Here is a 57,671-nt window from a genome sequence, read left to right on the forward strand (position 1 = left end):
AACCCCGGCAACACCGGGAACCACCGAGAACTCGATGATGCCGACCCCGCGTACTGCCCCGGGTATGGGGAGCCCACGGTGGAGCCATGCCCCGGTCCGGTCGAATCGGTCCGGGGCAGGTTGTTCCCAGAGAGGCAAGCGACCGCTTAGTATGCCCGGGAGCAGTGGTAATGCCGACAGTGTTGTGGAGGCCCCTCATGCAGGCATGGCGAGTGCACCGGAACGGCGAGCCGAACGAGGTGATGCGGCTCGAAGAGACGGACCGGCCCACGCCCGGCGACGGGCAGGTGCTCCTCAAGGTGCTCGCGGCGAACATCAACTTCCCCGACGCGCTGCTCTGCCGCGGCCAGTACCAGGTACGGCCGCCACTGCCGTTCACCCCGGGCGTGGAGATCTGCGGTATGACGCCGGACGGCCGCCGGGTGCTCGCCACCCCCACCCTGCCGAACGGCGGCTTCGCCGAGTACGTCGTCGCGGACGAGGCAGCGCTCCTGCCGGCCCCGGAGGCCCTGGGCGACGCCGAGGCGGCTGCCCTGCACATCGGCTATCAGACAGGCTGGTTCGGACTGCACCGCCGGGCGCACCTCCAGGCGGGCGAGACTCTTCTCGTGCACGCCGCGGCGGGCGGAGTCGGCAGTGCGGCCGTCCAGCTCGGCAAGGCCGCCGGGGCCAAGGTCATCGGTGTCGTCGGTGGCCCCGAGAAGGCCAAGACCGCCCATGAGCTCGGCTGCGACCTGGTCATCGACCGGCGCACCGAGGACATGGTCGCAGCGGTCAAGGAGTTCACCGGCGGACGCGGGGCCGATGTCGTCTACGACCCGGTCGGCGGCGACGCGTATGCCAAGTCCGTCAAGTGCGTCGCCTTCGAGGGCCGGGTGATCGTCGTCGGATTCGCGAGCGGCGGCATTCCCACCCCTGCGCTGGGCCACGCCCTCGTCAAGAACTACTCGATCGTCGGACTTCACTGGGGTCTGTACAACACGAAGGACCCGGCCGCGGTGCGCGCCTGCCACGAGGAGCTCACCGCGCTCGCTGCGCAGGGCGTCATCAAGCCCCTGATCAGCGAGCGTGTCGCACTTGACGGGGCGGCGGCCGCCGTTCAGCGTGTCGCCGACGGTACGAGCACCGGCCGGATCGTCGTCCTTCCGGGGGGTGCCCGATGACGGCCGTCGACGCGGCCGAACTCCGCCGCCTCACCCGCGAACTGCTCGCCGCCCACCCCCCGGCCACCACCGACCGGACCGACTTCCTGCAGGCCCGCTTCGACGCCGGACTCGCCTGGGTCCACTACCCGGCCGGGCTCGGTGGACTCGACGTACCGCGCTCGCTGCAGTCCGTCGTCGACGCCGAACTCGCTGCCGCGGGAGCCCCCGACAACGACCCGCGCCGCATCGGCATCGGCCTGGGCATGGCGGCCCCCACCATCCTGGGTTTCGGCACCGACGAGCAGAAGCAGCGTTTCCTGCGACCCCTGTGGGTCGGCGAGGAGGTGTGGTGCCAGCTCTTCAGTGAGCCGGGCGCCGGGTCCGACCTGGCGGCCCTCGGCACCCGCGCCGTCCGGGACGGCGAGGACTGGGTGGTCGACGGGCAGAAGGTCTGGACGTCCAGCGCCCATGTGGCCCGCTGGGGGATCCTCATCGCCCGCACCGACCCGCACCTGCCCAAGCACCGTGGCATCAGCTACTTCATCTGCGACATGACCGACCCGGGCGTCGAGGTGCGGCCGCTGCGTCAGATCACCGGCGAGGCCGAGTTCAACGAGGTCTTCCTCACCGGCGTACGCATCCCCGACAGCAGGCGGCTCGGACCGGTCGGCGACGGCTGGAAGGTCGCCCGGACCACCCTGATGAACGAGCGTGTCTCGATCGGTGGATCCCGCATCCCGCGCGAGGGCGGCATGATCGGCCCCGTCGCCAGGACCTGGCGCGAACATCCCGAACTGCGCACCCATGATCTCCACCAGCGCCTGCTCACCCTCTGGGTCGAGGCCGAGGTCGCCCGGCTCGCCGGTGAGCGGCTGCGTCAGCAACTCGTCGCCGGACAGCCGGGCCCCGAGGGCTCCGGCATGAAGCTCGCCTTTGCCCGTCTCAACCAGGAGATCAGCGGCCTGGAGGTCGAACTCCACGGCGAGGAGGGGCTGCTGTACGACGACTGGACCATGCGGCGCCCTGAGCTGGTCGACTTCACCGGACGCGGTGCGGGCTACCGCTATCTGCGGTCCAAGGGCAACTCGATCGAGGGCGGTACGAGCGAGGTACTGCTGAACATCGTCGCCGAACGCGTCCTCGGACTGCCCGCCGAGCCGCGCAACGACCATGACGTCGCCTGGAAGGACCTGTCCCGATGACAGCACAGACCGAAGAGACCCGGGCGCCTGATCTGCTGTACTCGGACGCCGAGGACGATCTGCGGGCCTCCGTACGGTCGTTGCTCGCCGACCGGGCCGACGCGCCGACGGTGATCGCCCGTATCGAGTCCGACACGCCGTACGACCCGCAGCTCTGGAAGGCCCTCGGCGCGGACATCGGCGCCGCGGGGCTGCTCGTGCCGGAGAAGCTCGGCGGTCAAGGTGCAAGCCATCGCGAGGCCGCGGTGGTCCTGGAGGAGCTGGGCCGCAGCGTCGCCCCCGCCCCCTATCTGACCAGCGCGGTCGTCGCCACCGAGACGCTCCTTGCACTGGGGGCGGAGGACGGACCGGTCGGCGAACTCCTCGGCGAGCTGGCAGCGGGCCGCAAGGTCGCGGTCGTCGCCGTGCCGTTCTCCGCAACGGCCGGGACCGTGACGGTGACCGGCACCCTGGACGGGACCGTCACCGCGGTCGCCGACGCGGCCGCCGCCGATCTGCTGCTCGTACCGACCGGCGACGGCCTGTACGCGGTCGAGACCGGTGTCACGGGCGTTGCCATCGAGCCGCTCGTCGCGCTCGATCTGACCCGCCCGCTCGCCACCGTCACCCTCACCGCAGCCACCGGCACCCGTCTCGCGGACGCGGAGGCCGCGCGCCCCGCCGTAAGCCGGGGGCTGCTCGCCGGGGCCGGACTGCTCGCCTCTGAGCAAGTCGGTCTCGCCGAATGGTGCCTGACCGAGACGGTCCGGTACACCCGCGAACGGCACCAGTTCAACCGGCCCGTCGGCTCGTTCCAGGCGCTCAAGCACCGGATGGCGCAGCTCTGGCTCCAGGTCGCCTCGGCCCGCGCCGCCGCGCGCAACGCGGCGGACGCCCTGGCGTCCGGCAGCCCCGACACGCCGCTCGCGGTGGCGGTGGCGCAGGCGTACTGCTCCGGGGTCGCGGTCCGTGCGGCGGAGGAGTGCATCCAGTTGCACGGAGGAATCGGCATGACGTGGGAGCACCCCGCGCATCTGTATCTGAAGCGGGCCAAGGCCGACTCGATCGCGTACGGCACGGCGGGGCGCCACCGCGAGGCCATCGCCGAGCTGATGGAGCTGCCCGCACCGTAGAGCAACTTCCTGGCGGGCAAAGGGACAAGGGGCGAGGCTGCCTGGCAGCCTCGCCCTACGTCGTTCCCGGCGGGCGATTACTGGTCGTCCCTTCCCGGTGGCAGCGCCGAGGCGCAGCTGAGCCTGTGGAGCTGCACCAGCGGCGGTGACCAGAACCGCGGGGGTGTCAATCGGTGCTGGACGAACCCGGCCCGGCCGGGGAACACCAGGCGACGGGTGGGCGACGCCCCGCTCAACTCTTGGCAGGTACCTGCCCGACAGAGGTGCCCAGGACCCATACTCGGTCGGGTCCGCCCGTCCGGTCCGCACCCTGATCCCGGGAGAACCCATGGCGTTCCCGACCCGCCGCCGCGTCGTCACCACCGCTCTTGCCACGGTCGCCGCAGGCGCCGTCATACCCCTCCAGTCGGCCGCGGCCGCGGAGCCCGCCGCAGTCGCCCGCCACCACCCCCGCCCCCTCCGGCGGGCCCACGCGCATAATGACTACCTGCATACGCGCCCCCTCCACGACGCGCTCTCCCACGGGTTCACCAGCGTCGAAGCCGACATCTTTCTCGTGGACGGGGAACTCCTCGTCGCTCATGAGGCCTCCGATCTCGACCCCGCCCGCACCCTCGCGTCGCTCTATCTCGACCCGCTGCTGGCCAGGGTCAGGGCCAACCACGGAGCCGTGTACCCCGGCCACCGCGACCCCGTACAGCTGCTCATCGACATCAAGACGGACGGCGCCGCCGCCTACCTCGAACTCGACCGGCAGCTCCAGCGCTACCGCGGGATGCTGACCTCGTACCACGACGGCCGGGTCCGCGCAGGCGCAGTCACCCCCGTCATATCGGGCGACCGGGCCGCCCGCGTTCCCATGGAGACACAGCGCACCCGCCTCGCTTTCTACGACGGCCGACTGGACGACATCGGCACTGCGGCAACCGCCTCGTTCATCCCGCTCATCAGCAGCAACTGGACCCAGAGCTTCAGCTGGCTGGGCACCGGTGCCTTTCCCGCCGCCGAACGGGACAGGCTCCGCGCCCTCGTCACCGCCGCCCATCGCGAGGGCCGGCGTGTGCGCTTCTGGGCCACGCCCGACGTGGCGGGCCCCGAGCGGGACGCCGTCTGGTCCGAATTGCTGGCCGCCGGGGTCGACCACCTCAACACGGACGACCTGGCGGGGCTGGAGCTCTTCCTCCGCGCGAAGGACGGGAGTGCCCGGGGCAGCGTCTGACGGGCCGTGCGGCCCGAGGTGGTGACAGCCAGTCAACACCCGGATGGCGGACATGCCAGTCCGCCGGATGGTCCCTCCGCTACGCCACACTGGCGGCCGAATGCCGCATTCCGGCGCGGCGTAGGAGGTTGGCCATGGCCATTTCGATCTCACTGGTGCTGCTTCTGCTGATGCTTGCGGTGCTCTTTCTCCGCAACGGCGGACTGAAAATCTCGCATGCGATCGTCTGCGCGATGCTTGGATTCTTCCTTGCGGGTACGAGCATGGGGCCGAGCATCCAGGAGGGACTGACAGCGACGGCGAATGTTGTCAGCGGTCTCCAGCCCTGACGCCCTCCCGCCTGCCTGTGGCACGTTCCGATTCCACCGGTGAGCACAGAGCGGGCCGGAGCACGTCGGCCCCAGGCCTGTACCGACAGGCTGGAGGTCATCCGTGAATCCCAGGCGCACGATCCGATCAACCGGGGCGACAGCCGCGGGGCGCGTAACGGTCTGAGGCGAAGGGGGACAGACGGCTCCCGGCGCCGTCCCCAGGACAGGGGCGCCGAGATCCTGTTCTGTCCACGGCCCGGAGACCGCCACCCGCCCACGCGGATCAGCCACCGACGAGCCGCGAACGGATCAGGAACCGCACCCCCTCCGGAGCCTCCAGCGAGAACCCGCTGCCCCGCCCCGCCACCACATCGACGATCAGCCGGGTGTGCGCCCAGACCTCGAACTGACTCTTCGACATCCAGAACGGAACACGTTCCGCGACTCCTTCGACGGCGAGCGAGGCCAGCAGCACATCGGAGTCTCCGGTACGGAATTCGCCGTCCTGGTAGCACATGGGCGCACTGCCGTCGCAGCAGCCGCCGGACTGGTGGAACATCAGTGGTCCATGGATCGCCCGCAGTTGCCGCACCAGATCGGCGGCTGCGGGCGTGAGCTCCACGAGAGGTGCATCCGAAGGGGTCACGTGTCGGCCTTTCGCTGTCCGGCGCCGGTGCGGTGAACTCAGCCAACTCCCAGGAACGTTGCGGCAAGGTTGCAGAGCATTCTTCTGACGGGGCCGCTGGGTCCAGTAGCGTGCGCATGACGATGTCTCAGGGGGAGACGGGGAGAGGGCGACGCGCATGGCGGTGGTCCAGGTGGGGGACGCGAGCAGGCCCGCCGTGGTGCGGATCCGCGACGCATCGGGTGCGGTGGTCGGGGCCGGATTCATGGTGGACAAGGACATCGTGTGCAGTTGTGCCCATGTCACTCGGCCACGGCCAGTGCGGATCACGTCGGGCACCGTCGAGAGGAGCACCGGGGGCATGAAGGAGTACCGCTCCTACTTGACCTACACGCCGGACGGAAAGCGCCTGGCCATCCTCGGGTCGGACCACAAGCTGCGGTTCTGGGACGCCGATCGCGGCACGCGGGTCGGGCGCGCGATAGCCCTGGGCAATGAATCGCTGCCCAGCACAGTCGGATTCGACCAGGGGCGTGCTGTGACCGAGGAGCAGGCAGGAGACGCACTCCGCTTCTGGGACCTGAAGGAGGGCGAGCTCGTGGCTGAACTCCACAGCACCCTGATGGGCAGGGGTGATGCCGTCATGTCGGACGGGCGCATCCCCGTAGCGGGAGAGGGTTGGTACCTGGCGCTTGACCTGCGGGGGAGCGAGATGGCCGAGCAGCTGTGCCGGGCGGTGGCCCGGGACTTCACCGAGGCCGAGAAGGAACTGCTGCCGCAGGGAGTCCCCGAAGAGGCGCCATGCTCCGAGGATTCCTGACCCGGCTCACCTGTCGCCGGAAACCGCTGACGTGGGTCTCGGAGGAGGCGCCACCGAGGCTTTCCGCACGACGAGCTCAAGGCGCTTTCGGCGGGGCGCGGTTGGTCGTACGCACCGGGGAGGCGCAGCCCTACGCGAACGTCCTGCTCCGCTGCGGAGACGCGTTCTGGCGTTCATACGATTGAGGCCCGGCACCGCGACTCGGTGCCGGACCTCACCCCCTGTCTTGGCGGTCCGGCAGCTCAGCGCGCCCGCGCCGCCTGCGCCGCCGACACCGAGGCCGTCAGCAGCTCCGCGTCGAAGAGCGAGGCGTCCGCGAGACGTGCAGCGCCCGCGTAGGCGTTGAGCATGACCTTGGCGCTCCGCAGCGCCGCGGGAGACCTGCGGACCAGCGGCTTGGTCCACCGCACGATGGTGCTGTCGAGGTCGTCCTCCGGGACGACCTTGTGGAGTATGGAGAGTTCCGCCGCTCGTACGGCATCGAAGTTGTCCGCCGTGAGGATCAGCTCGCGGACCTTCGCCGCCCCCGACTCGGCGAGCAGCCGGGGCAGGACCCCGCCCCAGGCCGGCGGAACGCCGAGGCCCAGCTCCGGCATGCGGAACCGGCAGGTGTCCGCCCCGACTCGCAGATCGCAGAAGATCGCGAGTCCCAGGCCTGCTCCGATCACCCCTCCGTGCAGCCGGGCGATGGTGACCGCATGAGTGGTGGCGAGTGCGTCGCACACCCGGCGCGCCTTGTTGCCCAGGGCGTGGAGGCCCGCACCGCCGGGGGCGGCGGCTAGCAGCTCGGCGAACTCGCTCCGCTCGCCGCCCAGGCAGAAGTTGTCCCCCGCGCCCGAGAGGGCCAGCACCCGGATTGTGGGGTCGTCGTCCAATGCGGCCAGAACGGTGAGGAGTTCGTCGAGGACCCGCCCGGACAGCGCGTTGCCCGTCTCAGGGGTGTTCAACTGAACCCGCAGGACCGGCCCTTCGGCCGTGACGCGGAGGGTCTTGAAGTCTTCTGGCATGCTCGTTCTCTTCCTTGTGCTCTGAATTCCGCGTGTGCTCGGGGCTGTGCCTCAGGCCTGGGCCACCGTCAGCTTCGCGAGACGCCGGAAGGCCACGCGTGGCGCCCAGACGGGAGAGCCACTGATGCGCAGGCCGGGCAGCCGCTCCAGCAGAGCGGTCAGCAGGGAGGTCGCCTCCAGGCGGGCCAGTGGCGCGCCGAGGCAGTAGTGGACGCCGCCGCCGAAGCTGAGGTGCGAGGCTCTGCGGTGGATATTGAACAGGGCGGGGTCGTCATACTTCGCCGGGTCGTGATGGGCGGCGCCGACCATGAGCTGCACCATCTCGTCCTTGTGGACGCGCACTCCGGCAAGCGTCGTGTCCTCGGGGGCGATACGGCTGATCATGTGGATCGGCGCGTCGTAGCGCAGGACTTCATCGATTGCGCTCGGTATGTGCTCGGGGTGCGCACGCAGCCACTCCAGCTGCTGGGGGTGCTCAAGGAGCAGCCACACCATGGTGGAGAGGACGTGCGAGGTCGTCTCCAGTCCGGCCAGGAGCACGAAGAGCGCGAGGGAGTAGACCGCCTCGTCCGCGACGGCCCGGTCGGCTTCGAGCCCGTCCCAGGTCCGCAGCCAGGCGGATACCGGGTCGTCCCCGGGGGCCCTGCGGCGCTCCTGGACCAGAGCCGTGAAGTACTCCCGGAGACCGTGGGTCGCCGCGTCGGACAGCGCGAGCTGACTCCGGGACGGGAAGAGTTCCTGGGTGAACACCTGATCGTGCGTGAGCGACCGGAGGAGCGGATAATCGACCGGTGATATGCGGAGCCATTCGCCGATCACGGTGACAGGCAATTCCTCGGTGACCAGTTCACAGAAATCGGCTTCACCATGGCGTAGTTCATCGGTGAGACGGTCGAGCAATCGCCCGGTAATGCGGTCGACGGATTCTCGCATGACTTCGATCGATTTTCGGTCGAACATATTGCCCATGGACCTCCGCATCTTGGTGTGATGCGGAGGATTGAGCATGGGGAGAGTGTCGGCCATTTGGCGTGAAGCGGGAGCGTCCCAGCGGTCGACATCCTCCTGCCGGGTCCGCCACTCGCTGCCGGGTACCTTCCAGGATCTGTCCCTGAGTACCTGGTCACAGAGGGTGTGGGAGTTCACCAGGTGCCCGCCCCAGGGGGCCGGTATGACATCGCCCATTGCCCTGAGTTCTTCATAGAAAGGCAATGGATTTTCCTGGCCGCCCGGCGTGCGAAGCCGCGAGAATAGTGAAGCAATGGAACGCCGGTCGACAGGCGGGGTAGCCAGAGAGAGCTCCACAGGGAATCCCTTTCAGAAGATCAAATTGGATTTACCAACCCTGCCTACCCATGCGATTGAACGTTCATGCGACGGTAAAGACGGGAGGGGGTGTTGTGGATGTCACACCTTCCACCAGGCCAGGAACCCGCTCCACCAGCTACCCTTCTGCGGCGCGTTTCCGCTGTCTCGGAATGGAGCATTTTCCTGGGTCCGGATCGCCGTGGCGGAGGGCGCGGCTCCGCGCCTTTCTCTGCGTTCCGGGGTAAATCGGGCGGGCAGCGACTTGAGGGCGCGATGGAACGGCCCGGGCCGCCAGGACAGCATGTCGGCAGGCACGGCCAAGTCGATGTCCGGAAGGCTGTTGAGCAGCTTCTCGATCGCCTGGACGGCGATCAGCAGGGCGGGATCCTTGGCCGGGCAGGCGTGCGGCCCCGCACCCCAGGCCAGGTGGGCCCGCTTGCTGAGCGTCTGCCGGCTCATGGACAGGGCGGGATCGGTGTTGGCCGCGGCAAAGCTGATCAGGACGGGATTACCGGCGGCGAGTTCCACCCCACCGAGGTCCACGTCGTGCACCGGGTAGTGCGCGGCGTAGTTGGCGATGGGCGGGCTGTTCCAGAGGACGTCGTTGATGGCGTCCTCGACCAGCAGACCGGCCGAGTGGTGACCGCCCGCGTACTTGTCGTCGGAGAGCAGCAGTCGCAGGGCATTCGCGATGATGTTCTGGGTCGGCTCCGTGCCCGCCCCGATCAGCATCACCAGCTGATGGATCATCTCCTCGTCCGTCAGCCCGGCCTCGTGCTGCATCAGCCAGGAGGTGACGTCCTCGCCCGGCTCGGCCCGCTTCAGCGTGACCAGTTCGAACAGGGATTCCGTGAGGATCTGGTTGGCCTGCTCCACGTCCACGCCGTCGAAGAGACAGGAGATACCGAAGACGAGGCGGTCGCCGATCTCCGCGGGGCAGCCGAACAGGTCGTTGAAGACGAGCAGGGGCAACAGTTGCGCGAAGTCGGTGATCAGATCGGCCCGGCCCCGGCCGTTGAACTGGGCGATGAGATAAGCGGCGACGCGGTCGACGTGCCGGGTCATCCGATGCGTGTCGACCCGGGCGAGCGAGTCCGTCACCGCCTGACGCAGCCTCATATGCTCCGCGCCGTCGGTGAACAGACAGTTGGGCCGGTACAGCATCATGGGAAGAACTGGGCTGTCCATGGGCACCAGGCCCTCGTTCACAGCACGCCAACGGCGCGAGTCCCGGGCGAAGACGTCGGGGTTCTGCAGCACATGGAGCGCCGCCGAGTAGTCGGTGACCAGCGACGCCTGCACGCCCGGGGACAGCTCGACGGGACCCGCCGGGCCGTACTCCCGAAGGTGCCCGTAGAAGGCATCCGGAGCAGCAGCGAATTCGGGCCCGTGCAGAGGGACACTCTTGCCGCCGTGATGGGCCGGGCAGCCCGGCGGCGGGGCCTGGGCCTCCGAATGGTTGTGCATGCCGAACTCCTAGGAAAGGCGCGACTGTAGGTAACGGACGAGAACGATGAGGGCATTCGCCGACGAGCGCTGGTCACGTGCATCGCAGGTGACGAGTGGCGTCTCGGGCAGGAGGTCGAGGGCCTCCCGTATTTCCGCATCCTCGTGGTTCTGGCTGTCGGTGAACCGATTGACGGCAATGGTGTACGGGATTCCGTACTGCTCGACAAGATCCATGATGGGAAATGATTCTTCGAGGCGTTCGGGATCGACGAGCACCAAGGCGCCGAGTGCGCCCCGGGACATGTCCTCCCACACCTGGACGAAACGTTGCTGTCCGGGTGTTCCGAAGAGATAGAGGACCAGGTTCTCGCTGAGCGTCAGCCGGCCGAAGTCCATGGCCACAGTGGTCGTGGATTTTCCCGGGGTGCCCTTGAGATCGTCGATCCCCTCTCCCGCCTGCGTCATGACCTCTTCGGTGCGCAGCGGGGGAATCTCGGACATGGTTCCGATGAACGTGGTCTTGCCCACGGCGAAATGACCGACGACGAGGATCTTCGCCGCAGTCTGCACTGAATCGCGCAGGTAGACGCCGTCATCCGAATCTTGCTTGAAGGCCATGCAGCACCTCCTCGAGTATGCGACGGTCGACAAGTTCCGCGCTGGGAACGGGTTTGCGCGTACAGAGATATCCGCTGTCGATGAGGTCGGACAGCAGTAGTCTGATGATTCCCACGGGAAGCTGGGTGTGCCCGGCGATCTCCGCGACTGAGAGATAGCCACCCGAGCACAGCTCGATCAGGCGGCGCTTCTCGGGGTCGAGCAGTTCGCTCCGGGGAGCTCCTTCGGCCACGGTGAGCAAGGTGATCAGTGACAGATCTTCCCCGCTCAGCAGGGTGCGGCCGTTGGTGATCACATACGGACGTACTAAGGGTGATGCTTCCGGTCCCAGCTCGGGGCCGTCCGGTGTCGTCATGCCTTGGTGTCAGCAATCTCGCGAGGGGGACTGGTCAGTGCCTTGCCGAGTTGACCGACGAGCTGCTGCATGCGGAACGTGATCTCAGCCATGTGGACCTCGGGGGAGGCCGACACGGCGAGGTAGGCCCCTTCGCCGGCCGAGATGAGAAAGACCCAGCCGTGCTCGAACTCGACGAGCGTCTGACGCCATGTCGGCCGGTCGCTCGGCGGCCTTCCGCAGAAATCGGCCACGGTACGGCTCAGGGACTGCATGCCGCTCATCGCCGCGGCGACGGTATCGGCATGGTCCTTCCCGACATCCTTCGAGCGGGCCATGAGCAGGCCGTCGGCGGAGACGAGAATGGCGTGCCGCGCCTCGGGCACCTCCAAGGCGCTGTCAAGCATCCATGACAGGTCGTAGTTCACTGAGCCTCATGCCCTTCGCTGCTGGCGCTGTTTGTGCGGCGTCCTGACTGTGTCCCCCGTTGAAATGCCCCCATGACTGAGGCGATCTGCTCGGTCGATCGTGCCGGGCTCTCCCCGCTGTCGGCCGTCGGCACGATGGAAATGGCGGCGCCTCGTCGGCGCCTCTTCGGCAGGCCTCCGAAGGTGGTCGAGGACTCTGTTGAATCCACTTCGGGCGGCATCGGGGAAGACTCGCCCACAGGGGGGTTCTCCTTCGCCTCGGGCTTGATGTCGGGCTCCGGCATGGACGTGAGGAGTTCATCGGGAAGGAGTACGACCGCCCGTACACCGCCGTACGGAGAAGCCGAATCCACGGAGACAGTGAATCCGTAGCGTGCCGCGAGCACGCCGATCACGGTGAATCCGAACTGAGGCGGGTTTCCGAGCCCTGAGACACCGGGGGAGCGCTCACTCGAAAGAAGCTTGGCGGCCCGGCTCTTCTCTTCCTCGTTCATGCCGACACCGGCGTCGTCGACAACGATGCAGACACCCTTGGGTACGGCCCGGATGTTGATCTCGATCGTGGTTTCCGGCGCAGAGTAGCTCGTGGCGTTGTCGAGCAGTTCGGCCAGGGTGAGCGCGACCGGTTCCACGGCCCGGCTGACGATGGCGAAATTGCTCTGGGTCCGGATCTCGACACGCGTGAAATGGCGGATACGGCCCTTCGCGCTGCGCACCACGTCGTAGAGGGATGCGGCCGCACGCTGCCGGCCGAGCCAGCCGTCGCAGAGCACGGCTATCGACTGGGCCCGCCGCGCGAACTGCGAATTCATGTGGTCGATGTCCAGGAGGTCCTGGAGAACCTGGAGCTCGCCGTACTTCTCCTGCAGCTTCGTGATCGCCAGTTGCTGCTCACTGGCGAGACCCTGCAGCGTGCGCATGGCGGACTTCAGAGCGGTCTTGGTGTCCTCCTCGGCCCGCTCCTTCGCTTCCTGTACGGATTCCGCATAATGCTCTTCGAGCGCAGAGTAGTGTTGGGTGAGTTCCAGCTTTTCCCTACGCAGAGTGGAATTCGTTCTTCTGCCACGAACGATGACGGTTGCGGCGACAGGAGTTCCAGCGATCAATGCCCACAGTGCTGGATCCTGGAAGTATTGAGTCATGAGGCTCTCTTTGGATGACTGGGCCGCCGGATGCAGAACTTCTGGAAGGCGCGTCGGCGTGTGCCCGTGACTTCGGTCCCACGGGAGCAGCCGCGCGTCCGCTGTTGCCCGGCCGCCTTGAAAGGCCCGGCTAATGGCATAACTCTCCCCAATGTGGCGGAAGTCTGGGCCGACGCTTCATTGAATGCGCGTCACAGCGGTATTGGTGCCGCCAGGCAAGCTTTGGCGATCCTAGCATCATCCGAAGGGATGATGATCAAGCAGTTTTGTGCCATTTTTTTCCATCTGACGGCAATTCAGTAAGGTGTCCCATATGGGGACTTGATCATCCTGACTGCCCGAGGAGGCGTGCCACGTGCCGCAGAGCCCGCCACCGGAGTCCTTCGCCGCCCCGGCGGTGCTGGCCGAGGAGCGCAGGCTCCGCAAAGATCTCGGATTCTGGGGCCTGACCGCGATCGGGTTCTCCAACATCCTCGGCTCCGGCTGGCTGTTCGCCGCCATGTACGCCGCCCAGACCGCGGGACCGGCCGCTCTGCTGTCCTGGATTGCGGCGGGTGCGCTGTGCGCCCTGCTGGCCCTGGTCATGGTGGAGCTCGGGGCGACCCGTCCGGAGGGCGGCGGCACCGTGCGCTGGCCTCTGTACGCGAGCGGGCGACTGGTCGGCACGGTGATCGGCTGGTCCGTGCTGCTCTCGGTCGGCGGTACCGCGGCGGAGATCAGTGCGATCATGCAGTACGCCGCGCACTACCTGCCGGGGCTCCACAGCGGCGGCAGACTGAGCGTCTTTGGCCTCGGCGTCGCGGTCGGGCTCAGCGTTCTGCTGACGGCGCTGAACTGGTTCGCCGTGCGGATGTTCGCGCGGCTGAACAACCTGGTGTCGCTGTTCAAAGTCGCGGTCCCCGTCGTCACGGTCATCGCGCTGTCCCTGTCGGGCACGCATTCCGGTCGCCTCACCGACCACGGCGGCTTCGCACCGTACGGCTACGCGGCATGCCTGACCGCTCTCGCCGGTGGTGGCATCGTCTACTCCGTCAACGGCTTCCAGGCCCCGCTCGACTTCTCGGGCGAGGCCCGCAATCCGCGCCGTAATGTGCCGGCTGCCGTGCTCACCGGGATCGGTCTCGCCGTGCTGGTCTACCTCGCGCTCCAACTCGCTTTCCTGTTCACGGTGCCCGAGTCCCTGCTGACCCACGGCTGGCAGGGCGTCAACTTCGAATCACCGTTCGGGCAGCTCGCCCTGGTGCTCAATCTGCACTGGCTGGCCACGCTGCTCTACGCCGACGCGGTGATCTCCCCGGGTGGTTCGGCCTATGTGGGGGTGGCGATCGACGCCCGGCATACGTATGCCCTGGCCAAGAACGGCATGCTGCCGCGCTTCTTCATGCGGATCGATGCCCGGTCCGGCATGGCGCACCGGGCGCTGGTCCTGAACCTCGCGGTCATCATCGTCTTCCTGCTGCCGTTCGGCGGCTGGCAGGACATCGTGAGCGTGATGGGGGACATGTATCTGCTCATCTACGCGGCCTCGGCGGTCGCCGTCGCGGTGTTCCGGGCACACGACCGGGAGCGGGGGGTGTCACGGTCGGAAGGCCAGGCGCCGGGGGTGCGCTGGATCGCACCGGTCAGTTTCATCGTGGCCAGCGAGTTCATCTTCTGGTCGGGCTGGCACGACCTGCGGCTCGCGTTGCCGCTCGTCCTGGTCGGTGTCCCGCTGTTCCTGGTGCAGCGGCGCGACACCGAGGGACCTCTGCCGCGTCATGAACTGCGGCAGGGCGCCTGGCTGGTCTGCTATCTGGCCGTGCTGACCGTGCTGTCCCGGCTCGGCACCTTCGGCGGTTCCGGGCGTCTGTCGGCGCCGTACGACTCCGTCACGGTGGGCGCCGTCGCGCTCATCGTGTTCGTATGGGCGGTGCGTTCGGGCGTCGACCATCTGCGGACCACTCCGACCGGTCCGACCGCGGCGCCGTCCGTCTGAGCGGATCACGATGCGCCGTACCCCCTCTGTGCCGGCCTGAAGCTCGACACCAGTGATCCTTGCCGGGCGTTGCCGTGGGATCCCGAAGGGCCGGCGGCAGAGATGCGGAAGGGGGAGAGCCCCGTACCTCGGCCCCTCGCCGCCGCGGTCCCGGGCCGGCAGGGCTCCCCGCCCCGGCAGCCGTGCTCCCGCGCCCCGTACCGTGGCGCTCACCTCGTCATCTCGCCTACAGGAGTACACATGAGCTTCGATGTCGACGCTGTCCGCGCCCAGTTCCCCGCCCTGAAGTCGGGTTCCGCCCGCTTCGACGCCCCCGGCGGCACCCAGACACCTCAACCGGTGATCGACGCCATCGCGGACGTACTGGCCAACCCGCTGGCGAACCGCGGCCTCACCACCGAGGGCGAGCGCAATGCGGAGGCTGTCGTGACCGGCGCCCGTCGCGCGCTGGCCGACCTGCTGGGCGCCGATCCGCGGGGCATCGTCTTCGGCCGCAGCTCCACCCAGCTCGCCTACGACCTGTCGCGCACCCTCGCCAAGAACTGGGGCTCCGGCGACGAGGTGGTCGTCAGCCGGCTCGACCACGACTCCAATATCCGCCCCTGGATCCAGGCGGCCGAGACTGCGGGCGCCTCCGTCCGCTGGGCAGACTTCGACCCGGCCACCGGTGAGTTGACGACCGACGACATCGCCCAGGTGCTCTCCGCGCGCACCCGCTTGGTCGCCGTCACCGCAGCGTCGAACCTGATCGGCACCCGCCCCGACATCCCGGCTGTCGCCGACCTCGTACACCGGGCCGGAGCACTGCTGCATGTGGACGCGGTGCACTATGCCTCGCACGCCGCTGTGGACCTGCCCGGCCTCGGCGCGGACTTCCTGGTCTGCTCGCCGTACAAATTCCTCGGCCCGCACCTCGGCGTGCTGGCAAGCCGCCCCGAGCTGCTGGAGACGCTGCGGCCGGACAAGCTCCTGCCCTCCACCGACGCGGTTCCCGAGCGCTTCGAACTGGGCACGCTGCCCTACGAGTTGCTCGCCGGTGCCCGCGCGGCGGTGGACTTCCTCGCCGGACTGGCCCCCGGCACCGACGGCACCCGCCGGGAGCGGCTGCTCGCCGCCTTCGAGGCGATCGAGAGCCACGAGGACGCCCTGCGGGCCCGTATCGAGCAAGGGCTGGCCGCCCTCGGCGGTGTCACCGTGCACTCCCGGGCCGCCCACCGCACGCCCACCCTGCTGCTCACCCTGGCGGACCGGAGCGCCACCGTCGCCTCGCGATATCTGGCGGAGCGAGGTGTCGACGCTCCGGCCGGCTCGTTCTACGCGCTGGAGGCATCCCGCAGGCTCGGACTGGGCGACGAGGGCGGACTGCGGATCGGTCTGGCCCCCTACAACAGCGCCGAGGACGTCGACCGTCTGCTGGACGCCCTGTCCGGCTTCCTGGGCACCTCGCCCGCCGTCGGCTGACGCGTGCGGCCCCCCCCCCCCCCGCAAGCTGCCCAGGCCCACGGCCATCCGCGACAAGCTGATGGTCAGGGTGCACGCCCTGGACGAAGGCGACCCCGACGCCGTGCGTGCGGCCATCACCGAGCGGCTGGAGTGGGCCAGGGCCAAGCTCGCCAGCTACGACCGGCTCCGGGACCGCCTGCTCGACGGGCGGACGGAGCAGGAGTACCTGGCTCACGCCGAGCGCATCGGCCCCTACCTCAGCCTCATGCGGGGCCGGGCCTTCGAGCAGGAGAACATCACATGGGCCGAGCAGGCTCTGCGCGCCGTGGAACAGCGCACCGGCGTGTCCCGTCAGGCGGTGGGAGCGTCAGCGACGACCGGCGGAGCAGTCGTCCCGGGCGCGCCGCACGCCACACGCCGAGGCCCTGTGCGGCGGTGTCGAGCGGGCGGCCGGGGCGCGGGAGCGTGCCCGGCCTGTGCAACGGCCCGGATCCGTCGTCATTCCCCACGCCGCGCCGGTCCGCCGACGGCTGATCGAGGCGGCGCGCTCCTGGTGGGCCCGGGCTGTTACCGTTGGTCGGATCCCATCATCTTCATTCGCCCGTTCTTGCGGTTTGCCGGCGTCTTCGCCTGCCGGGAATTCCTCGATACGTGCCGCACATCGAGGAAGGCTCCTCATGAAGCACCCAGCTCGCACGGACACCACGCAGGACGAGTTCGCCCTGCCGGAGACGATCACCCCGGCCCTGCCGGCGGCCGCGTCGTTCGCCGACCTGGATCTTCCGCCCGCCCTGCTGAAGACGCTCACCGGCCTCGGCGTGAACCACCCGTTCCCGATCCAGGCGGCCACGCTGCCCAATTCCCTAGCTGGCCGGGACGTCCTGGGCCGGGGCCGCACCGGGTCGGGCAAGACCCTCGCCTTCGGTCTGGCGCTGCTCACGCGGCTCGCAGGCCGGCGCGCGGAGCCGAAGCGGCCGCTCGGACTGATCCTCGTACCGACCCGGGAACTGGCTCAGCAGGTCGGCGAGGCGCTCACGCCGTACGCCCGGGAGCTGAAGCTGCGGATGGTCACGGTGGTCGGCGGCATTTCGATCGGCAGGCAGGCCGGCGAACTGCGGGCCGGGGCCGAGGTCGTTGTTGCGACGCCCGGACGCCTGCACGACCTCATAGAGCGCAAGGACTGTCGCCTGGACCGGGTGCGCATCACCGTCCTGGACGAAGCAGACCAGATGTGTGACATGGGCTTCCTGCCTCAGGTCACCGAACTGCTCGACCACGTGCACCCCGACGGCCAGCGGATGCTGTTCTCGGCCACCTTGGACCGCGACGTCGACCTCCTGGTCCGCCGCTACCTGCACGACCCGGTGGTCCACTCGGTCGACCCGTCGGCAGGGGCGGTCACGACGATGGAACACCATGTACTGACCGTCCACGGCGCCGACCGGTACGCCGTCACGACCGAGATCGCGGCCCGGGACGGCCGGGTGCTCCTGTTCCTGGACACCAAGCACGCGGTCGACCAGTTGACCAAGCACCTGCGGGCCAGCGGTGTACGCGCCGCCGCGCTGCACAGCGGCAAGTCCCAGCCCCAGCGCACGCGCACCCTCGCACAGTTCAAGAACGGTCAGGTCACCGCATTGGTGGCCACCAATGTCGCGGCCCGGGGCCTGCACGTGGACGACCTCGACCTGGTGGTCAACGTCGATCCGCCCAGCGATCACAAGGACTATCTGCACCGTGCCGGGCGCACCGCCCGTGCCGGTGAATCCGGCAGCGTCGTCACCCTGGTTCTCTCGAACCAGCGCCGCGACATGAGTCGGCTGATGGCCGACGCCGGTATTACGCCAAAGATCACCAAGGTGCGCTCGGGTGAGGCGGAACTGAGCCGGATCACCGGTGCCCGTGTCCCGTCCGGCCTCCCTCTCGACGGCGGTCCAGCCGCGGCGCGTCCCGCCGGCGGCCACGCCCCGTTCCGTGGCATGGGAACGGCCCGGGGTGATTCCGGGCGCGCCAGTGGCGGGTCCCGCCGCGGAGGCGAGGCCCGCAAGATGGCCGAGGCCCGCAAAGCCGCACGGGTGCGCCGCGGCTCGTAGCGGGGCCGGGACCGGCGAGCGGACGGACCGCGGACAACGACCGGCTGCATGCGCGTGCCGAGCAGGGGACCACCGAGGCGTTCAGGCCGGCCCTGAGCCACGTTCCGTCCCGGCCGGCACGGCCACGCCGGGGGTGCTCATGCAGCCAGAGGCCGGTCCCCTGGCGCGATGGGGGCAGGCAGCACCGTGGAGCCACTCAGGAACCGGTCCGTCGCGGCCGCGACGGACCGGCCCTCCGCGATGGCCCACACCACGAGGGACTGGCCACGTCCCGCGTCACCGGCGATGAAGACTCCGTCCGTCCTGGTGCGGACCGTCTGCTCGACCGCCTCGGCAGCAAAAGCGGCATCCCGGGCGAAGTTCCCCCGGCCGTCCAGGGTGAGCCCGAGCTGCTTCATGAGACCCGTACCCCGTTCGGGACCGTAGAAGCCGAGGGCGAGCAGGACCAGATCCGCTGCCATCAGATGCTCAGTGCCCGGCCGCGGCCTTCTGACCACGGGTTCCACCTTCGCCAGGCGGAGTCCGCGCACGTGGCCGGCCTTGTCCCCTTCGAAACGGAGGGTGGCGGAGGCAAAGACTCTCGGATCCGCGCCCTTCCGCCCCCGGGCCTCCTCATGGGCATGGGAGATCCGATAGACCTTCGGATACGTGGGCCACGGCTCGGTGTCCCGCCGGGTCTCGCCGGGCTCCGGATTGATATCCAGCTGCACCACGGAGCTCGCGCCCTGGCGCAGGGCGGTGCCCAGACAGTCCGATCCGGTGTCCCCACCGCCGATGATCACCACGTGCTTGCCCTCGGCGGTGACGGGAGGCGAGACGTAGTCGCCCTCCCTGACCCGGTTGGCGAGGGTCAGGTAGTCCATGGCCTGATGAATGCCGTCCAGCTCGCGACCGGGGACGGGCAGCTCACGTTGTCCCCTGGCCCCTACGGCGACGACCACCGCGTCGTGACGCCTTCTGAGTTCGGTGGCGTCGAGATCGCTGCCGACGTCCACACCCGTGCGGAACCTGGTTCCTTCGGCCCGCATCTGCTCGATGCGACAGTTCAGGTGGTGCTTCTCCATCTTGAATGCGGGGATGCCGTAGCGCAGCAGTCCGCCGATGCGGTCGGCCCGCTCGTAGACGGCGACGGTGTGACCGATGCGGGTGAGCTGTTGCGCTGCCGCCAGTCCGGCGGGTCCGGAGCCGATGACGGCGACGGTCTTTCCGCTGAGCCGCTCGGGCGGTTGCGGTGTCGCGTACCCGCGCGCCCAGATCTGGTCGGCGATCGCCTGTTCGACGTTCTTGATCGTCACTGGATCGGCATTGATGGTGAGCACGCACGCGTCCTCGCACGGCGCCGGGCACAGCCGCCCGGTGAACTCCGGAAAGTTGTTCGTTGCGTGCAGTCGTTCGGCGGCGGTCCGCCAGTCGGCCCGTGCCGCGTAAGCGTTCCACTCGGGGATGAGGTTTCCCAGCGGGCAGCCGTGGTGGCAGAAGGGTATGCCGCAGTCCATGCAGCGTCCCGCTTGCTCGGAGACGAGCGGAAGGCGTGGCTGGCCCGCGTAGACCTCGTCCCAGTCGCTCAGCCGTTCATCGACGGCGCGTGCCGGGGCGGGCCGGCGGGGAACTTTGAGGAAGCCGAAAGGGTCGGTCATGCGCCGCCTCCGTCGCCCCTTGCGGTGTACAGGCGTTTCGGCCAGCCTACGCCTGCTTTCTGCCGCTTTCATCGGTCTGCGGGCTCCGGGACCCGTCCGGGCGGTCCTGCGCGGCTCCTGTGATCACGTCGTGGACCGAGAACTCTCCGGGCATCTGGTTCCCCTTGGGGCGGGAGGGTGCTGCCGGGGAATTGCCGCGGGTGGCGCAGGCGCCACCGGTCACGGCTACCTCGTACCCTGCGCGCGACGGCCTTCACGAGGCTCTCTCCGGCCTCGATGGTTCAGGTCGAGGTCGTCGCGGGCTCCGGCTCCGTGGTCCCTGTCGTGGTGGGCTTGTCGAGGCGCTTGCCGAGCAGGACGAACAGCAGGATGAGCCCAACCGTGAGGAGAGTGTGGCCCAGACCGGCGATCCCCGGCACGGCCTCGGGGACATGCTTGCCGAGCACTGTCTCGGTGCCGTGGACGCCCATCATGATGACGGTGATTGCGATGCCCGCGTTGTAGAACCAGAAGAACGCGGTGAAGAGTTTCGTCCCGGACAGCTGGAACTGCTTGTCGAGGGCGAGGACGATGAGGAAGCCCAGCATGCCCAGGGCGAGCAAGTGGGTGTGCATGACTGCCAGTTGCGTGTCGCCCCGAAAATCGTGGGCCTTGGTGAACTCCCGGTAGAACAGCCCGGAGATCACTCCCAGAATCATATAGACGTGTGCCGCTATGTACGACTTCCGCATCTCTGCGCCCGCCCCTGCAGATCAAGTGCTGCTCCGACGAGGGTCATTGAAGCACTCCGGGGCGTAGCTGTCTGCCGGGTTCGGGAGAACGCACAAAGCCGGGTCGAGTGGCCCTCGCCTGCCCCTGCGGTGTTTCAGGGGTGCACCGGTCTCCCCGACCCGGGCGGCAGCCCTGCTCGGCGCCGGACTGCCGCGGTGGAAGTGCCGGAGAGGTCGCCGACCTGCGTCGCACCTTCCGCAGCCGGCGCTGAAGCGTCCCTCATGGGCGGGCCCCACCGGACGCCCGGACGATTTGTCCTCGGCCGGGCGCAGCAGGCGGTCTGCCCCATGGATGGGCGCCGATGTGCCACTCTGCCGGTCCTGCGGGTGGAGCAGTCGCCGCACGTCAGCGCAGCACGGAACGCGCGATGCGGAATCCTACGTCGTCGATCCGGAAGGTCGGGTGGCTGCGGCGCCGCACCGAGGCCCGGCAGCTCCAGTGCTCGTCAAACCATCCACCGCCACGCAGTACCCGATAGCTGCCGTAGACCTCGGCATCGTAGATGTCCCAGCACCACTCCCATACGTTGCCCAACATGTCGTACATGCCCCACGCGTTGGGCTGCTTGCCGCCCACGTCGTGAATCCGCTCGCGGGAGTTGCCGCGGTACCAGGCGATCTCGTCGAGCTGCCCGTACCGCGCGTCGCTCGTACCGGCACGACATGCGTGCTCCCACTCGGCCTCGGTCGGCAGCCGGTACCCGTCAGCAGACGCGTCCCACTCGATGCCCTCGGCGTCAGCGCGGAGGCGGTAGGCGGCTGCCAACCCCTCCTGCTCGGAAAGGGTGTTGCAGAATCGGACCGCGTCCCACCAGGACACGCCTTCGACGGGCAACTGGTCGCCTTGGGCGCTACTCGGGCGCTGACCGGTGACCTGCGCATAGTGTGCCTGAGTGATCGGGAACGCCGCCAACCGACAGGGCGCGAGCTCGGTCGACCAGCTCCGTTGCGTGCGCCGGTCCGACAGCGTCACCCGCCCCGGTGGAACGGTGATCAACTCGATTCCTGCGTTCACGTCCATAAGCAGGCGATCATACCGAGGCCTGATCGTCGTCGCCTCGAAGCTGCCCGTGGGTTGGTCCGCGGAATTTCCGGAACCAGGTGTCGGCCGACACCAGCCCTGCCGGGTAAGGGACTTCAGCTCTCCGATGGGCCGGAACTCCGTTCTGCCCGACCGCCGTCGGCGGAGCCGTGTGAGTTCACCGGTCCTCCGTCGGGGCGCGTTGCTTCTTCCCCGGCCTGTTATCTTTACGTGACCTCGCGGCGCGACTCTCAGTCACGCTTTGGCCTTTGATGCGGTGAGGTCGGTGAGGACGGAGCGCGTGCGGCCGTCCTCCGGGTGGTTTCTTCCGATCGGCTGCCCCGTGGGCTGAACCCGAGGATGCACATGACCTACACCGGCTCGACCCCGCAGCGCCCCGCGTTATCACCGGTGGGGAAGCCGCCGTCGGGCGTGAGAACGCGCTCTTCGTCACGGCACCGGCCCTACAGGCGCGACGACCCGGTCGAGCCGAGCCATCCCGCTCGCTGAGCGCGGGGAGAGGTTCTCCAGGCCCCGGGCGGGGCGGGCGTGGAGGCAGAGCACGGACAAGCGGATGACCACTTCACGTATACGGGCGCGGCCGTTGTTTGCGGAGCCGCCCCGGCCTGTCATGGCTGGACGGTATGACGAAGCACCACACTCTCAGCACAACGGCGCGAGCCGCGCTCAAGGCACTGCTGCCCGGGACGGCCCGCCGCAAGAAGGCGATCAGGCCACGCTCGCGGCTGCTCTCCCGCCCCGACTACCCACGGGCGGGCCGACAGGGATGGCGACGATGGGTGCCCTCGTGGCGGCTCGTCCTGACCTCATTCGTGACATTATCCGGCTTGCTGGCGACTGTGGTGGGTGTCGCCTACGCCCGTACCGACATACCCAAGGACCTCAACGCGTTCGCCACCCAACAGGACACCGTCTACTACTGGGCGGACGGCTCACCCATGGCGCGTACAGGGTGGGTGAGCCGCCAGGAAATGCCCCTCTCGAAGATTCCCGAGCATGTTCGGTGGGCCGTGCTGGCAGCCGAGAACGCCAACTTCTATTCGGACTACGGCGTTTCGGCCAAGGGAATCACCCGCGCGCTGTGGCGCACGGTCGGCGAAGGGGACACCCAGGGCGGCTCCACCATCACTCAGCAGTACGTGAAGAATGTCTATCTCTCGCAGGACCAGTCCTTCTCGCGCAAGTTCACCGAGATGCTTCTGGCGGTCAAACTGGACCGTCATGTGAGCAAGGACAAGATCCTCGAGGAGTATCTGAACACCAGCTGGTTCGGCCGCGGCACCTACGGTCTGCAGCGGGCCTCGCAGGCGTACTACGGCAAAGAGGTCACCCAACTCAACGCCAGCGAGGGTGCTTTCCTCGCGTCGTTGCTCAAGGGGGCCTCGCTCTACGATCCCGCGGTCGATCCCCGCAACCGGGAGCGCGCGGTTGAGCGCTGGAGGTGGACGCTCGACCGCATGGTGAAGATCGGCAAGCTGAGCCCGGCCGAGCGGGCGCGCTACACCACCTTTCCCGAGCCGAAGTCGCCGCACGAGCCGAACAACGCGGGTGTACAGGACGGCTATCTCGTCGCGCTCGCCGAGTCGTACGCCAAGCGTGCGGGGCATATCTCCGACGCCCGCTTCGACCTCGGCGGATACCAGATCTACACGACGTTCGAGAAGCCGCGGATGACGGCGCTCACCCGCGCCGTGAAGGACGTACGCGGCACGCTCGACCCCCAGCAACGCAAGGCCGACCGGCACGCCCGGTTCGGGGCCGCCTCCGTCGCCCCGGACGGCCGGATACTCGCCGTATACGGCGGGCCGGACTTCCAGAAGCAGGCCTTCAACGAATCCAACACGGGCACTGTTCCGGCGGGTTCGGCCTTCACCCCGTTCGTCTACGCAGCCGGCCTGGAACACGGAGTCTCGGTCGAGCGCGGCAGCCCTCGGACCCCGGTCACGCCGTCGACGCCGTACGACAGTGACGACGGCGTGCCGGTCATGACACCGGAGGGCCCCTACTGGGACCGCAGCGGCAAGATGGTCAAGGCCCACAATGAGAGCAACCGGTCCTACGGTCGCCTCAGCCTGCACGACGCCATGGCACAGGGCGTGGACTCACCGTTCCTCCAGCTCGGCATGGACGTGGGCCTGGACCGGATCCGTCGCACCGCCGAGGCGTCCGGGCTGCTCCCGTCCAGCTTCGGGCCACCCGTTCCCGCGTTCTCCATGGGCAACTCCACGCCGAGCGCCATACGGATGGCCGGCGCCTACACAACGTTCGCGGCGCACGGCCTGCACACCGATCCGTACTCGGTGCGCAAGGTCACACGCAACGGCGAGCCGGTCCGGCTCGCTCGCTTGCGGGCCGGTCGCGCGATGACAACCGCCGTGGCCGACGAAGTCACCGCGGCCCTCTCACGGTCGGGGAAGGGAAAGGGCTCCTCCGGGGCGTCCTCCACCGTGCCGTTCTCCGGAAAGTCGGGAACGACCGAGGATCTCACCGCGCACTGGTACGTCGGATACACACCGGAGGAATCCACCGCTGTCGTTCTGTACCGCATGGACCTGACGAAGAGTCTCGCGCCGCTCCCGCTCAAGGGACTCGGGGGCGACTCCGCGTCCGGCAGGACCTACCCGGCCGAGATCTGGACCACGTACATGAAAGCTGTGACCAAGTGACGGAACAAGACCACAGGCAGCCGCGCACCGAAGACCACACCGACCGGCAACGGGGGCCGCGCGCGACTCTCCGGGAACGCGTCGCGGCGATAGGGGACAAGCCCGCTGTGCGGCGAATACGGGCGCAACCCGTTGTACGGCGCATACGGGCCCGTCTGACCCCCGGCGTCGCCGTGGGGCTCGCGGCATGCGTCGTCGTATCGGCCTGCGCGGCACTTCTGCAGCCGTCCGACGGGGAGACGCCCGGGCGGAGCACGAGTACCGCCGCCGCGCCGAAGCCCACCGCCCGCCGGAACCACGCCGACGGGAAGAAGGCCGACGACGACACATGGGACGGGAAGGTCAAGATCCTGGGAGACGGCTCGACCTCCTACACGGGCCCGCAGCCCGGTCAGCTCAAGCCCGAGCGGCTCAAGCCGGGTCAGAAACCTCCGCAGTTAGTGGTGTTCTCCTGGGACGGCGCGCTGGAGGGCGACGATCGGATGATGTCGCGATTCCGCAAGGTGGCGAAGGAGAGCAACGCGCACATGACGTTCTTCCTCACCGGCATGTACCTGCTTCCGAAGGACCGAAGCAGCCTGTATCTGCCGCCCCAGCACAAGGCCGGCTCCGCAGCCATCTCGTACCCGACACGTAAGCACATCCGCATGACGCTGGACCAGCTCGGCCGGGCCTGGAAGGACGGACACGAGATCGGATCCCACTTCAACGGCCATTTCTGCGGCAAGAAGGGGGGCGGTGACTGGAGCACGGCGGAGTGGACCCAGGAGATCGACGAGTTCTACTCCTTCGTGCAGAACTGGAAGACCAACACCGGTGACAAGGATCTCGATCCGCTTCCGTTCGACCCCACCCGCGAGGTCGTCGGCGGACGGGCTCCTTGTCTTGAGGGCCAGAAGACCCTGCTTCCCGCGATCAAGGACTTCGGATGGCGTTACGACGCGAGCTCGCCGGGGGACTTCCAGATCTGGCCGTCGAAGAAGAACGGCATCTGGGATCTCCCGTTGCAGATGCTTCCCTTCCCGGGCAAGGAATTCCAGGTTCTCTCCATGGACTTCAACTTCCTCTACAACCAGTCGGAGGGCAGCACCGAGGGCGATCCCGCGAAGTACCAGCACTGGCGAAAGGAGACCCGGGACGCGTACCTCGCCGGATTCGAGCGGGTGCTGCACGGCAGCCGCGCCCCGATGTTCATCGGGAACCACTTCGAGAGCTGGAACGGCGGGATCTACATGGACGCCGTCGAGGACGTGATGCGGGAGGTCTGCCCCCAGAAGGAGGTGCGGTGTGTGTCCTTCCGCGAACTGACCGACTGGCTCGACGCACAGGACCCCAAGGTGCTCGCCGAATGGCGGACTCTCGACCCTGCTCAGCCGCCGAGCTGGAAGCAGTAGCGGAGGCCGGGCGCGCCGGTACTCTGCGCGAGGCCGCACGGCCGAGCACTGCGTGACCACGGAATGGCAGTCAAGGGGATGTCTGACGAGACGATGTTCGTGCCGTTCCCGGTCTGCCCAGAACGTTGCGGATGCGAGTGGCGACGTGCAGGTTGAGCCGGGTCTCGACATCGCTGAGATCGTGGTCGGTGATCTCGCGAATGCGCCGGAGGCGGTAGCGCACGGTGCTTCGGTGGATCTGGAGAAAGTCGGCTGTGGTGTCGTAGCTGCCGCCGCTCTCCAGGTAGCGCGAGAGCGTGGTGACCATGTCGGTGTGGTGTCGGGCGTCGTACTCCAGAAGAGCTCCGAGCCATTCCCTGACGAAGCGGTCGGTCTCCCGTTCGCCGTCCCCGGTTCCCATCATGCGGCAGATGCCGATGTCCTCGAAGCTGGTGCTGCCGTGCGGTTCCGGAGATCTGCGCCGTACGGTGAGAGCACGGACGGCCTCGTCGTAGGAGTGGGGCAGTTCGGTGAAGAGGTCGCAGCGGCTGCCGATGCCGACGGCCCCAGCCGCCGTGCCGAGGTCCTGCGCGACGGCTCGGTACAAGGCATCCCCGGGATCGGGACCCGCCACCAGGACGACCGTGGTGGTTTCTCGGGCACCGATGAGCACATCCAGTCCCAGGTGCTCGGCCGCCCGCGCGACGGCGTCGCCCAGCGTCACCTCCTCCGTTGCTCCGTCCCACTGCAGCACGGCGATGCGGTGCGGCCCGTGCAGGTCGTGACCGAGTGCGGCCGCATGGACGAACACGCCGTCGGTCGCCTCACCTGAGATCAGTCTTTCGACCAGGTCGTGGCGCAGGCTCGGCTCCAGCTCGGCGAGAGCGCGTTCGTGGGAGAGCTCGGGGGCGAGGGCCAGGCCCGTCTCCTCCAGAGCCGCGGTGTCCAGCTTCCCCGCACGTCGGTCGGGGTCCACCAGGGCGACCAGTCCGAGCAGGTCGCCCGCCGCCTCGATGGGGACGACCAGTCTGTCCCGGTCGCGGACGGCGCCCTGCCGGCGCCGCACCTGCCGCAGCAGCTCGTCCCGGGGCCGGTTCGCCGATCCGGGGCGCGGTCCGCCGTGGCCGGGGCCTGCCCACGCCCGCAGATTGCCGAAGGGATCCTCGGTCAGTGCGGAGAACCCCGTGTGATCGTGCAGGGCCTGGAGCATCCCCTTCTCACCCTTGCCGGAGGCCCCGACACGGGTGAGAGCTCGGTGGAAGGCGTTCTGGTACGACAGGGCGGACACGGTGGCGCTGAGATCGACCCCAGGTCCGGGTTCCTCCGCCGTCGGCCACTGTTCCCTCTCGGCATGGGCGGGCTTCTCCCATGGCCGGCTCAGTCCCGCGAGTGCGGCTGCGGCCTGCCGGGCGAGCAGCTCGGCGTCGGCGGTCTCCTCGGCCGAGGGGGTGTCCAATATCCGAACGACGAGGTAGCCGAGACATCGCCCGCGGTGGCGCAGCGCCAAGGCCCACAAGCAGTGGCCGTCCTGGTCGTCCCACCGCCCGCTGCGGCCCTCCAGCGCACCGATCCACCGGTCGACGCCGTCGGTGGCCGTCGGGTCGTCGTCCGCCACGGCGTGCTCGGCCGCCGTGGCGTTCACTGCGAGGATGCCCGGCCGGGAACGACCGGAGCCGGCCGCGGAACACGGGCGACACCGCTGGGCGACGCCGTGGTGAGCCGCATAGGCCGCTTCTGCCGCGAACGGCCCGGTGACGGCGATCGCCGCCAAGGCCGACCACACCACCTCACGTTCGTCGGTGGCGTCGAACATCGCCGTGGTGAGACGGAGGAACGTGTGCCGGCCGGCCCAGCGCTGCGGGATCGGGCGCACCGCACACACCGTCGATGATCCGGAGCGGACAGCATCCATCGGAGATCCATTCGTGTCTCGACACAGCAGCTCTCCGCCTTTCACGCTACGCCGTCCGGCGCCGGGCCACCTCAATTGGCCCTGCCACTCCCTGACCTCGCGGGACGGGCGGGCCTGCCCGGATTGGTCCTGCCGGGGCAGGGAAACGCGTGCGCCACCGAGCCACCCTTTCCCCATGTGTGGCCGCGAGCGGGACGGTGATCCCGGCAGCCGCGGCGTTCGGTCAGTGCCGCGACGGAGGAGAATCCCATGGCCAAGGCAGTAGGTATCGACCTCGGCACCACCAACTCGGTCATCGCGGTCTGGGAGGGCGGTGAGCCCACCGTGATCCCGAATGCCGAGGGAGCCAGGACCACCCCCTCGGTGGTCGCCTTCACCGACACCGGCGAGCGGCTGGTCGGACAGCTGGCACGCCGGCAGTCGATCCTCAACCCCAAGGGCACCATCACCTCCGCGAAGCGGTTCATCGGCCGTCGCTGCGACGAGGTCCCCGAGGAGGCCAAGGCGGTCTCCTTCGACGTGGTCGAGGGATCGGGCGGGGTGGCCCGCTTCGAGGTGAACGGCAAGCAGTACGCGCCGGAGGAGATCAGTGCGCAGGTGCTGCGCAAGCTGGCCGAGGACGCGGGGAAGTCGCTCGGAGAGCGGGTGACAGAGGCTGTCATCACCGTACCCGCCTACTTCAACGACGCTCAGCGACAGGCCACGAAGGACGCTGGAAAGATCGCCGGCCTGGAGGTTCTGCGGATCATCAACGAGCCGACCGCCGCAGCTCTGGCCTACGGTCTGGACAAGAAGGGCCATGAGACGGTCCTGGTCTTCGACCTCGGCGGTGGCACCTTCGATGTCAGCATCCTCGACGTCGGCGACGGCGTGGTGGAGGTACGGTCCACGGCCGGCGACTCCCATCTGGGCGGCGACGACTTCGACCGCCGCCTGGTGGACTATCTGGCGGACGCGTTCCAGAAGACCGAGGGCATCGACCTGCGCAAGGACCCGCAGGCCCTGCAGCGCCTATTCGAGGCGGCCGAGAAGGCGAAGACCGAACTGAGTTCGGTCACCCAGACCCAGGTGAGTCTGCCGTTCGTCACGGCGGATGCCTCCGGGCCCAAACACCTCACCGAGACCGTCCGCCGTTCCACCTTCGAACAGATCACTGCGGATCTGGTGGAGCGCTGCCTGGCCCCGGTCAAGCAGGCGATGGGCGACGCGAAGATCAGCGACAACGACATCGACGAGGTCATCCTGGTCGGCGGCTCGACGCGCATCCCGGCCGTGCAGGCTCTGGTACGGCGCCTGACCGGCGGCAAGGACCCCAACATGAGCGTCAATCCGGACGAGGTGGTGGCGCTGGGCGCCGCCGTTCAGGCCGGGGTGCTCAAGGGCGAGGTCAAGGACGTCCTCCTGCTGGACGTCACCCCGCTCTCGCTGGGCGTGGAGACCGCGGGCGGCGTCATGACGAAGATCATCGAGCGGAACACCACCATCCCCGCCCGACGGTCCGAGGTCTTCTCCACGGCCGAGGACAACCAGCCGGCCGTCGACATCGTGGTGCTCCAGGGCGAACGCGAACTGGCGGCCGACAACAGGGTGCTGGGCCGCTTCAGGCTGGAGAACCTCAGGCCCGCCCCCCGCGGGGAGACCCAGATCGAAGTCACCTTCGACATCGACGCCAACGGCATCCTCAAGGTCGGCGCCAAGGACAAGGACACCGGAGCCGAACAGTCGATCACGATCAGCGAGGGATCCAACCTCGACCAGGCCGAGGTCGACCGGATGATCGAGGAGGCCGAGCGCCACCGCACCGCCGACCAGGCGCTGCGCCAGGCCGTCGACGCCCGTAACGAACTCGACGCCGCCGCGTACCAGGTGGAGCGCCGGCTGGGAGAACTCGGTGACGCCGCGCCGCAGCACGAGCGCGCCCGCGCCGACATGGTCATCGAGGAGGCGCGTACCGCCGTCAAGGAGGAGGCGCCGGTGGAGCGCGCCCGCGCCCTCAACTCCGAACTCCAGCAGATCTACGCCGCACTGGCCACCCACTCCGCCGCGGCGGCACAGACCGCGGACCAGGGCGCGACGTCCGCCTCGGGCAGGCCCTCCGGTGGCGACGACGACGTCATCGACGCCGAGTTCGACCGGGGCTGAGGTGGCGTGATGTCGGAACATGACCAGGCACCTCCCGCCGATGACGCAGCCCGGACGTGGACGGAGCATCCGCCGGAAGAGGCACCCGCACCGCAGGGCCCGTCGGCCCTCGACGCCGAGGAGCTGGAGGACCGGTGGCGGCGAGCCCTCGCCGATCTGGACAACCTTCGCAAGAGGTATGCCCGCGACCGCCACCGGGAGCTGGAGGGGGAACGAGCCAGGGCCACGGCCGCCTGGCTCCCGGTCGTCGACAACCTCGAGCTGGCCCTCGCCCACGCCGACGCGGACCCCGAAACGATCGTCCGGGGTGTTCAGGCGGTACGCGATCAGGCTTTGGACGTCCTGAGAGGCCTCGGCTATCCGCGCAACGACGAGACCGGTGTCCCCTTCGATCCCGTGCTGCACGAGGTGGTCTCCGTGGTCGAGGACCCGGACACCGCCCCGGGAACCGTCGTCAAGGTGCTGCGCCCCGGCTACGGCGACCCCGACCGCCAACTGCGACCGGCGGCGGTAGCGGTCAGCCGAAAGCAGGAGTAACCCGCCATGGCACGCGACTACTACGAGGTGCTGGGCGTCCCCCGGACCGCCGACGCGGCCGAGATCCAACAGGCATTCCGCACCCTGGCCCGGCGTCACCACCCGGATGTCAACAAGGATCCGGCCGCCGAGGAGCGCTTCAAGGAGATCAACGAGGCGTACGGAGTCCTCTCCGACCCCGGTACCCGGGCCAGGTACGACCGGTTCGGCGCCGACTTCCGGCAGATCCCGGCGGACTACGACCAGCGGGTCGCGGCAGCACAGGGCTTCCGCGGGGCCGGAGCCGGAGCGTACCGCGGCGGACCCTTCCAGGGGGGCCGGGGCGCGGGCCGCGGAGGTGCCCGGGTCTGGACGGAAGGAGACTTCGACACCGCCGGCTTCGACTTCGAGGACCTCTTCGGCGGTGTGTTCGGCGGCCGGACGGGCCGCGGGCCGGGGCCGGTACCAGGCGCCGACCAGGAGGCCGAGCTCACCCTCACCGTGGAAGAGGCCTACCGTGGCGGCCGGCGGAAGATCACCCTGGGTGGCCCGGACGTGGAGCGCAGCTATGACGTGAACATCCCCGCGGGTGTCGTCGACGGGCAGCGCATCCGGCTCGCGGGGGAGGGAGGCCGGGGCCGCGGTCAAGGCGCCGCGGGGGACCTCTACCTCGTGGTCCGGATCGCCCCCCACCCCCGGTACCGGCTCACCGGTCGCGACATCCACGTCGATCTGCCGGTCACTCCCTGGGAGGCCGTCCTGGGAGCGACCGTGCCGGTCACCGGCCCCGGCGGCACCGCGAAGGTCCACGTCCCCCCGGGCACCTCGACCGGCCGGCGGCTGCGGCTGCGCGGGGAGGGAATGCCCCACCCCAAAGGCTCCGCCGGTGATCTCTACGCAGAGATCCAGGTGATCGTGCCCTCGTCGCCGAGCCCACGCGAACGCGAGTTGTTCGAGGAGCTGGCCGGGGTCTCGACCTTCGACCCAAGGAAGCAGGCATGAGTGACGATCAGCGTTCTCCCGCCGAAGACGCCGCGCACGGCCGTGCCGCCGCCCAGTATCCGCTGGTCCGGATCTGCCGGATCACTCCCTACGAACTGTCCCTGGCCGGTGTCGCCCGACGCAGCGGCCTCTCGCCCGACCTGGTCCGCCGCTTCGTAGCCCTCGGGCTGCTGGACGCCGAGCGGGACGCCCACGGGCGACTGTGGTTCCGTACCACCGCACCGTCGGCCATCGCCCGCGTGCAGCGACTGCGGACCGGTCTGTCGCTCAACTACGCGGCCGTCGGGGTCGTACTGGACCTGCTCGACCGTATCGATCATCTGGAGAGGGCGCTGCGGCGCAGCCAACGAGCCGCCGAGGAGCGAACGTCATGGACATGAACCGCCTCACGCAGAAGTCCCAGGAAGCGCTTCAGGAAGCGCAGAGCGTGGCGGTGCGGCTCGGCCAGAACGAGGTCGACGGGGAGCATCTGCTGCTGGCGCTGCTCGACCAGCAGGACGGCCTGACGATCCGGCTGCTCGGCGGCGCCGGCGCCGACCCGGCCGCGCTGCGGGGCGCCGTCGAAGCCGATCTCGCCAAGCGCCCGCGCACCACAGGACCGGGCGCCGCCCCCGGCCAGGTGATGATCACCCAGCGCCTCGCCCGCTTGCTCGACACGGCGGAGCAGGAGGCCAAACGCCTCAAGGACGAATACGTCTCGACCGAGCACCTGGTCATGGCTCTGGTGGACGAGGGATCGGCCACCGCCGCCGGCCGCCGGCTCGCCGAACAGGGCATCACCAAGGACACCTTCCTCGCCGCCCTCACCCAGGTGCGTGGCCACCAGAGGGTCACTTCCGCGAACCCGGAAGCCGCCTACGAGGCTCTGGAGAAGTACGGCCGAGACCTGGTCGTGGAGGCGCGCACCGGTCGGCTCGACCCGGTGATCGGCCGGGACGCAGAGATCCGCCGGGTGATCCAGATCCTCAGCCGCAAGACGAAGAACAACCCGGTCCTGATCGGTGAACCCGGCGTCGGCAAGACCGCCATCGTCGAGGGTCTGGCTCAGCGGATCGTGCGCGGCGACGTACCGGAGGGGCTGCGGGAGAAGACGGTGTTCTCGCTCGACATGGGGTCGCTGGTGGCCGGAGCCAAGTACCGCGGCGAGTTCGAGGAGCGCCTCAAGGCCGTCCTGGCGGAGGTCAAGGGTGCCGAGGGCTCGATCCTGCTCTTCGTCGACGAGCTGCACACCGTCGTCGGTGCCGGCGCCGCCGAGGGCGCCATGGACGCGGGCAACATGCTCAAGCCGATGCTGGCCCGCGGTGAACTGCACATGATCGGCGCCACCACAGTGGAGGAGTACCGCAAGCGCATCGAGTCCGATGCCGCTCTGGAACGCCGTTTCCAGACCGTCCTCGTGGACGAGCCGACCGTCGAGGACGCGATCTCCATCCTGCGGGGTATCCGCGAGCGCCTGGAGATCTTCCACGGCGTCAAGATCCAGGACGGCGCGCTGGTCGCCGCCGCCACCCTCAGCCACCGCTACATCAGCGACCGCTTCCTCCCCGACAAGGCCATCGACCTGGTCGACGAGGCGTGCGCGCGGCTGCGCACCGAGATCGACTCCATGCCGGCCGAACTGGACGAACTCACCCGTCGGGTGACCCGGCTGGAGATCGAGGAGGCGGCCCTGGCCGAGGAGACCGACCCGGCAAGCCGTGCCCGCCTGGACGACCTGCGCCGTGAACTGGCCGACCTGCGGGGCGAGGCGGACGCCAAGCATGCCCAGTGGGAGGCCGAACGCCAGGCCATCCGCCGCGTCCAGGAACTGCGTCAGGAACTGGAACGCGCCCGGCAGGAGGCCGAGGAGGCCGAACGCGCCTACGACCTCAACCGCGCCGCCCAGCTGCGCTACGGCACCATCAGCGAGCTCGAACGCCGCCTTGCCGCCGAAGAGGAGCAACTCGCCGTCAAGCAGGGCGAGACACGGCTGCTGCGCGAGGTGGTCACCGCCGAGGAGATCGCCGAGATCGTCTCCGCCTGGACCGGTATCCCCGTCACTCGGCTCCAGGAAGGCGAACGGCAGAAACTGCTGCGCCTGGACGAGATCCTGCGCGAGCGGGTCATCGGCCAGGACGAGGCCGTACAGCTGGTCGCCGACGCGGTGATCCGGGCCAGGTCCGGAGTGCGCGACCCACGCCGGCCGATCGGCTCGTTCATCTTCCTGGGCCCCACGGGCGTCGGAAAGACCGAGCTGGCCAAGACCCTCGCCGCCGCACTCTTCGACAGTGAGAGCAACATGATCCGCCTCGACATGAGCGAGTACCAGGAGAGGCACACCGTGAGCCGCCTCGTGGGCGCACCGCCCGGATACGTCGGCTACGAGGAGGGCGGCCAGCTCACCGAGGCGGTGCGCCGCAAGCCGTACTCCGTCGTCCTTTTCGACGAGATCGAGAAGGCCCACGCCGACGTGTTCAACACGCTGCTCCAGGTCCTGGACGACGGCAGGATCACCGACGCCCAGGGGCGAACCGTCGACTTCCGCAACACGGTCGTCATCATGACCTCGAACCTCGGCTCCCCGTACCTGCTCGAGGACGCCACCGACGCCGGCGAGATCAAGCCCGAGGTACGGGAACTCGTGATGAGCGAACTCAACAGCCACTTCCGCCCCGAATTCCTCAACCGTGTCGACGACATCGTCCTCTTCCACCCGCTCGGCCTGGCGCAGATCGAACGCATCGTCGACCTGCTCCTCGACGAGCTGCGCCGTCGCCTCGCCGACCAGCGCATCTCCCTCGTCCTCACCGAACAGGCCCGCCGTCTCATCGCCGCCGAAGGCTACGACCCGGTCTACGGCGCGCGTCCGCTGCGCCGCTTCATCTCCCACGAGGTCGAGACCAGGATCGGCCGCGCGCTGCTCAGCGGCGAGGCGACCGAGGGCGTGACGATCCTGGTCGACGCCCAGGACGACGAACTGGCCTTCACGCTCCGGGACGAGCCGAAGGAGTCGTCATGAGCGCCTCCCCGGTCGGTCACACCGCCCGCTGCGGCACCTGCGGCAAGATGAACCGTGTCCCCGCCGCCGCGCAGGGCCGCCCCCGGTGCGGCAACTGCCGAGCTCCGCTGCCCTGGATCGCCGAAGCGGGGGACTCCGACTTCGGAACCGTCGCCGAGCAGGCCGGTCTGCCGGTCCTCGTCGATCTCTGGGCCACCTGGTGCGGCCCGTGCCGGATGGTCAGCCCCGCTCTGGAGAAGGTCGCCGACGACCTGGCCGGCCGGATCAAACTGGTGAAGGTCGACATCGACAAGTCACCGGCGCTCGCCCGGCGCTTCGAGGTCCAGGCCGTCCCCACTCTGCTGGTCCTCGACCAGGGCCGGACCATCGCCCGCCAGGCCGGCGCCGCGCCCGCCCCGGTGCTGCGCCAGTGGGTGGAGCGGGCACTGACGGACAGCGCCCGGCCCGCCTGACCGACCCTGGAGGCCGCGATGACCACCCCGCCCGACCCACACATCTCACTGGTCCGACCCGTCACCGCCAGGACCCCGCAGGGGTGCGAGGAATGCTTGCGCCTCGGTTCCTCCTGGATCCATCTGCGGCTCTGTCTCACCTGTGGCCATGTCGGATGCTGCGACTCCTCCCCGATGCGCCATGCCCGCGGACATGCCGCCACGACCGGACATCCCATCGTGCAGTCCTTCGAGCCCGGTGAGGACTGGCGCTGGTGTTTCGTCCACGAAGCCATGGTCTGAGCTCTCCCGCCCTCATCTCCACCCCAAGGGAAGTGCACTGTGACCGCTGAAACGCCCACGTCGTACGACGCGTACCCACAATTGACGGATGACCAGATCGAGGCGCTGAGCGCCTGTGGACAGCGGTGGCCGACCGTCGAAGGCGAACTGCTCTATCAGGCGGGCAGGCCCAGTCAGGAGTTCTTCGTCGTCCTGAGCGGCACGGTGGCCGTGGTAAAAGGCCATGGCGGTCGGGAGAGGACCTACCAGCTCCATGGCCCCGGCAGTTTCCTCGGCGAGCTCGGCCTGCTGGAAGCTCAGGCCGCCTTGCTCACCGCCGTGGTCCGTGCCCCCGGTGAGGTCCTGGCGGTCGGTTCGGCCGAACTGCGCGACCTGCTCGTCCGCGAACCCGCGCTCGGCGACCTCATCCTGCGCGCCTGCCTTCTGCGTCGGACACTGCTGGCCGGGATGGCCACCGGTTTCAGGATCATCGGCTCCGCGTTCTCCCCGGACACCCGCAGGCTGCTCGAGTTCACCGCCCGCAACCGGCTCCCGCATCGCTGGATCGATCTGGAGAAGGACACCGAGGCCGAGGTGCTGCTGCGCCGTGTGGGAGTGACACCCGAAGAGACCCCCGTAGTGGTCTGGCACGACGACCGGGTGCTGCGCAACCCCACCGACGCCGAACTGGTACGGGTGATAGGCCTGCGCTCCGACACCCCCACAGAAGCCGTCTGCGACCTGCTGGTGGTCGGCGCGGGACCCGCAGGTCTGGCCGCGGCCGTGTACGGGGCCTCGGAAGGCCTGGCCACGGTCGTCCTGGAAGCCGTGGCCACCGGCGGTCAGGCCGGAACCTCCTCCCGGATCGAGAACTACCTCGGATTCCCCGCCGGGATCTCCGGCACCGAACTCGCCGAACGCGCCGCCATCCAGGCCGACCGGTTCGGCGCCCGGATCACGGTCCCCGCCGAAGCCGCAGTCCTGGAACAACGGGACGGGTCCCACGTCGTGACGCTCACCGACGGCGCCACGATCTCCGCCCACACCGTCGTGGTGGCCACCGGCGCCCGGTACCGGCGTCTGCCCGCGCCCGGCGTCGAACGGCTCGAAGGAGCCGGGGTCCACTACGCCGCCACTCTCTGGGAGGCGAGAAACTGCCGTATGGACCCCGTGGCCGTCGTAGGCGGCGGCAACCCCGCCGGCCAGGCCGCGCTGTTCCTGGCACGTCACTCGCCCGCAGTGCATTTGCTCGTACGTGGTGGCGACCTCACCCACAGCATGTCCCGCTACCTGATCGACCGGATCGAACGGCATCCCCGGATCGATGTGATGATGCACACCGAGGTCCGGGAAGTCACCGGCAGCGACCGGGTCGAGTCCGTTCTCGTCCAGGACAACAGAACCGGCGAACGGCAGGTGCTGGCAGCGCGCGCCCTGTTCGTCTTCATCGGCGCGCGCCCCGCCAGTTCCTGGCTCGACGCGGCCGTCGACCTGGACCCGCACGGCTTCATCCGCACGGGCCCGGACGTGGTCGACGTCCCCGCGAACCTCTGGCGCCACCTCGCCCGTGCCCCGCTCGCCCTGGAGACCGGGCTCCCGGGACTCTTCGCTGTCGGCGACGTCCGCAGCGGCTCGGTCAAGCGGGTGGCCTCCGCGGTGGGCGAGGGTGCGATGGCGGTCCGCCAGGTGCACGAGCACCTGCGAAGGGTGGGCTCTCCGGGCATACGTCGACACGCGATGAGGGCCACGATGACCCGAGGGTGAACAACGTGGTGACGTTCATCCGGCTTGCCTTCCAGCAGGTGGTCGTCAGCCCGGAGAGTCCACGGTCACTGCGTTCAGGAGGCCTGGGCGGGCCGCTCTCCACCTGGCTGCACCGGGCCGGAGGTCGCACGGATGCTGCTGAGGGCTGCGGCAACCACAGCCTGCGGCGTGATGCCGAATTCCCGGTAGAGGCGCTGATAGTCGGCGGAGGCGCCGAAGTGCTCCAGACTGACGATGTGGCCCGCGTCGCCCACGATGTCGCGCCAGCCCTGACCGACGGCCGCCTCGACGCTCACGCGGGCGCGCACAGCGGGTGGCAGCACCGCGTTCTGATAGGCAGAGGGCTGGGAGTGGAACCACTCCCGGCACGGCATGGACACCACGCGTGCCTCGTACCCTTCGGCAGCCAGCAGGTCACGCGCCTGCAGGGCGATGTGCACTTCCGAGCCGGTCGCGACAAGGACGACGTCGGGCAGCCCGTCGGCGCAGTCCACGAGGACGTACGCGCCACGGGCCGCTTCCTCGGCCGGGGCATGGGTGTCGGTGCCCCGTTCCAGGACGGGCAGCGGCTGCCGGGTGAGCACGAGACCGGCGGGCCTGTCCTGATGCTCGATGATGGTGCGCCAGCAGACGCTGGTCTCGTTCGCATCGGCCGGCCGTACGATGTCGAGGCCAGGAATCGCCCGTAGCGCGGCCAGGTGCTCGACGGGCTGATGGGTGGGCCCGTCCTCGCCCAACCCGATGGAGTCATGCGTCCAGACGTAGGTGGCCGGGAGCCGCATGAGCGCTGCCAGACGGACAGCCGGACGCATGTAGTCGCTGAAGACGAGGAATGTGCCGCCGTAGGGACGTGTCAGCCCCTGCAACGCGATGCCATTGAGGATCGCGGCCATGGCGTGCTCACGGATGCCGAAGTGCAACGTCCGCCCATAGGGATTGCCCTTCCACTCGGCCGTCTGCTTGGCGACCGGGATGAAGGAGGGTTCCCCCTTCATCGTGGTGTTATTGCTCCCCGCAAGATCGGCGGACCCACCCCACAGTTCGGGCAGGACGGGCGCCAGCGCCGTCAGTACCTCGCCGGATGCCTTGCGGGTGGCCATTCCGGCAGGGTCGGCGGGGAAAGTCGGCAGCTTGTCGGCCCAGCCGTCGGGCAGACGCCGGTCGCGCAACCGGTCAAGCAGCGCGGCCCGGTCAGGATGGGCAGCGCGCCACCTCTCATACACGCTCTCCCACTGGCGACGGGCAGCAGCGCCCCGCTCCCGCACCTTCCTGACGTGCGCCAGGACTTCATCCTCCACGACGAAGCTCCGACCCGGGTCGAAGCCCAGCAAGGTCTTGGTGGCGGCGACTTCTTCGTCACCGAGTGCTGCGCCATGGGCCTTTCCGGTGTTCTGCTTCGTGGGGGCGGGCCAGCCGATGACCGTACGCAGCACGATCATGGACGGCCGTGAAGTGTCCTGCTTGGCGGCCGTGATCGCCGCCGAGAGAGCGTCGACGTCCTCGACATAGGAGCCCGTGAGCGTGAAGTCGACTGTCTGCACCTGCCATCCGTACGCGGAGTAGCGCGCGACGACATCCTCGCTGAACGAGATCTCGGTGTCGTCCTCGATCGAGATGTGGTTGGAGTCGTAGAAGACGACCAGATTGCCCAGTTCCTGGTGCCCGGCGAGCGAACTCGCCTCCGATGTGACTCCTTCCATGAGGTCGCCGTCCGAGGCGACGACGTACACGTGATGGTCGAATGGGCTCGCACCTGGCGGGGCGTCGGGATCCAGCAGCCCGCGCTCGCGCCGTGCCGCCAGCGCCATCCCCACCGCGGCGGCCAGCCCCTGGCCCAGCGGGCCCGTGGTGACCTCCACACCCCGGGTGTGGCGGTATTCCGGATGCCCCGGTGTCGCGGAGCCCCAGGTACGGAGCTGCTCGAGGTCCCGCAGCTCCAGTCCGTACCCGCTGAGGTACAGCTGGATGTACAGAGTGAGACTCGAGTGCCCGCAGGAGAGCACGAATCGATCGCGACCCAGCCATTGGTCATCGGCAGGGTCGTGGCGCATGACCTGCTGGAACAGCAGATAGGCCAGCGGGGCCAGGCTCATCGCGGTTCCCGGATGACCGTTTCCCACCTTCTGGACCGCGTCAGCGGCCAGAACGCGTACGGTGTCCACCGCTCGTACATCCAGCGGACCCCAGCCCACCGTGTCCGCGACCGGAAGCGCGAGCTTCGCATCACGACCCGCAATCATTCCGGTGGCTGCCTGTCGCTCATCCATGGCACTGCCTTTCTGGTTGCTTCGACGACCTTGTGGGCGCCTCGGTTTGCCCAGCGCCACACCGCTGGCCCGCGCATCCGCGCTTACGGGGAAGGGAACGGCCCCACCCCGGCTGCTTTCACCGGAGACCGACGTCGTGCGGCGGGTCTCCTGATGGCCCCGGATGAGAGGGGAGAGGCAGCCGGCCCTCGATGCCGGTCGACCGATGCCCAGCGCCCGCAGGCTTGGATTCCGGTGAGCCGCGTCGACCCAACGGCCGTGCGCCCGCCTGCGGCCACCAGGAACGGCTCGAACCCCTGGCACGGGCTGAAGCGTCCCCGCTGTGCTCGCCGGTACGGCCGCATGCGCTCACTGCTCCGAGCAGGGGCACCAGCAAGTCCGATGCGCAGTTGTCGGCCCCGCATCGGGCTCCCATCGCCGCTCTGCCGTGACGCGTCATTATCAACAGGCGTCGCCCCGGCTGAATGCCGCGACATGCCGTTGACGGACGTCTCCCGGCGGAAGGCCGGCGAACCGATGGGCCGGGCCGATGACTCCCTCGGACACCGGAGCGCCGGCCCGACGGGCGGTGTGCGGGCCGACAGCATCATCGTGCGCCGTTGGCGCATCGCACCGGTGCGTCCCTGGCGCACGGTCTGCTGCGGCCACCGCCTTCCCTGATCGGTCGGCCGGTGCGAACCCGCACGGCCCAGCACCGTTGGCGCCGCACTCCGGCAGGTAATAGGACAGGGATAACGGTGGCACGGAGGAGTGGGCCGGAATGCAGATCGCTGTCGACCTCAATCGGTGCCAGGGTTACGCGCAGTGCGTGTTTCTCGCCCCCCAGGTGTTCGAACTGCATGGCGAGGAGGCCCTGATGATCAGGCCGAGAGTGCCCGACGATCAGCATGAGCGCGTCCGACGCGCGGCGGCGGCCTGTCCAGTACAGGCCATCCTGGTCGGCGAGCCGGCAGGCCCCGGCGCCTCGTGATCGGCGTCCCCGACCGCCACCCACCGTCGATGAGGAGCCCCACGCATGCCCCCGGACACTCTCTTTGAGCGCATCACCGATTACGCGAACCGCGCCGACCCGTATCCGCTCTACGCGGAACTGCGCGAGAGCGGGGTGGTACGACAGAACAACGGCAGCTACCTGGTGGGCACCTACCACGAGATCGCCGCTCTGCTTCATGACCCACGGATCAGCTCGGACCTCCGTAACCGTAAGGACCCGGACCCGGACGTAGCTCTGGCCGGGACGGACGAACTGCCGCCGGCCTTCATCCGTGTCGACGACCCCGAACACGACCGGCTCCGCCGCCTCGCCATGCGCCCCTTCGGTCCGCCGCACTCCCCGGGACGGATCGACGCCCTGCACGGCGACATCACCCGCATCGCCGAGGAACTGATCCGCTCGTTCCAGGACAAGGACCGGATCGACCTCGTCGACGATTTTGCCTACCCGCTCCCCGTCACCGTGATCTGTCGGCTCCTGGGCGTGCCCCAGGAGGATGTGCCCCATCTCCGCGCCTGGACGAACGCGATCATCGCCGGTTTCGACCCCACGCCCGGGGATGACCCGGAGCAGCGTCGGCGGTCGGCCCAGGAGGCACGGATGGCGATGGCGCACTATCTGGGCGCACTCGCCGAAGAACGGCGCGGCCACCCGTCCGGGGACCTGCTCTCCGCCCTTGCCAATGACGAAGGTCCCCAAGGACGCCTCACACATCCGGAACTGATGGCCACAGCGGTACTGCTGCTCATCGCCGGTCACGAGACGACCGTCAACCTGATCACCAACGGCATGCTCACCCTGCTGCGCCACCCCGACATCCTGGAGCGGCTGCGCGCCGCGCCCGAACTCATGCCGAGGGCGGTGGAGGAACTGCTGCGCTACGAGCCCCCTGTCCATTTTCTGCCACATCGCACACCGCTCACCGATATCGACGTCGCGGGCATCACCATTCCCAAGGGCGCACCCCTGATCCTCGTGCTGGCTTCCGGCAACCGGGACCCCCTGCGATTCCATGACCCCGACCGGTTCGACCCGATGCGCGAGGACAATCAGCACTTCGGCTTCGGCAGCGGCATCCACAACTGCTTCGGTGCCCCGCTCGCCCGTATCGAGGCGCAGATCGCGCTCGACGCGCTCCTCCGCCACCTCGACGACCCCCGTCTGGTCGAGGACCCGCCTCCGTACCGGCGCAGCCCCGTGCTGCGAGGTCCCCGTCATCTCCTGATCGAGCACGCCGCAGGAGCGTAGGCCCCCCGTCGCGCCCGACCGGCCACCGACGGGGGACTGCCCGATCGGTCCGTCGGGTTCGGCCTGTGCTGCCCGGAACCATGTCACCCCCGTGACGTCCGGCAGCGGCCGGTGATGTGCGGAGCGAGGCTGCGGGCCGAGGTCCGTGCGCGAAGAGGCGGTCACCGGAAGATCCGATGACCGCCTCGGACATGTGGCGGATGCTGGTGCCCCTCCCGGCGGGCTTTGCCCCGTCGCGTCGTCCGGCATGCCCGCTCGCTGCGTTGGCCACAAGCCCTGGTAGCTCCGCTACGAGGACTTCCGGCCGCCTTGCGATCGCACGTACCGGACGACGCTCCTCATGGGGCAAACATTGCCGGTCACGGCACTACTCGCAGGTGCCAGCGAACGTCCCGCGCGTCACCACGTCCGTCGCAGCTGCCGTGGTGTCCAGCCAGACGATGCGCTGTCCGTCACCGAGCGACGGGGCCAGCTGCGAACCGGAGGAGCAGGAGGCGAGGCTGAAGTTGTTCCGACCGGCCAGCACGTCCGCCGTCGTGGAGACCTTCACCTTGGTCGGGCCGTTCCAGGAGCCGAGAGCGCCCCAGAAGTCGTACGTCGAGTAGGCGAAGTACTCGTCGCTGACCGAGAACTGGGCGACGTACAGACTCTTCGGGTAGGTCAGGCTCTTCATCTGAGTCACATCGGCGGCCGGCGTCGATCCGATGGTGGTGCTCGGGATCAGGAATCCGCCACTGATGCGGTAGAAGACACGGTCCGAGGTGAGATGGGCAGCTTGTCGACGACGGAGATGAACTGGCCCTGGGCGGCATAGGTGGCTATCGTCGCCGCTACTCCGGGACGTTCGAGCCAGCTGCGCTCGACGACGCCCCGGATGGCGACCCCGCGCCGCATCAGCACGTCCTCGATCTCGTCGTGGTTGTCCTCGAAGGTGATCACCGCGTGGTAATCGCGCAGCGGAATCATGCTGCACACCTCGATGGTGGCCTGATCCTGCATCAGCAGGAGCCTGCGCCGGATCGCAGCCGCCCCCGACAGCACCTCGATGGGCGCTCCCGAGGCATGGGCCTGGGCTGAACGGTGCCGTTCGGCCAGGGTTGTCACGAGTGACTCGACGCGGTGCAAGGCCGCCCGCCGGGATTCCAGCAGGGGACCGAGAGCGAGCACGGGGGAGGAGGCCCGGTAGTGGAGGACGGCGTCGCCGACGGGCTGGGCGCTGGCGAGACCGCGTTCCACCAGGACGTCGAGGGCGCGTGCGACCTCCTCGACAGGCCCGGTCGACTCACCCGCGAGCGCGGCGGGTTCACTGTCGGGCCGGTCGACGAGGAGCCGGTACACGGCGTCCTCCAACGGCTCCAGGCCGAGGAACGTGAGCAGGGATGCCTCTGCGGCATCCGGCGCGACGGGGACGCCGCCCGACGGGCGAGGGCCGTCGGCGCTCAGCGCCGTCCTTCGGCGCAAGGGCGCCGGGAAGCACCGGACGCCCGCAACGTACACACGCCGCGACACCTGAGTGCCCCGGTCACTGCCCCACCTTCGGCCACCGTCCTTGCCCCCTTGTCGTACTGCCGTCGTCGCCCGGTGATCACACTATCCGGCTGACTCCGTGCGCGACACGACGGGATTCGGGGCGGCCGGCTGCGGACGGTGGTGCAGCACAGCAACACGTGGCCGATGGAGCATGCTGCTGGGGACGGAAAGGTGATCGACGAGGTGACCCGCCACGCGATCGTCCGCATTGCCTTCCGGGTGATATTCCTGCTGCGGACGGGTGTCGGAAACCACAGCCGCCGAGCTGGGTGCACAGGCTGTTCGACCAGGATGAGCCGACTCTCACCGCAGGCCCGGCCGATCCCCATCAGAAAGGAAATTTCCATGGATGAGCAGGATGAGCGCTTCGACGTCGTCGTACTCGGAGCAGGCCCAGGCGGATATGTCGCCGCCATTCGCGCCGCCCAGTTGGGCAAGCGAGTCGCCGTCGTCGAGGCCAAGTACTGGGGCGGCGTCTGTCTGAACGTCGGTTGCATCCCCACCAAGGCCTTGCTGCGCAACGCCGAACTGGCGCACATCGTCACACGCGAGGCCAAGACCTTCGGTATCAAGGTCGAAGGGCAGGTGTCCTTCGACTACGGCGAGGCGTTCCGGCGCAGTCGCCGTGTCGCGGACGGCCGGGTCAAGGGTGTCCACTACCTGATGAAGAAGAACGGGATCACGGAGATCAGCGGCCGTGGCACGTTTGTGGACTCGCACACGCTCGACGTGGCCCTCTTCGACGGCTCGACCCAGACGATCAGCTTCGACCACTGCATCATCGCCGCCGGAGCGACTCCGAAGCTTCTGCCGGGGACCCGCCGCACCTCACGCGTGGTGACGTACGAAGAGCAGATCCTTGCCGAGGACCTGCCGCAGTCCATTCTGATCGCGGGCGCCGGCGCCATCGGTGTCGAATTCGCGTATGTCTTGCACAACTACGGCGTGAAAGTCACCGTCGTTGAGTTCCTGGACCGGATGGCGCCGCTCGAGGACGCGGACGTCTCTGCCGAACTGGCTCGGCAATACAGGAAGTTGGGCATCGGCGTACTCACCTCGACCCGCGTCGATTCGATCGACGAGTCCGGCCCGCAGGTCCGCGTCACGGTCACCGGCAAGGACGGCGCCCAGCAGGTCCTGGAGGCCGACAAGGTTCTGCAGGCGATCGGCTTCACACCGAACGTCACCGACTACGGTCTGGAGAGCACAGGCGTACGCATCACCGAGCGCGGCGCGATCGATGTCGACGGCCGCTGCCGCACATCCGTGCCGCACATCTATGCGATCGGCGACGTCACCGCGAAGCTGATGCTCGCGCACGCCGCCGAGGCGATGGGCGTGGTCGCGGCCGAGACCATCGCGGGAGCCGAAACCATGGAGCTCGACTACCCGATGATCCCGCGTGCCACCTACTGTCAGCCGCAGATCGCGAGCTTCGGCTGGACCGAGGAGCAGGCGCGCGAGAAGGACTTCGACGTCAAGGTGGCCAAGTTCCCCTTCACCGCGAACGGCAAGGCGCACGGCCTGGGCGACACGACCGGCTTCGTGAAGCTGATCAGCGACGCGAAGTACGGAGAGATCATCGGTGCCCACCTCATCGGCCCGGACGTCACCGAACTACTGCCGGAGCTCACCCTGGCTCAGCAGTGGGACCTGACGGTCCACGAGGTCGCTCGAAACGTCCACGCCCACCCGACGCTCGGCGAGGCGGTCAAGGAGGCCGTGCACGGGCTTGCCGGGCACATGATCAACATGTGAGAAGGCGGCGCCCCACGTTTGCCCCCGGACTCCGTCGGCTCCGCCCCGGGGGCCGGGGCGGGCCATGAAACCGCCCCGGACGGCACCTCGCCCGCCACCGGCTGCAGCATGTCGCCCTGAATAAAGCCGGTCGGGCTCGGCACCTGGGATCGCCGAACGTGGATGCGCCTGGCCCGGGAACCTGCCAGCGGGATCGGCCTTCTCCGCTGGTGCGGACTGCGTCAGCGCACAGGCCGGGCCGGTCCGCGAGGACGGACGTCAGCGGGCGACGAGCAGGGCAACGCCGAGGAGGCCGGTCACCACGCCGATGCCGGCCGCGAGGGCCAGCAGACAGCGCGTTCTGAGAAATCGGTAGCGGGTGGCGTACTCGATGACGAGTTCGGCCGACCGAGCGGAGACCCGGGCGTCGATCACCCGCGCAGCGGCAGCCCAGTCGGCAGCGAAGACACGTTCGATCTCGGCCCGCTGAGCAGCCGTCAGCCAGGGCAGCTGCTCAGCGAAGCGGATGGCCCGGCGGCGCGCCTCTTCGCCCTCCGCACTCGACAGGGGGTGGTCGCCGAGCCGAGCGAGCGGGCCGTCGTCCTCCATATCAGCCCCTACGAACACGCTGTCCTCCGGCACGTGTCCTCACGCCTGCTCGTCCCCCGGCGCCGCTGTCGCCGGGGCGGCCGGACGTCTGCCGATCTCCTCGATGGAGCTGATCTCCGGGTGATGGAGGTCGAATGCCGGGGATTCGGAGCGGATCCGCGGCAGCGTGAGGAAGTTGTGACGCGGCGGCGGGCAGGAGGTTGCCCACTCCAGCGAACGGCCGTAGCCCCACGGGTCGTCGACCTCGACCGGTTTCCCGTACTTGGCGGTCTTCCACACGTTGTAGAAGAACGGCAGCATGGAAAGCCCGAGGAGGAACGAGGAAATGGACGAGATCGTGTTCAGCAGGGTGAAGCCGTCGGCGGCGAGGTAGTCCGCGTAACGACGCGGCATACCCTCCGCGCCGAGCCAGTGCTGCACCAGGAACGTGCCGTGGAAGCCCACGAAAAGCGTCCAGAACGTGATCTTGCCGAGTCGCTCGTCCAGCATCTTGCCGGTGAACTTCGGCCACCAGAAGTGGAATCCGGCGAACATCGCGAAGACCACGGTGCCGAAGACGACGTAGTGGAAGTGCGCGACGATGAAGTAGGAGTCCGAGACGTGGAAGTCCAGCGGCGGCGAGGCCAGGATGACGCCGGTCAGACCACCGAAGAGGAACGTGACGAGAAAGCCGACGGTCCAGAGCATCGGTGTCTCGAAGGAGGCCGAACCTCCCCACATCGTGCCGATCCAGTTGAAGAACTTCACACCGGTCGGCACCGCGATGAGGAACGTCATGAACGAGAAGAACGGCAGTAGCACACCACCGGTGACGTACATGTGGTGCGCCCACACAGTAATGGAGAGGCCCGCGATGGCAATCGTCGCGGAGATCAGACCGACATAACCGAAGATCGGTTTGCGGCTGAAGACGGGAATGATTTCGGAGGCAATTCCGAAGAACGGCAAGGCGATGATGTACACCTCTGGATGGCCGAAGAACCAGAAGAGGTGTTGCCAGAGCAGTGCGCCGCCATTGGCCGCGTCGAATACGTGCGCACCGAACTTGCGGTCCGCCTCCAGCGCGAGGAGCGCGGCGGCGAGCACCGGGAAGGCCAGCAGGACCAGCACGGCGGTCAGCAGGACGTTCCACACGAAGATCGGCATCCGGAACATCGTCATGCCGGGTGCGCGCATGCAGACGATCGTGGTGATGAAGTTGACCGACCCGAGGATCGTGCCGAAGCCGGAGAAGGCCAGGCCCATGATCCACAGGTCGCCGCCGATGCCCGGCGAACGAACGGCGTCCGTGAGCGGGGAGTAGGCGAACCAGCCGAAGTCGGCCGCACCCTGCGGGGTGAGGAAGCCGCTGACGGCGATGATCGAGCCGAAGAGGTACAGCCAGTACGCAAACATGTTCAGCCGCGGGAACGCCACGTCCGGCGCGCCGATCTGCAGCGGCATGATCCAGTTCGCGAACCCGGCGAACAGCGGCGTCGCGAACATCAGCAGCATGACCGTGCCGTGCATCGTGAACAACTGGTTGAACTGCTCGTTCGACAGGATCTGCGTGCCGGGGCGGGCCAGCTCGGCGCGCATGAGGAGCGCCAGCACACCGCCGATGACGAAGAACGCGAACGACGTGATGAGGTACATCGTGCCGATCGTCTTGTGATCGGTGGTCGTCGCCCATTTCACGGCGACGCTGCCTGGCCGCTTCTGCTTTACCGGCAGTTCGTCCTCGTATGAATCGTCGGAATCATCCGGTCCGACGGTGACCCTGTTCGCCACTTCAACGCTCCTTCGGCCGACGGCATACCGGCCACGCGGGCACTTTAGGCGAGAGGGTCCCGGCTCACGAAGTGAGCCGCTGGGCATTCGGCCGATCGGAGTAGAGATCAGGGCCGTACCCGGGGTGATTGCCCTTTCATATGCCCAAGTCCCGAGTGGACAGAAGCGAATTGTTTTCCTGTTATGGAATGCCTGGTCGCAGCCGTTCCTGCCCGCGCTGTCCGCCCCCGCAAGCTGTTCGTCGGTGTGTCCGGCCGAGTACTGATGAGTCCACGCCTTCAGGCGTCACCCGATGGTGATGCGCCGATGGGCGCACTGGCTCGACCCGCGCCATGAGGGCGTCCATCGTGACTCGCGGCACCTCGGGCGCATGGGATCCCGGGATCCTGCTCAAGGTTGGAGCCGGTTGCGGATCGGACGTTCCACCTTGGTGTAGATGTCGGTGGATGCAGGTGGGAGTTGTTGACTGACGACAACGCCGCAGATGTGCGTGCCCAGCCCCCGTGACGCCGCCTCCCATGTGCCGGTCGGTCTAAGGAAGCCGCCCCCTCGTGCGGGGCACGGAGCAGCGACGCCGTCACTCAGCGGCTCACCGGCAAAGGCGGTTCGTGCGCGCTCGTCCTGCGGCCCGACGCCGATTGACCGGCCGGCGCCGCCATGGGAGGCCTCACGCGCCCACGCATGAATTCCCGTGGACCGTTCGATGAAGATCGCGCTTTCCAGGACCGGCAAGTTGTCTAGTCAAGCTAGCCTCCGTGTCCATGAGATTCCTCCACAGAGCAGCTGGGCTTGGCCTTGCACTGCTCTCCTTCATCCTGTGTTTTGGTGCACAGCCTGCCGCGGCGCATGTGTCACCGCAGCACGCCGAACTCGTCATCGCGACCAAGGACGACGTCACCAGTGGGCGGCTGATAGTCCATCGTGACGTGGTGTCACCGCAGAAGGCGGGTGCCTGGGCGTCGCACCTGTTGAGCGCGAGCTGCCCCGCCACCGGCTCCGGCGTCGCCGGGGACGCCGGCGGCGTCCCCGGCGGTGTGGTGGTCGAGCTCGCGTGGGGCTGCCACGTCGACAAGCTCGACCTGACCGCGATGCTGAAGCAGGGCGGGCTGACCCAGGCCGTCGTCGAGTTCGACGGCACCACGGTCAATGCCAACGCGCAGACCCCGGTTGTCGACGCGTCGGGTGCCCACGCGCTTCCCACCTTCCCGTGGGCAGCGGTGGCGCTCGGCATCGTGCTGGCCGCCGCGCTGCTGCTCGCGGTGTGGCAGATCCGCACCGGGCGGCTCCAGCTCGCCCAGCTGGTCGCCAGGGTGCGTGCCGGCCGCGGGCGGATCAAGCTGGCCGTCGCTGGCGCGGTGACGTTGTCCTTCCTGGCTCCCCAGGCGGCCATGGCGGCGCCGTTCGCCGAGGAAGCAGCGGCGACCGCGAACACAGTCACCGTCACGGGCACGGTCTTCGAGGACACCAACGGCAACGGCAAGCGCGACCCGGGCGAGGCTCCGATGCCCGGGGTCGACGTCACGGACGGCTCCATCTGGACGACGACCGGCCCCGACGGCTCGTACACCCTGCAGATCGACCCGACCCGCCGGGAGACCGACCTCATCAGCATCGTCTCCCCGAACGGCTACACCCCCGCACTGCGCGAGGACTACATCCCGCAGTTCTTCCACAAGGTCCCGGAGGGCGAAGACCCGCACTCCGGCATCGACTTCGCCCTCGTCAAGGACAAGAACGCCGCCAACCCCACCGAAAAGTGGGTGATGAACTCCGACATCGAGGTCAGCAACACCACGGACGGCGCCGCCCTCAGCGCGTCACAGTGGTGGCCCAGGCAGGTCGAGGCGATGTCCGAGGTCGACGGCGCCACCATGGCGATCACGACCGGTGACAACACCGTGACCGACTACGCGGCGGAGCCGCGGCGTCAGCGCGGCTACGACATCCTGCGCAAGGGCCTGACCGACGGCAAGCTCGGCATGCCCTTCTACCCCGTGGTCGGCAACCACGACATCGGCGGCACAGCCACCTCCAAGGGCTATGCGGGCAGCCTGGAGTACTACCGCCGCAACCTCGGCCCCGAGTGGTACAGCTTCGACCGCAACGGCCGTCACATCGTCGTCCTTGAGGACAACTACGACGCCAGCGGCCTGAAGCCGCAACTGGACTGGCTGCGCGAGGACCTCAAGCGCCACGCGGTCGGCAAGCAGGTGCTGGTCTTCGCACACCGCTCGCTGTTCACCCAGTGGGGTCCGGGGGCCGGCATGCAGCCGACCATCGACGAGCTGTCGAAGTACGACGTGCGGATGTTCGCCGCCGGCCACAACCAGCAGGCCGAGTACCGCCGTGGTGCCTTCAACCGCTCGGTTGAGATCAACAACCAGGGCGAGTACGGCATCGACGGTGCCCGCGCGGACTTCAAGATCCTCGACTTCAAGGGCATCTACGATGACCCGAGCACGAAGCGCAACGAGGACACCGGCTACGTCATGGGCACCCACCGCCAGTTCGACGTCCGCAACGCGGTCGCGCTGGTCAGCCCCGCCCAGGGCAGTGTGCACGGCAACAGCGCGGGAATCCCGATCGAGCTGTACACCGAGGACGCCGGTCGCACCCCGGCCACGGCCTCGCTGACCATTCGCGACTCGCGCGGCCACATCGCCTGGCACGACGAGCGGATGACGTTCGGCACCGGCGTCCGCAAGACCGGTATCGAGAACTGCTACACGGCCCCCGGTGGCACCCCGGAGCCCTGCCCGGCCGCCCGGAACTCCTGGACCCGGGTCAGCGACCGTCTCCCCGGCATGCGGCCGGACACCTACACGGCCGAGATGACCGCGGTCGACACTCGCGGCAAGGCGTGGCCCACCGTCACCAACACCTTCACGGTGGTGCCCGAAGGCAAGCTGGCCGCGCCGAAGACCGGCCAGGACTGGCTGCGTCAGGGCCGCGACGAGGCGGGGCGCTCCGCCGGCAGCGACAACCCGGGCGCCGAGCTCGACCTGCAGTGGGCGGCCAACACCGGCGAGCAGTTCAACCTCAACGGTTCGGTCGTCGTGGACGGCAAGGTGATCGTCTCCTCGAGGGCGTTCGACTCACCGAACCACATGATGCTGGCCTACGACATCAAGTCCGGCCGCGAGATCTGGCGCACCTATCTGGACGGTGACGCCGAGTCGGCGCCGACCTACCACGACGGCAAGGTCTACCTGACCACCGCTGTCGGCCGGATCTACGCTCTGGACGCCGAGGACGGCCACGTCGTCTGGCAGAAGATCGAGGACGAGAAGCAGTACGGCGACACCGTGCGCCGGTACGGCCGGGCCGGTGGTCCGGTCACCGTCTTCGACCTGAACGCCGAGCCGCGCACCGTCGCCGTCTACCAGAACTGGAGCAAGGTCGAGTGCCGTGACGCCAAGACCGGCGACCTGCTGGGCGGCTTCAACGGCGCGACGAGCTGGGGCCAGTTCCACAGCACGGCGGTCCGCCAGCCCGGCTCCGACATCGCCTACATGCACACCGGTTCCAGCAACACGGTGGTCGCCCTGGACCTCGTCGGCTGCCGCCAGCTGTGGGCGAAGGACACCAACGGCGACATCGCCAGCCACTCGTCCCCGGCCCTGACCGACCCGGCCAACGGGGACCCGCAGCTGGTGACGATGACGAACAGCGGCGTCCGCGGGCACAACCTCAGCACCGGTGCGGTGCTGTGGCAGTCCCCGCTGGGCGGCGGCAGCGGCTGCGGCGAGAGCGGCCCCGCTCCGCTGACCAGCCCCGCGATCTGGGGCACCACCGCCTACATCGCAAGCCGCGACGGCGTCATCCGCGCCTACGACACCAGCGCGGCCGACCCGTCCAAGCCGATCTGGGAGACCAAGGTCGGCTACCAGCCCGGCAGGACCCCTGTGGGGTGCAGCGGGGACCTCAACTCGCCCGCGATGCACGCCCTGGTCACCAAGGACCTGGTGTACGCGGGCACCCGCGACGGTCGCCTGGTCGTCCTGGACCGCGCCACCGGCAAGCTGCTGACCGAGTACAACCTTGGCGCCAGTGTGGCCTCGGCGCTCTCCGTCAGCGGTGACTACGTCTTCGCCCTCACCGACGACGGCACGCTCCACGCACTGGCTGCCCGCCACCTGCGCGGTAACGACCACTGATCAACCGTCCGCGAGTTGCCTCCCCCGCCAGGGGAGGCAACTCGCGGCGCTCCACTCCCGACGGGACCACCACTGTGCACACCCTCCGCGCCACCCGCAGCTACGCCGCCCGTCTCCTGCTGATCGGCCTCGCTGCCGCACTGGCGCTGCTCGGCGCCGCAGGCATGGCCGAGGCACACCCTTTCGGTACACCGCCGGTCGCCCAGGTCAAGGCCCAAGGCCGCGCCGTCGAGATTACCTGGTCGGCCCAGCGCAACGACCTGGACGTCCTGCACCAGGCGGCCAGGGGGGACGACGCGGCCTACCTCGGCTCGCACATCACCGTGCGCCAGGACGGGCGCGAGTGCCGGCTGGGCGCAGTGGACACCCTGCAGCTCGCGAGCAAGGGCGCCCTGATCCACTACACCTGCCCCGAACCCGTGGACACGGTCGCCCTGACCATCACCGCGCTGACCGACGTCAACCAGGCCTATCGCACGATCTCCGTGACCGAGAAGGGCGGCGGCGGCCTGCACACGGCGAGCGACCCCACCCTTACCCTCGCCCTCGGCGGAGCCGGCAGCTCCGCCGTCACCGCATCCACGGGGCCGTCGACCATATGGACCACAGACCTTGCGGCACTGCTGGACCACGGAGTCGTACTGCCACTGGCCCTTCTCGTCTCCGCAGCGGTGGGCGCCTTCCACGCCTGCGCCCCCGGTCACGGGAAGTCGCTCGCAGCCGGGTACCTCGTGGGCGGCCAGGGCAGGGCACGTGACGCGGTGTGGCTCGGCGCCATCGTGGCCGTCATGCACACGGCATCGGTCGCCGTACTCGCCGTGGGCTGGTGGCTCGCCGCCCAGCACGCACCGGACGTCGCAGCGGTCACGAACTGGCTGCAGCTGATCGCAGCCCTGGTCGTGGTCGCCGTGGGCATCGGCCTGCTCCGGCGCCACCTGATCAACCGGAAACACGGCCACAGCCATGGCCACCATCACGGGCATGACCACGATCACCACCACGACCACAGCCACCACATCCCGACGTCCACGTCTCTGCTCACCTGGCGCGGCATCCTGCTGCTCGGCACATCCGGCGGCCTGCTCCCTTCCCCGTCGGCGTTCCTCGTCCTCCTCAGTGGACTGCTGACCGGCCGGGTCGGCGCGGCCATCGCGATGGTGGCGTCGTTCGGTGCCGGCATGGCGCTGACCCTGACCGGCGTCGGCCTTGCGGTACTTCGCGGTCGCGACGCGTTCCTCGCCCGAGCCACGACCTCGCCCGCGCTGCGCACCTGGAGCACCCGCGTCCCGGTCGTCGCTGCCTGGGGCGTCGTCATCGGCGGCACCGTGGCGTCAGCAGTTGCCGCAGGCCGCGTCCTCGCATCGTGATCCACGGCAAGGGGCGGCGGCGAGCGTCCACGCGCCCGTCCTCGGTGTCGGCCACAGGGTGGGGGTCACCACGGGCGCTGACCCGTGTGCCCGATTCGGCTCGTCCGCGGGCGCGTGCCGGGGGACGATCGGCGGTGACGGTGTCGCGGCGGGAACACTTGGCGGATCAGATGGAGCGGGCCGAGAGACAGGACGACGGGGCGCCCGGTCGTCTGGAGCGCAGGCATTTCCTCGCTGTTGCCGTGGCTGGTGCGATGGCGGCCGGCTGCCGCTCCTCCGTTGTGAAGGGGCCCCGCAGCGAGACCACCTCGCCCGGTGCCACCCCGTCCACCGGGGACGGTGAGCGGACCCGTGCGGGAAACCCCGACTGGCGTATCCGTTCGGAGGGAACGCCCGAGGCCGTCCAGGGATACACCGACAAAGTCAGCGTGCTGCCGGGCGAGGAGTTCGGTCTGTACGTCTCCACGACCGCTTCCGGCTTCCGGGTCTCGGCTTACCGGGTCGGCTGGTACGGGGGACACCAGGCGCGCCTGGTGTGGCGTTCGCGCCGTATCGCCGGCTCGGTCCAGGCCCCGCCCCGGCTGCTGGAGGTCACCCGCACCGTGCGGGCCGACTGGAAGCGCACGCTCGGCGTACGCACCGAGGGCTGGCCGGAGGGTGCGTACCTGCTCCGACTGGAGGCGGACAACGGCCACCAGCGCTATGTGCCGTTGATCGTCCGCTCGGTGTCCGGCGCGGGCAGGACAGTTGTGATGCACGCGGCGTCGACCTGGCAGGCGTACAACGCCTGGGGCGGGTACAGCCTCTATCAGGGCGAGGACGGTGCGTACGGGACCCGGTCGCTCGCTGTCAGCTTCGACCGGCCCTATGACCGCAGCGGTGCCGAGAAGTTCATGGTCTACGAGAGGGCGCTAGTCGTTCTCGCGGAGCGGCTGGGAATTCCGCTCGCCTACACCACGGGGGTGGACGTCCACCGCGAGCCCGGCGTGCTTCACGGCGCCCGTGCGGCGCTCTCCCTGGGCCACGACGAGTACTGGAGCCCACAGCAACGGGACCACGTGACCCGGGCGCGTGACTCCGGTACCAATGTGGCCTTCCTCGGCGCCAACGCCTGCTTCCGCCGGATCAGGCTGGAGCGGGGACCCACCGGCGACGCACGCACAGTGGTCTGTTACAAATCGGACTACCGCGCAGACCCGTACCTCGCAGACCATCCGGCCCTGCCGACACATGACTTCCGACAGCCGCCTGGAGCCGACCCCGAATCCTCCCTCACCGGCGTCCTTTACGAGGGCTATCCGGTCGACGCCCCGTATGTGGTCCATGCCGACGACCACTGGCTCTTCGAAGGGACCGGGGTCAGACGCGGAGACTCCTTCGACCATCTGGTCGGGGTGGAGTACGACCGGGTCACGCCGGGGATGCCCACCCCGGCGCCGCTTGAGGTCGTTGCGCACTCCCCACTCTTCTACAAGGGCAAGCCAAGTCATTCCGACTCCGCGTACTACACCGTGCCGAGCGGATCGGGCGTCTTCGCCACCGGGACGATGCGATGGGTCGAGGCCCTCATGGCCGGAACTCGGGACAACGGACGCAACCACGGAATGGACGCACGCACGGGGCGGTTCGTCACGCGCACGACGGAGAACCTGATCCGAGCGTTCGCGCAGGGCCCGTGCGGCAGGAACAGGCCGAAGCCCCGGAGCAACGCGAGCACCCTCTACCCGCCGCCGCCACCCTGAACTTGTCCGTCGTCTCCGATCACGTTCCGCAGACCCTCGTTTTCCTCCGCATCCGGGTCATGGTGCCGAACGAGCGGCCCCAGCGAGAGCAGGGAGGCACCGGCTGTGACGGCGGGGCGCACGCCGACGCAGGTGCCGAGGGCGCAGGCGGGCAGTGCGGCCACTGGCCGGGACGGGGCCCGAGCGCCCCGTCCGGATAATCGCCCTGCGGTCTCCGGCACCGCCGAGAACGTCGTCGGGGCCATCCGGCCTGCGCAAGCCCAGCTCTCGGACCGCCACGGACTGACCCGCTTGGCCACCCCTGCCGACTCGTCCGGGGACGGCAGCACACCGGCGCGTCGGAGCCCCCGCGCGCGGGGAGACCGGGCCGAGAGGACACGGGTCGACAGCTCCTGGCGTCAACACGGCGTTCCTCGATCTCTCGCGTTCGACGTAAAAAGGTGGAAAAGCGGGTAACCAGTGCAGCGCGTACGGCATCCTCCCAGGCGTGATGAGCTTGACGGGGACACCGTTCTCCCTGACCACGATCGCGCTCGCCGTGGTCACCGTGCTGCTGCCCCTGCTGCTGTGGGGCCGGGTACGCGGCCCCGCCCTGGTGCGCGGCGCGGTGCGCCTGGCGATGGTCGTCCTCGCGCAGGCGTCGGCCGTGCTGAGCGTCTTCGTGATGGTCAACAACGCCAACGGCCTGTATGACAACTGGGCCGATCTGCTCGGCACCGGACAACACATCGTCGCCGCGCCGAACCTCGGGCGCGACGGACTCGGGGACCACAAACGAGCGGCGAACGAGCCGAAGGTCGTCCAGGACTTCAGTCCGGCGCATGACGCCCGCATGGGCCCGGGCGTCCGCGTCACCCGGCTGAGCGGTCGGGTGTCGGGGGTGCGTGGCGAGGTGTACGTATGGCTGCCGCCCCAGTACAACCAGCCGGCCTTCCGGAACCGGAAGTTCCCCGTGGTCGAGCTCCTCGGCGGATTCCCCGGATCGGCGAAGGCGTGGTTCAGCGGCTTGCGGGTGCAGTCGCAGCTGGAGGCGGGGATGCGGAGTGGGGAGATCGCCCCGTTCATCCTCGTGGAGCCGCGCACCAATCTGCTGGCAGGCCGGGACACCGGGTGCGCCAACGTTCCGGGTGTCGTGGACGCCGAATCCTGGCTGAGTGTGGACGTCCGGCAAATGGTGATCGATACCTTCCGCGCGCAGAGCCGTGCGAGAGGCTGGGCGGTGGCCGGTTTCTCGGCCGGGGCACACTGCGCCGTGAAAATGGCGCTCGCCCACCCCGACCGGTACCGGGCCGCCGTGGGCCTCTCCGGCTACAACGACCCGGCCGCCGAGCGGGTCTCCCTCACGGCCGGGGACCCGAAGCTGCGGCGGGTCAACAATCCGCTGTGGATCCTGCGCCACGCCACCACCCCGCCGCGCGTCGCGCTGTACCTCTCGGGCCGGCGCAACGACGGCTACCGTGACGGCCTCGCGCTGCGGCGGGCGGCAGCACCCCCGACGCGGGTGGTGGTGGTCGAGGCGCGCGGGCCGCACACGATCAGGGTCTGGAAACGCCAAGTGCCGCAGGTCTTCCGCTGGCTGACGGCCGAAATGACGTCCCCACGCGGGCCGGGCCGCTCCCGCGAGGCACATCCGATCGATGGGGGCGAGCCGGGCCGGGGCGCCCGGGTGCGGCCCGTGGATCATCTGTGGTGAGGACGCCGTCGTGGGCTGCGGTCAGCTCAGTGAGTGCCGCGGCGACGACGGAGATCCAGCACTGTTGGATCGAACCTGCGAGCCGAGCCAGGGCGCAGCTAGGGCATGTTTCGAAAGGAGCGCCGTCCGCCCGTAGGGCGGGCCTGGCGGCGTCTGGTGCGTGCGATCGCAAGGCGGAGGGTCACCCCGATACTGGGCGTATCGGGGCGAGCCCGACAACGCGGCGAGCGTGCGTGCCAGGCGTCGCCAGCCAGGCGGGACTTTCGAAACACGCCCTAGGCGCGCTACCGCTCGTCGGCCCCGAAGAGGAGGACGCGTGAGGGGCGCGCCGTGTCGGCCCGCCGTCAGCGGCGCGTGCGTCGCAGCCGCCGGCCGAGGAGGACGGCCCCTGCGCCGGAGGCCAGTGACGCTCCCGCGAAACCAGCCAAGGCGGCCTTGGGGCGGACGTCATTCGCAGACCCGGCAGCCACCCGGGACGGCCGGGCCGAGGAGGGAGCTCCGGCCGCCCGGAGGATCAGGTCGGCGACTGCCGCGGGATGGGCGATCAAGGACACGTGGGAGGAGTTGATCTCCACCGTGTGCGAACCTGCACGCTTCGCCTGGAAGCGTTCCTGATCCGGGCTGATGGTCTTGTCCTGCCGTCCGACGAGCGCCCAGGACGGGATGTGCTTCCAGGCCGCGACCTTGGCCTTCTCGGAGAACGCGGTCGTAGCGGCGGGCCGCTGGGTGGCCCCCAGCAGATTAGCCTCGCTCTGCGGCAGGTCGGCGGCGAAGACCTGGTGAACCTTGTCGCGCTTGAGGTACAGGTCGGTCCCGCTGCGGCCGCTCTCCCGGTACGGGACGGACCTGGTGGCGGTGCCCAGTTCACTGGGGAACCGTGCGGCCAGCGACATGCCGCTCTCACCCACATCGGGCATCAGCGCCGACACGTACACGAGCGACTTCACCCTCGGGTTGTCGGCCGCGGCCGAGCTGATCACAGCGCCGCCGTAGGAATGGCCCACCAGGACGACGGGGCCCTTGATGCTGTCGAGTACCGAGGCGATGTAGGTCGAGTCGTTGTACAGACCGCGCAGCGGGTTGGCAGGCGCGATGACGGTGTAGCCGCTGCGCTCAAGGCGTGAAATGACCCCGTTCCAGCTGGAGCCGTCAGCGAACGCGCCGTGCACCAGGACCACGGTGGGTTTCGTGACGGTCGGGTCGCCTTCCGCGGCAGCCGGAGCTGCCGCGGACGCGCACAGGGCCAATGCACATCCGGCGACGGTGACGTGTGCGCGCAGCATTCGAGGCTGTGTGCCGGAGTTCGCCCATGTGGTCATCCCGTTCTCGCTTCCCTTGAGGTCAACAGCACCTCAGCGTTCACCCATCGGCGCCGCCGGGCCCGGCGGCGCCGTCCGACCGGGTGAAAGGGGCGGGGCATCGGATCCAGGGCCGGCCTCGCCGGGCATGCCAGGACCTGCTCCCGAGGGCGGAGCACCGGTTGTCGGTCAACGCCGCGCTCAGGAAGCGCCCGGCCTACCGCCCGACGTACTCGCCACCTGGGCTCCCGCCCGTATCCTCACCACCACCTCGATCGTGCGGGCCTACACGCCGGACGAGCACCACCGCGTCCCTTGCGAGCCGCAACCGCGCGCTCAGCCGGCGGCAGCGCCGAACCACCTGGGCAGCTGGCTGAGCAGATCCCGCTGATCGTCACCGACCCACGCCACGTGGCCGTCCGGCCGCAGCAGCGCCGCGGGCACGTCCAGTTCCTCGCTGACGTCGACGACGTGGTCGACCCGATCTGCCCAG

General features: G+C 68.9%; 45 protein-coding genes and 2 pseudogenes (1 of these 47 running past the window's edge). 28 read left to right on the top strand and 19 right to left on the bottom strand.

Annotation, left to right across the window (positions count from 1 at the left end):
* The first annotated feature begins 197 nt into the window (after nt 1-197).
* From AB0915_RS13725 to AB0915_RS13745, 5 genes are all read left to right on the top strand, one after another.
* Nucleotides 198-1,163, top strand: coding sequence for an NADPH:quinone oxidoreductase family protein (locus tag AB0915_RS13725; protein ID WP_366691264.1), 966 nt, complete (start codon nt 198-200; stop codon nt 1,161-1,163).
* Nucleotides 1,160-2,347: an acyl-CoA dehydrogenase family protein gene (locus AB0915_RS13730; RefSeq protein WP_366691265.1), complete on the top strand. Its 1,188-nt coding sequence runs from the start codon at nt 1,160-1,162 to the stop codon at nt 2,345-2,347. Before AB0915_RS13725 ends, AB0915_RS13730 begins: the two co-directional genes overlap by 4 nt.
* Nucleotides 2,344-3,459, top strand: a complete 1,116-nt coding sequence (locus AB0915_RS13735) for an acyl-CoA dehydrogenase family protein (protein WP_366691266.1) — start codon at nt 2,344-2,346, stop codon at nt 3,457-3,459. The genes AB0915_RS13730 and AB0915_RS13735 overlap by 4 nt, the downstream gene beginning before the upstream one ends.
* A 328-nt stretch (nt 3,460-3,787) precedes the next feature.
* Nucleotides 3,788-4,678, top strand: a complete 891-nt coding sequence (locus tag AB0915_RS13740; protein ID WP_366691267.1) for a phosphatidylinositol-specific phospholipase C/glycerophosphodiester phosphodiesterase family protein — start codon at nt 3,788-3,790, stop codon at nt 4,676-4,678.
* A 134-nt stretch (nt 4,679-4,812) separates the two neighbouring features.
* The gene (locus AB0915_RS13745) at nt 4,813-5,007 is read left to right on the top strand and encodes a hypothetical protein (protein ID WP_366691268.1); all 195 of its coding nucleotides are present in this window, start codon (nt 4,813-4,815) and stop codon (nt 5,005-5,007) included.
* A gap of 265 nt (nt 5,008-5,272) precedes the next feature.
* Here the strand turns inward: AB0915_RS13745 and AB0915_RS13750 are convergent, their stop codons facing one another.
* Complete coding sequence (locus AB0915_RS13750) at nt 5,273-5,611, bottom strand: DUF779 domain-containing protein (protein WP_366691269.1); 339 nt, start codon at nt 5,609-5,611, stop codon at nt 5,273-5,275.
* Nucleotides 5,612-5,792: 181 nt separating this feature from the next.
* Between AB0915_RS13750 and AB0915_RS13755 the strand changes: the two genes are divergently transcribed.
* Both AB0915_RS13755 and AB0915_RS13760 read left to right on the top strand, forming a co-directional pair.
* Nucleotides 5,793-6,434, top strand: coding sequence for a WD40 repeat domain-containing protein (locus AB0915_RS13755; protein ID WP_366691270.1), 642 nt, complete (start codon nt 5,793-5,795; stop codon nt 6,432-6,434).
* A gap of 92 nt (nt 6,435-6,526) precedes the next feature.
* Nucleotides 6,527-6,619: pseudogene (locus AB0915_RS13760) on the top strand (RbsD/FucU domain-containing protein); the annotation flags it as partial.
* Between the two features lie 57 nt (nt 6,620-6,676).
* Here the strand turns inward: AB0915_RS13760 and AB0915_RS13765 are convergent.
* The 7 genes from AB0915_RS13765 to AB0915_RS13795 all read right to left on the bottom strand — a co-directional run bounded on the left by AB0915_RS13765 (nt 6,677) and on the right by AB0915_RS13795 (nt 12,720).
* Entirely contained in the window at nt 6,677-7,441 is a 765-nt protein-coding gene (locus AB0915_RS13765) for an enoyl-CoA hydratase/isomerase family protein (protein ID WP_366691271.1), read from the bottom strand.
* Between the two features lie 51 nt (nt 7,442-7,492).
* Nucleotides 7,493-8,449 carry a cytochrome P450 gene (locus AB0915_RS13770; RefSeq protein WP_366691272.1) on the bottom strand — a complete coding sequence of 319 codons (957 nt, stop codon included), beginning with the start codon at nt 8,447-8,449 and terminating at the stop codon, nt 7,493-7,495.
* 399 nt (nt 8,450-8,848) lie between these two features.
* Complete coding sequence (locus AB0915_RS13775; RefSeq protein ID WP_366691273.1) at nt 8,849-10,216, bottom strand: cytochrome P450; 1,368 nt, start codon at nt 10,214-10,216, stop codon at nt 8,849-8,851.
* Nucleotides 10,217-10,225: 9 nt separating this feature from the next.
* A complete protein-coding gene (locus AB0915_RS13780; RefSeq protein WP_366691274.1) occupies nt 10,226-10,816 on the bottom strand; it encodes an ATP/GTP-binding protein in 591 nt (196 codons plus the stop codon).
* Entirely contained in the window at nt 10,791-11,171 is a 381-nt protein-coding gene (locus tag AB0915_RS13785; protein WP_366691275.1) for a DUF742 domain-containing protein, read from the bottom strand. The genes AB0915_RS13780 and AB0915_RS13785 overlap by 26 nt, the downstream gene beginning before the upstream one ends.
* On the bottom strand, nt 11,168-11,578 hold the full coding sequence (locus AB0915_RS13790) for a roadblock/LC7 domain-containing protein (RefSeq protein WP_366691276.1): 411 nt from the start codon (nt 11,576-11,578) through the stop codon (nt 11,168-11,170). The genes AB0915_RS13785 and AB0915_RS13790 overlap by 4 nt, the downstream gene beginning before the upstream one ends.
* Nucleotides 11,575-12,720 carry an ATP-binding protein gene (locus tag AB0915_RS13795; RefSeq protein ID WP_366691277.1) on the bottom strand — a complete coding sequence of 382 codons (1,146 nt, stop codon included), beginning with the start codon at nt 12,718-12,720 and terminating at the stop codon, nt 11,575-11,577. Before AB0915_RS13795 ends, AB0915_RS13790 begins: the two co-directional genes overlap by 4 nt.
* Nucleotides 12,721-13,075: 355 nt before the next feature.
* Between AB0915_RS13795 and AB0915_RS13800 the strand changes: the two genes are divergently transcribed.
* The 4 genes and pseudogenes from AB0915_RS13800 to AB0915_RS13815 all read left to right on the top strand — a co-directional run bounded on the left by AB0915_RS13800 (nt 13,076) and on the right by AB0915_RS13815 (nt 18,231).
* A complete protein-coding gene (locus AB0915_RS13800) occupies nt 13,076-14,695 on the top strand; it encodes an APC family permease (RefSeq protein ID WP_366691278.1) in 1,620 nt (539 codons plus the stop codon).
* Nucleotides 14,696-14,935: 240 nt separating this feature from the next.
* Nucleotides 14,936-16,156 carry a cysteine desulfurase-like protein gene (locus tag AB0915_RS13805; protein WP_366691279.1) on the top strand — a complete coding sequence of 407 codons (1,221 nt, stop codon included), beginning with the start codon at nt 14,936-14,938 and terminating at the stop codon, nt 16,154-16,156.
* 31 nt (nt 16,157-16,187) lie between these two features.
* Nucleotides 16,188-16,475 (top strand): annotated as a pseudogene (locus tag AB0915_RS13810) (PadR family transcriptional regulator); the annotation flags it as partial.
* A gap of 340 nt (nt 16,476-16,815) precedes the next feature.
* Nucleotides 16,816-18,231 (top strand): DEAD/DEAH box helicase, encoded by a 1,416-nt coding sequence (locus AB0915_RS13815; RefSeq protein ID WP_366691280.1) that lies wholly within the window; start codon nt 16,816-16,818, stop codon nt 18,229-18,231.
* Between the two features lie 137 nt (nt 18,232-18,368).
* Here the strand turns inward: AB0915_RS13815 and AB0915_RS13820 are convergent, their stop codons facing one another.
* From AB0915_RS13820 to AB0915_RS13830, 3 genes are all read right to left on the bottom strand, one after another.
* Nucleotides 18,369-19,868 (bottom strand): glutamate synthase subunit beta, encoded by a 1,500-nt coding sequence (locus AB0915_RS13820; RefSeq protein WP_366691281.1) that lies wholly within the window; start codon nt 19,866-19,868, stop codon nt 18,369-18,371.
* A 281-nt stretch (nt 19,869-20,149) separates the two neighbouring features.
* A complete protein-coding gene (locus tag AB0915_RS13825) occupies nt 20,150-20,599 on the bottom strand; it encodes a DUF2871 domain-containing protein (RefSeq protein WP_366691282.1) in 450 nt (149 codons plus the stop codon).
* A 385-nt stretch (nt 20,600-20,984) separates the two neighbouring features.
* Complete coding sequence (locus AB0915_RS13830) at nt 20,985-21,659, bottom strand: formylglycine-generating enzyme family protein (protein WP_366691283.1); 675 nt, start codon at nt 21,657-21,659, stop codon at nt 20,985-20,987.
* Between the two features lie 644 nt (nt 21,660-22,303).
* Here AB0915_RS13830 and AB0915_RS13835 point away from each other — a divergent pair.
* Complete coding sequence (locus AB0915_RS13835; RefSeq protein ID WP_366691284.1) at nt 22,304-24,346, top strand: transglycosylase domain-containing protein; 2,043 nt, start codon at nt 22,304-22,306, stop codon at nt 24,344-24,346.
* 107 nt (nt 24,347-24,453) lie between these two features.
* Complete coding sequence (locus tag AB0915_RS13840) at nt 24,454-25,740, top strand: hypothetical protein (protein ID WP_366691285.1); 1,287 nt, start codon at nt 24,454-24,456, stop codon at nt 25,738-25,740.
* 70 nt (nt 25,741-25,810) lie between these two features.
* On the opposite strand, the gene AB0915_RS13845 is transcribed toward AB0915_RS13840, so the two are convergent.
* A complete protein-coding gene (locus AB0915_RS13845; RefSeq protein WP_366691286.1) occupies nt 25,811-27,631 on the bottom strand; it encodes a helix-turn-helix domain-containing protein in 1,821 nt (606 codons plus the stop codon).
* 249 nt (nt 27,632-27,880) lie between these two features.
* On the opposite strand from AB0915_RS13845, the gene dnaK reads away from it, so the two are divergent.
* Genes dnaK through AB0915_RS13885 form a run of 8 tightly spaced genes read left to right on the top strand, consistent with a single transcriptional unit; the run spans nt 27,881 to nt 36,766 of the window.
* The gene (dnaK, locus tag AB0915_RS13850; RefSeq protein WP_366691287.1) at nt 27,881-29,773 is read left to right on the top strand and encodes a molecular chaperone DnaK; all 1,893 of its coding nucleotides are present in this window, start codon (nt 27,881-27,883) and stop codon (nt 29,771-29,773) included.
* A 9-nt stretch (nt 29,774-29,782) separates the two neighbouring features.
* Nucleotides 29,783-30,310, top strand: a complete 528-nt coding sequence (locus AB0915_RS13855) for a nucleotide exchange factor GrpE (protein ID WP_366691288.1) — start codon at nt 29,783-29,785, stop codon at nt 30,308-30,310.
* Between the two features lie 6 nt (nt 30,311-30,316).
* A complete protein-coding gene (locus tag AB0915_RS13860) occupies nt 30,317-31,291 on the top strand; it encodes a DnaJ C-terminal domain-containing protein (protein WP_366691289.1) in 975 nt (324 codons plus the stop codon).
* Complete coding sequence (locus AB0915_RS13865; RefSeq protein ID WP_366691290.1) at nt 31,288-31,671, top strand: chaperone modulator CbpM; 384 nt, start codon at nt 31,288-31,290, stop codon at nt 31,669-31,671. The genes AB0915_RS13860 and AB0915_RS13865 overlap by 4 nt, the downstream gene beginning before the upstream one ends.
* On the top strand, nt 31,662-34,289 hold the full coding sequence (gene clpB / locus AB0915_RS13870) for an ATP-dependent chaperone ClpB (protein ID WP_366691291.1): 2,628 nt from the start codon (nt 31,662-31,664) through the stop codon (nt 34,287-34,289). Before AB0915_RS13865 ends, clpB begins: the two co-directional genes overlap by 10 nt.
* Entirely contained in the window at nt 34,286-34,741 is a 456-nt protein-coding gene (gene trxA, locus AB0915_RS13875) for a thioredoxin (RefSeq protein ID WP_366691292.1), read from the top strand. The genes clpB and trxA overlap by 4 nt, the downstream gene beginning before the upstream one ends.
* 18 nt (nt 34,742-34,759) lie before the next feature.
* The gene (locus tag AB0915_RS13880) at nt 34,760-35,023 is read left to right on the top strand and encodes a UBP-type zinc finger domain-containing protein (RefSeq protein ID WP_366691293.1); all 264 of its coding nucleotides are present in this window, start codon (nt 34,760-34,762) and stop codon (nt 35,021-35,023) included.
* A gap of 39 nt (nt 35,024-35,062) precedes the next feature.
* A complete protein-coding gene (locus AB0915_RS13885; RefSeq protein ID WP_366691294.1) occupies nt 35,063-36,766 on the top strand; it encodes an FAD-dependent oxidoreductase in 1,704 nt (567 codons plus the stop codon).
* A 74-nt stretch (nt 36,767-36,840) separates the two neighbouring features.
* On the opposite strand, the gene tkt is transcribed toward AB0915_RS13885, so the two are convergent.
* Nucleotides 36,841-39,033, bottom strand: a complete 2,193-nt coding sequence (gene tkt / locus AB0915_RS13890) for a transketolase (RefSeq protein ID WP_366691295.1) — start codon at nt 39,031-39,033, stop codon at nt 36,841-36,843.
* A 760-nt stretch (nt 39,034-39,793) separates the two neighbouring features.
* On the opposite strand from tkt, the gene AB0915_RS13895 reads away from it, so the two are divergent.
* Both AB0915_RS13895 and AB0915_RS13900 read left to right on the top strand, forming a co-directional pair.
* Nucleotides 39,794-40,003, top strand: coding sequence for a ferredoxin (locus tag AB0915_RS13895; protein ID WP_366691296.1), 210 nt, complete (start codon nt 39,794-39,796; stop codon nt 40,001-40,003).
* A gap of 45 nt (nt 40,004-40,048) precedes the next feature.
* A complete protein-coding gene (locus tag AB0915_RS13900) occupies nt 40,049-41,275 on the top strand; it encodes a cytochrome P450 (RefSeq protein ID WP_366691297.1) in 1,227 nt (408 codons plus the stop codon).
* A 367-nt stretch (nt 41,276-41,642) separates the two neighbouring features.
* On the opposite strand, the gene AB0915_RS13905 is transcribed toward AB0915_RS13900, so the two are convergent.
* Nucleotides 41,643-41,948, bottom strand: a complete 306-nt coding sequence (locus AB0915_RS13905; RefSeq protein WP_366691298.1) for a hypothetical protein — start codon at nt 41,946-41,948, stop codon at nt 41,643-41,645.
* Between the two features lie 47 nt (nt 41,949-41,995).
* Nucleotides 41,996-42,736, bottom strand: coding sequence for a hypothetical protein (locus tag AB0915_RS13910; protein ID WP_366691299.1), 741 nt, complete (start codon nt 42,734-42,736; stop codon nt 41,996-41,998).
* A gap of 414 nt (nt 42,737-43,150) precedes the next feature.
* Between AB0915_RS13910 and lpdA the strand changes: the two genes are divergently transcribed.
* A complete protein-coding gene (gene lpdA, locus AB0915_RS13915) occupies nt 43,151-44,563 on the top strand; it encodes a dihydrolipoyl dehydrogenase (RefSeq protein WP_366691300.1) in 1,413 nt (470 codons plus the stop codon).
* A gap of 258 nt (nt 44,564-44,821) precedes the next feature.
* Here lpdA and AB0915_RS13920 read toward each other — a convergent pair whose 3' ends face one another.
* Both AB0915_RS13920 and ctaD read right to left on the bottom strand, forming a co-directional pair.
* Nucleotides 44,822-45,151 carry a hypothetical protein gene (locus AB0915_RS13920; RefSeq protein WP_366691301.1) on the bottom strand — a complete coding sequence of 110 codons (330 nt, stop codon included), beginning with the start codon at nt 45,149-45,151 and terminating at the stop codon, nt 44,822-44,824.
* A gap of 39 nt (nt 45,152-45,190) precedes the next feature.
* Complete coding sequence (ctaD, locus tag AB0915_RS13925; protein WP_366691302.1) at nt 45,191-46,921, bottom strand: cytochrome c oxidase subunit I; 1,731 nt, start codon at nt 46,919-46,921, stop codon at nt 45,191-45,193.
* 848 nt (nt 46,922-47,769) lie between these two features.
* On the opposite strand from ctaD, the gene AB0915_RS13930 reads away from it, so the two are divergent.
* From AB0915_RS13930 to AB0915_RS13945, 4 genes are all read left to right on the top strand, one after another.
* On the top strand, nt 47,770-51,078 hold the full coding sequence (locus tag AB0915_RS13930) for a PQQ-binding-like beta-propeller repeat protein (RefSeq protein WP_366691303.1): 3,309 nt from the start codon (nt 47,770-47,772) through the stop codon (nt 51,076-51,078).
* A 74-nt stretch (nt 51,079-51,152) separates the two neighbouring features.
* Nucleotides 51,153-52,445, top strand: coding sequence for a hypothetical protein (locus AB0915_RS13935; protein ID WP_366691304.1), 1,293 nt, complete (start codon nt 51,153-51,155; stop codon nt 52,443-52,445).
* 170 nt (nt 52,446-52,615) lie between these two features.
* Nucleotides 52,616-54,187 (top strand): N,N-dimethylformamidase beta subunit family domain-containing protein, encoded by a 1,572-nt coding sequence (locus AB0915_RS13940; RefSeq protein WP_366691312.1) that lies wholly within the window; start codon nt 52,616-52,618, stop codon nt 54,185-54,187.
* 490 nt (nt 54,188-54,677) lie between these two features.
* Nucleotides 54,678-55,880, top strand: a complete 1,203-nt coding sequence (locus AB0915_RS13945) for an alpha/beta hydrolase-fold protein (protein WP_366691313.1) — start codon at nt 54,678-54,680, stop codon at nt 55,878-55,880.
* A 344-nt stretch (nt 55,881-56,224) separates the two neighbouring features.
* Here AB0915_RS13945 and AB0915_RS13950 read toward each other — a convergent pair whose 3' ends face one another.
* Both AB0915_RS13950 and rox read right to left on the bottom strand, forming a co-directional pair.
* Nucleotides 56,225-57,199, bottom strand: a complete 975-nt coding sequence (locus tag AB0915_RS13950) for an alpha/beta hydrolase (RefSeq protein ID WP_366691305.1) — start codon at nt 57,197-57,199, stop codon at nt 56,225-56,227.
* A gap of 315 nt (nt 57,200-57,514) precedes the next feature.
* Nucleotides 57,515-57,671, bottom strand: partial view of a rifampin monooxygenase gene (gene rox, locus AB0915_RS13955; protein WP_366691306.1) — the end only. It continues 1,286 nt past the right edge of the window; only the last 157 of its 1,443 coding nucleotides appear in the window; the start codon falls outside the window, past its right edge — the gene reads right to left on this strand; its stop codon occupies nt 57,515-57,517.

It is taken from the genome of Streptomyces sp. NPDC048411 (assembly GCF_040704695.1).
Lineage (GTDB): Bacteria > Actinomycetota > Actinomycetes > Streptomycetales > Streptomycetaceae > Streptomyces.

What these genes read in the sequence shown, in the direction of transcription:
- AB0915_RS13725 (WP_366691264.1), top strand. Translation starts at nt 198, where the DNA reads ATGCAGGCATGGCGAGTGCACCGGAACGGCGAGCCGAACGAGGTGATG.
- AB0915_RS13730 (WP_366691265.1), top strand. Translation starts at nt 1,160, where the DNA reads ATGACGGCCGTCGACGCGGCCGAACTCCGCCGCCTCACCCGCGAACTG.
- AB0915_RS13735 (WP_366691266.1), top strand. Translation starts at nt 2,344, where the DNA reads ATGACAGCACAGACCGAAGAGACCCGGGCGCCTGATCTGCTGTACTCG.
- AB0915_RS13740 (WP_366691267.1), top strand. Translation starts at nt 3,788, where the DNA reads ATGGCGTTCCCGACCCGCCGCCGCGTCGTCACCACCGCTCTTGCCACG.
- AB0915_RS13745 (WP_366691268.1), top strand. Translation starts at nt 4,813, where the DNA reads ATGGCCATTTCGATCTCACTGGTGCTGCTTCTGCTGATGCTTGCGGTG.
- AB0915_RS13755 (WP_366691270.1), top strand. Translation starts at nt 5,793, where the DNA reads ATGGCGGTGGTCCAGGTGGGGGACGCGAGCAGGCCCGCCGTGGTGCGG.
- AB0915_RS13765 (WP_366691271.1), bottom strand. Translation starts at nt 7,441, where the DNA reads ATGCCAGAAGACTTCAAGACCCTCCGCGTCACGGCCGAAGGGCCGGTC.
- AB0915_RS13770 (WP_366691272.1), bottom strand. Translation starts at nt 8,449, where the DNA reads ATGCTCAATCCTCCGCATCACACCAAGATGCGGAGGTCCATGGGCAAT.
- AB0915_RS13775 (WP_366691273.1), bottom strand. Translation starts at nt 10,216, where the DNA reads ATGCACAACCATTCGGAGGCCCAGGCCCCGCCGCCGGGCTGCCCGGCC.
- AB0915_RS13780 (WP_366691274.1), bottom strand. Translation starts at nt 10,816, where the DNA reads ATGGCCTTCAAGCAAGATTCGGATGACGGCGTCTACCTGCGCGATTCA.
- AB0915_RS13785 (WP_366691275.1), bottom strand. Translation starts at nt 11,171, where the DNA reads ATGACGACACCGGACGGCCCCGAGCTGGGACCGGAAGCATCACCCTTA.
- AB0915_RS13795 (WP_366691277.1), bottom strand. Translation starts at nt 12,720, where the DNA reads ATGACTCAATACTTCCAGGATCCAGCACTGTGGGCATTGATCGCTGGA.
- AB0915_RS13805 (WP_366691279.1), top strand. Translation starts at nt 14,936, where the DNA reads ATGAGCTTCGATGTCGACGCTGTCCGCGCCCAGTTCCCCGCCCTGAAG.
- AB0915_RS13815 (WP_366691280.1), top strand. Translation starts at nt 16,816, where the DNA reads ATGAAGCACCCAGCTCGCACGGACACCACGCAGGACGAGTTCGCCCTG.
- AB0915_RS13820 (WP_366691281.1), bottom strand. Translation starts at nt 19,868, where the DNA reads ATGACCGACCCTTTCGGCTTCCTCAAAGTTCCCCGCCGGCCCGCCCCG.
- AB0915_RS13825 (WP_366691282.1), bottom strand. Translation starts at nt 20,599, where the DNA reads ATGCGGAAGTCGTACATAGCGGCACACGTCTATATGATTCTGGGAGTG.
- AB0915_RS13830 (WP_366691283.1), bottom strand. Translation starts at nt 21,659, where the DNA reads ATGGACGTGAACGCAGGAATCGAGTTGATCACCGTTCCACCGGGGCGG.
- AB0915_RS13835 (WP_366691284.1), top strand. Translation starts at nt 22,304, where the DNA reads ATGACGAAGCACCACACTCTCAGCACAACGGCGCGAGCCGCGCTCAAG.
- AB0915_RS13845 (WP_366691286.1), bottom strand. Translation starts at nt 27,631, where the DNA reads ATGGATGCTGTCCGCTCCGGATCATCGACGGTGTGTGCGGTGCGCCCG.
- dnaK (WP_366691287.1), top strand. Translation starts at nt 27,881, where the DNA reads ATGGCCAAGGCAGTAGGTATCGACCTCGGCACCACCAACTCGGTCATC.
- AB0915_RS13855 (WP_366691288.1), top strand. Translation starts at nt 29,783, where the DNA reads ATGTCGGAACATGACCAGGCACCTCCCGCCGATGACGCAGCCCGGACG.
- AB0915_RS13860 (WP_366691289.1), top strand. Translation starts at nt 30,317, where the DNA reads ATGGCACGCGACTACTACGAGGTGCTGGGCGTCCCCCGGACCGCCGAC.
- AB0915_RS13865 (WP_366691290.1), top strand. Translation starts at nt 31,288, where the DNA reads ATGAGTGACGATCAGCGTTCTCCCGCCGAAGACGCCGCGCACGGCCGT.
- clpB (WP_366691291.1), top strand. Translation starts at nt 31,662, where the DNA reads ATGGACATGAACCGCCTCACGCAGAAGTCCCAGGAAGCGCTTCAGGAA.
- trxA (WP_366691292.1), top strand. Translation starts at nt 34,286, where the DNA reads ATGAGCGCCTCCCCGGTCGGTCACACCGCCCGCTGCGGCACCTGCGGC.
- AB0915_RS13880 (WP_366691293.1), top strand. Translation starts at nt 34,760, where the DNA reads ATGACCACCCCGCCCGACCCACACATCTCACTGGTCCGACCCGTCACC.
- tkt (WP_366691295.1), bottom strand. Translation starts at nt 39,033, where the DNA reads ATGGATGAGCGACAGGCAGCCACCGGAATGATTGCGGGTCGTGATGCG.
- AB0915_RS13895 (WP_366691296.1), top strand. Translation starts at nt 39,794, where the DNA reads ATGCAGATCGCTGTCGACCTCAATCGGTGCCAGGGTTACGCGCAGTGC.
- AB0915_RS13900 (WP_366691297.1), top strand. Translation starts at nt 40,049, where the DNA reads ATGCCCCCGGACACTCTCTTTGAGCGCATCACCGATTACGCGAACCGC.
- AB0915_RS13905 (WP_366691298.1), bottom strand. Translation starts at nt 41,948, where the DNA reads ATGAAGAGCCTGACCTACCCGAAGAGTCTGTACGTCGCCCAGTTCTCG.
- lpdA (WP_366691300.1), top strand. Translation starts at nt 43,151, where the DNA reads ATGGATGAGCAGGATGAGCGCTTCGACGTCGTCGTACTCGGAGCAGGC.
- AB0915_RS13920 (WP_366691301.1), bottom strand. Translation starts at nt 45,151, where the DNA reads ATGGAGGACGACGGCCCGCTCGCTCGGCTCGGCGACCACCCCCTGTCG.
- AB0915_RS13940 (WP_366691312.1), top strand. Translation starts at nt 52,616, where the DNA reads ATGGAGCGGGCCGAGAGACAGGACGACGGGGCGCCCGGTCGTCTGGAG.
- AB0915_RS13945 (WP_366691313.1), top strand. Translation starts at nt 54,678, where the DNA reads ATGAGCTTGACGGGGACACCGTTCTCCCTGACCACGATCGCGCTCGCC.
- AB0915_RS13950 (WP_366691305.1), bottom strand. Translation starts at nt 57,199, where the DNA reads ATGACCACATGGGCGAACTCCGGCACACAGCCTCGAATGCTGCGCGCA.